Source organism: Rickettsia sp. MEAM1 (Bemisia tabaci) (assembly GCF_002285905.1).
In the GTDB taxonomy this organism is placed as follows: domain Bacteria; phylum Pseudomonadota; class Alphaproteobacteria; order Rickettsiales; family Rickettsiaceae; genus Rickettsia.
In genome coordinates this window covers 1094233-1150281 of the sequence record NZ_CP016305.1, presented here as the reverse complement: position 1 = coordinate 1150281, position 56049 = coordinate 1094233, and the positions used below count along the sequence as shown (strand labels likewise).

Below are 56049 nucleotides of genomic sequence, written 5' to 3'. Positions count from 1 at the left end.
TTTGAGTTATAGTTATTAACATATTAGCTTTTTGCGATTGCGGTAATTTATCAATTCGTACTTGATCTAAAAACACCTGCCCGCTAGTCGGCTTTAAATAACCTGCTAGAATTTTTGTTAAAGTAGATTTACCGCTGCCATTAGTTCCAAGCACTACAACAAACTCTTCTTCGGCAATATTTAAAGTAGTTTCCGATATTATCGGTTCATTACGATCTTTTACTTTAAACTCTACTTTCTCGGCATATAAATAAGGTTTCATACAGCCTCTCTTTTTACAGAACGAAGAGAAATAAATAGCACTATTCCTAAGATAAGCTTAAGATTTATAGGATCAATACCGAGGCGGAGTAAAATACTTAAAGTGATAAAGTAAAATAATATACCTATAAAACAGGAAAATATTTCTTTAAAAGTATCAAAGCTGTTATTGCAAATTAGGATATGTCGCCCTATAACTATTGCACCGATACCAACAAGTGCTACCCCAAAACCCATATTAATATCGGCAAAACCATTTACTTGTGCTGATATAGTACCAGTTAATGCAGCAAGTAGATTACTTATGCTAAGCCCAAGCGTACGATAGAATTCGGCAGGCTTTCCTAAAATAGCAAGCAAATCTTTATTAAATCCAAATGCTCTAAGCCTTAGACCTAATCGCCCTTTTAGTAAAATTACTACCGCAAATATCACAATAATGTTTGTTATCATCAAAGGTAATAACCAATTTTCGGTATTAAATATATTGAGTAAGCTTGGCATACCTAGTGTCGATATGTTAGGACGCTGCATAATCTGCAAATTAACCGAATAAAGCATAAAGCTGGCAAGTATTCCCGCTGTAAGGCTATTAACACGGTTATTCTTCTGCATAAAGCTTACTATAACACCAATAACACCTCCTGCTATTACGGCAAGTATTAATGCCGTAAATATTCCAAATGAAAGAAATTTAGCAAACACTGCCGCACCTAATACATATGTTCCATCTACAGTTAAATCGGTAATTTTCAAAATCCTGTAGCTGATATACATTCCTAAAATAAGCGGCAACATTATCAAAGATTGCTCAAGAGCAGTAACTAAAAGATTCATCATATTACTCTTCCAACTCTTTTTTGGTAAAAGGAAGAGCAGCTAAATTTTCCTTGGTAAGAATTTTTTGTTTGATAAAGGATTTGAGATTAACAAATAAAGTTAGCTCATCCATATTTTGAAACGGAATATCTTTAGGGGCTATCGATTCTAAAATTTGCTTTGCCTGATTGCCTACTTTTAAGCCTATATCTTTTTCTTGCACCCCTACCGCAATGGTTGCTCCGCTAATTACCGACCCTTCATCCGAGGCAATAATAGGAATATCCCGTTTAAAGGCTTCTTGCTTTAAAATATTTATACCGCTAACTATTAAATGATCTTTTAAAATCACAAAGCATTGTGTATTTTCGGGAGCATTCTTTACAGCTACTGGTAAGTCATTTAGGTTCTGTACCATTTTAAGATTTAATGAGATATTATTTTTCTTCGCATAGCTTTCCATTTCCTCTACTTCCGATATAACTTTCTCGCTACTGCTGTAAATTAAAGTGATATTTTGTAGGAAAGAAAGTTTATTGATAATATCGGTAATTTTTATTTCATCATTAACACCAGTAACCAAGGGAAGATTTTTATTATCAATCTTAGCTGCCGCACAAACAATCGGTTTATTAGGGATATGTGAAATTACAGTTTGACAAGCAGATGTACCGATCGGAATTATTACGTCAATATCTTGGTCTTTAATTTGTTTTATAATAGCAAGTAAAATATTGGAATCAGCATGGGCATTTTTCACTATAATTTTTGCATCTATAGCTTTAAGTGATTCTTCAATGCCTGCTACGATTTGAGTCATTGCTGCATGTTCAAGCGGAATAATAACAGCGACGTTTTTTTGAGTCGCATAAACTGATAAAGTGAAAAATAATGAAAATAAAAGAGAGAAGACTCTTAAGAAAATATTAAGGCATGACATTTTAATATCCTATATTAAGTTATAATTTAATAATTGAGCAGTGGGCATAATACACCCATAACGTAAAAATATTATCTACGCCAACGCCAATTTTGTATTAAACTAATAACTTTCAAAGATATCATAAATAATTTAACATATTATTTTGTATTGTAATTACTAGCAGCATTTTAATATTTTGTCAATAGCTGGTTCTTGGTTGTAGCTTGACATAATCACCATAAGCCATTATCTTAAATAAGAAATTTATAAAAAGGATTTTATTATGAAATATTTAATAATTTTATTTGCTGCTTTGGCTTTAACTGGCTGTTCTAATCAAAAAAACACCAAGTCAAAAGAAGTAATGCAAGCTGATGGTGATCCAAGCTATGCTATCATGAGAACAGTCAACGATACTAATAGAAATATTTCTAGTACTGTTTCAACATTGCCAAATCCTCCTGTTCATTAAATGCTTACTATTATCTCATCCGCTAAAACTCTTAATTTTGAGCCAATAGCTTTTAAAGGGGAGCTAACCTCCCCTGCTTTTCCCAAAATAACAAATCAACTACTTTCTATAGTTAAAAATTATTCTGAAGCTCAACTATCTAAAACTATGGATATCAGCGAGAAATTGGCACATTTAAATAAAGAAAGATTTCAGAATTTTGAGAAGCAAGACAGCAAAGCAGCTATTTTTGCTTATGCAGGTGATGTTTTTAATAATATACAATCAGAAAATTTAAGCGAAGATGCAGTAAACTTTTTACAATCGCATTTGCTTATCATATCAGGGTTATATGGAGCTTTAAAGCCGCTCGATGCTATCAAACCTTATCGGCTTGAGATGGCAACAAAGTTAAATGAGATAAATGATTTGAACAAATTTTGGCAAGATGAGATTACAAATTATATTAATCAGACGCTTGAGCATCATAAACATAAATATTTGCTTAATCTTGCATCGCAAGAATATTCATCTGTAATAAATCAGGATAAGTTAAAATATCCTATAACTAAACAACCCTCAGCTATAAGCTGAGGGGTTATAAAGTGGAATCGATTAGAAATCGATCATCATTCACAGGTTCACCTTCCTGTTCATCAATATAGTGCTGTATCATTTCATCAGTTATATTACCTGAACTGACTGCCATATAGCCCCTAGCCCACAAATGATTGCCCCAAAATTGTTTTCGTAAATGAGTAAATTCTTGCAATAAAATTCTTGAGCTAATGCCTTTTAAATACTGTACTAACTTGCTAAGAGATATTTGCGGCTTATATGAGATAAACATATGTACGTGATCACATGATATTTTCCCTGAAATTATATGTACTTCATTCCATACAAATCTGCCTCAGTAAATCTCTAGTCCTTTCCGATACTTTGCCTATCAATATTCTCTTCCTATATTTTGGTATCCATATAAGATGCACTTTTAAATCATACTGACTATGACTATTCTTCCTATAACTTCTCATATTTCTTGATATAAATTCATTGCTAAAGCAATTTCATTATATCTTCCCTTCGCCTAAAGGCGAGGGATTTTTGATCCCCGAAGGGGGACATTAATATTCATTTTAAAGAAAATAGAAATGGTAAGTTAGCAACTATTGGGATAAATGCTAAAAAAGCTCGTGGAAATATGGTAAATTTTATTGCCAATAACCTAATCGACTCCCCTGATCTACTTAAAGAATTTTCGTATTTGGGTTATAAATATAGCTCTAAAGATTCATCAAATAGTGATTTAGTATTTGTAAAATAGGGATCTTTTCCGTCATTGCGAGCGAATGAAATGAGCGTGGCAATCTCATGAAACAGTACTAAGAACTCCTGAGATTGCTTCGTCGAAACTTTCAGTTTCTTCTCGCAATGACGAGAAAATTGATCCATACCGCAATGCGACAATCATCAACAAGTTTCGTAAAATATTCTCTCTAATTCCTCTAAACGCTGTTCTATTTTTTCAATATCTTCTTCTGTTGTGGGATTTTCTAATAAATGTGCGATTTCGTCTTTTAGCTTATTTACTTCTTTTTCAACAAAGGCTAATACGATTTCATAATTAGATTTTTTATTTTGATTTGACATTCGATGACTCCCGATTAATTAAAAGCACCGAAGAGTAAAATCCTTGGTGGTCGGGGAGGTAGAAAAACTGCCCAAAGTCAGCTACCATAGGTTTTAAGCTTAAAGCAAAGCTCTAAGTTCTGAACATGCCTACGATCTCCCCCGACCTTAATAAAGTCGAGGATTACATCATTTTACGGGTTGATGCCTACCACTTAGGGTTTAGAGTTTCTACACTCCTGAAAAGCCGTGATAGCTCCGGTTATGATTCTATATATGAATACTGAAAAGTCAATAGGTTATGGGAGGAATGTTAAATAGTACCAGACAGTTTTTATTCGATTTTATGCCCTCTTAAGGCTTGCCCAACGTGGATCGGTTTTACAACTGTGTCATCCCCGTGGCTTGTCCACGGGATGACTACCTTAGGGCATTTTTCGAGCCATGCAACAACATCGATCAAGTTGCGGAATGAAGGGAAAAACTAATCCACGCAGGCAATGCCGCCACAGGAAGACATATAACCATAAAAAATGAGCAGTAGACGAAGTTTAATTCGGAAAAGAGGAATCGGTCTTGAAGCTGATAACCGCAGCGTACTTAACATACGTGAGGATTATCAGCAAAAAACAACGACACCAATTTTTCAAATTAAACGAGTATACTAAATAGAGCAAGCGTTGCTACTATAATCATCATCCTCACGGATAAATTTTTGCTTTACCTTAGAGTTATTATTATAAGGTTTATTATTTTTAACTGGTGCTACAGGTTCATAGTTTGAAACTGGAGGTACATAATTTTGATTTGCTGTTGCATTTGGACAAGTATATTTTGATATATCACGCTTAGTTTCTCTTAGCATTGCCTTTATCTGGTCTAGCTCTTCTTGCATTTTTCTTTCTTTATCAGTATTGTCCTTTCTAACTTTCTTATTGGCTTTACTTAAAGTCATATTATCATCGTCTGAAGATTCACCTGATTCAGCTTTATATTTTTCCATATCTCGTCTAATCATTTTAAGGTATATCTCACGATTTCTTTTGACGGGATCAATTTGCTCCCCTCTTAACGGATTATCATAATCGTCATCGTCATCCTCTGGATCGTCAAGATTATCTTCAACTATATTCTTTTTAGCTAAACTAATATATTTATTATTATATAAAGGTTTTCTTTTACCACCTTTAAAACCTTTACTATCAACTAACCTATTATTTGCAGATTTTTGGAAGTAACCTCTAAAGCTATCAGTACAACCTGACAGCACAAAAACACCTAAAAATAATATTATAATTTTTTTCAACATATATTATTCCAAAACTTCAATTAGATTTATTTATATAACTTGACAAATTATCTTTAAAAACAAGCCATATGAAAAAGTCTATTATGATTAATGCCACATAATAATCAAACTTGCAAGAATAAAGAGCTTATATTGTTTAAATTAGCTCTTCTATTAGGTTACTTAGCAACTTATGACCCTCTTTTCTTCTTTTTAATAGATTTTTCGAGGTATTTTCTAGTATCTTTGGATTACTTATTAGTTTAAACATTTTTTCGGCTAATTTTTCACTTGATATATCATCTTGCTTCATGCACCAACCACATTTCTCATCTTCTAATAATTTTGCATTATGATATTGATGATTATCGGCAGCACTTGGCAGCGGAATAAAAATTGCTGGCAACCCTATATAAGTTAGCTCTTCTATAGTAGATGCTCCAGCTCTTGAAATTACTAAATCAGTATTTTTATATTGATTTGCCATATTATCAAAAAATTCAGCTAATTCGTAATTAATATTTAAATTTGAGTATATATTTTTTATTTTTACTTGATCCTCAAGTGCTGCTTGCTGAGTTATATGCAGTTTAAGATTTGGCTGCTTTTGCATTAAAGCTTTGATGCTTTCAGGTATTAACTCCGAAAATAATTTAGCTCCTTGACTGCCGCCAAAGATAAAAATTTTAAAGGTACGGTCTTTGTCATTTCGTCGCTTGACCACCGAATCCAAGCCTCTAATATTCTTTCTAACTATCCCCCCAGTAACTACTGTTCTATTCTTTACAACTACAGGCAAGTTTTTAGTATTTTTATAAGAAATTGCTATTTTCTTAGCAAAATTTGCAAAAAATCTATTAACCTTTCCAAGATAAGAATTCTGCTCATGAATTACAATCGGCACTCTTAGAAAAATTGCTGCAAACATTGAAGCAACAACCGGATAACCACCAAATCCTACTACAGCAGAGGGAGAAAGGCTAAATAACAATTTAATAGCTTTAAAAATAGCTAGCGATAATAACGGCAAGAATAATAAAATATTTTTTGGTCGTTTTAAATCTATGACATGAAAAATTAATCCCGTATCATGATTTATATACTTCTCACACCTTAAATCCGTAATAAAATGAACTTCATATTTTCTTTTTATTAACTCCTCCCCAAGAGCAACTGCTGGAAAAAAATGCCCACCTGTTCCACCTGCCACTAAAACTATCTTTTTCATATTTCTATTTTATTTATCTTGTACGAATCAAGCGGCGTTCGGTATTTAGTAAAGCCAAGAAGCATACCAGTAGCTATAGCAATTGCAAGCGTTGAAGAGCCGCCATAGCTAATAAAAGGCAGCGTCATGCCCTTAGTAGGTAATAAATGCAAAGTCACGCCCATATTAATTATTGCCTGAAGCCCTAATTGTGCAACAATACCGCTAGCAGCAAATTGGACGAATTTATCTTGCTCATTTAACAGCTTAGCAAGACTTCTAAGTACTATAAACGCAAATATACCTATAACTATAAGGCAAATAATAGCTCCAAATTCTTCCCCAGCAACGGCAAAAATAAAATCAGTATGTGAATCAGGTAGCACCTGCTTTACTGCCCCTTCCCCTGGACCTTTACCATATAAACCACCATGCTCAAAAGCTTTCAGAGACTTGCTAACTTGATAATTCTCACTACTATCAGGATCTAAGAACAAGTTAATCCTTTGCGTAACGTGCGGTAACCAAAAATATGCAATAGTTACTCCTATCATTCCTAAAAAACCCGCTAGAACAATCCAAAATATCGGCATACCAGCAATAAAAAGCTGAATACCAAAAACTGCCGTAATCATCACAAGCATTCCAAAATCTGGTTGAATGATTAAGAGAATAGCAACAATAAAGTAAAGTATAGAACAAACTGTAAAGCTTGGGAAATCATCATTAAATTTTAACGATAATATCCAGCCTGTAACGACTGCAAAAAATGGCTTAATAAACTCTGACGGCTGAATAGATAAGCCAGCAATATTAATCCACCTAGTTGCTCCTTTCACTTCATAACCGAAGAATTTAACAGCGATCAATAAAATTACACTAGCTATAAAACCCAATATGGCAAAACGCTTTAACCATTTTTTATTAAAGCATGAAAATAACAATATAAGAGCTGAGGCAGCTGTTAGATAAAATACTTGCCTAGATGCAAAATAATTTTCTTCAAGCCCTATTCTACTTGCTACTGCTGAACCTGAAGTAGTCACAAGCATTAAGCTAAAAGCAAATAAAATAACTAAAGAAATAACTATTTGGCGATCGGTACTACGCCACCATAATTTTATAAAATTATTCGATATTTCGTTATTCATATTGTAGTTATGTAATTTCTATTTATGTTGTTGCATTGATCAGTTTTAACATCATTACTAGAAAATTACGGAGTAATCCAGTTAAATAATAAAACGTCATTGCCAAGAACATAGCGATTCAGCAATCTTATAAGACATTTTCATAAGATTACCAAATCGAGACCTCTCCTCGCAATGACGATTAGGTATCCGCATAAAACAATGCTTTTGTAGAACAATTTAGTTATTGTGCATATATTGTAGTTCCTGTCAATTCAGCATAATAGTTTTCACCAAGATAGTTTTCAGAGTCATGATTTTGTTTATAACATCCTTGCACACTACAATCTTGAGTATATTTGTTATAATCACCTTCAATATAATCACGAGCATATTGTACTACCGATTGTACTACTGGAGCTACTAAATCCAATACATATTTTACTGCTGTATTATAAAATGTTGAAAAAATACCGTTATCATTTTCATCAACATTTACTTTTTTTTCTACATGCGTACTAGAAGAGAAAGGCTTTGGGAAAGCCTTTTCTATACTTTCTAGACTCATGTTTAAGAATGTGTCTACTATTGCTTCATCGTTTTTTATTTTCCCTTTTATTGATTTATCATTTTTTGTATTACTACTCTCAATCGTAAAAAATGCTGTAATAAATCCTAACATAAAAAACCTCTTTTTTAATTTTTAAATAGTTCTTTTAAGATCATAAGCTAATAAAATTATTAACTTGCTTATTAATATATTACATAATTTTAATATTAAATTATATTAACAAATCAATACTTAACAAATTAATTTTTTTAATAAGGCATTTTTGTCATAGGCACAAATAAGAGTATTATACAATCTAATAAACAATTCACCACGTTCTTCAAAATTTTTAAACTGATCGTATGAACTACAACAAGGTGCAAGTAAAATATTCTTTTCTGTCTCGTTATCCTTGCAAGCATCTTTATAAGCAAGTTCAAAAGCCTGTTTAAGATCATCACATATAACAAAATCTATTACATCTTTAGCAGTATTTGCAAATGTTTGTTTAGCTTGCCCATAAAAATAAGCCTTTTTGATTTTACTGAAATAAGGTTTTATTTCCTCAATACCACCCTCTTTAGCAATACCACCTGCAAGCCAATAAATATTATCAAGAGCTTTAATTGATTGCACGGCAGCTATAGAGTTTGTCGCTTTGCTATCATTGTAAAAATTTATACCTTTTGTACTACCTAAATACTGCATCCTATGCGGCAGTCCTTGAAAACTACTTATAGATTCAACAATTTTTATAGGCTCAAGACCTATTATTCTAGCAACTGCATAGCTTGCTGCAATATTCTCGCTGTTATGAATTCCTTGCAGACTCTTATTAGATATTAGTTTAAAACTAATATGCTCAAAGAAATTATCGGTAATTATATTATTAACTATTGATATACCTTTTTCAAGAATTTTAGTAACTGAAAAAGGGATTAGTTTAATATGATGTTTTTGCTGTAGATTTGTAAAAATTTCATGGCAATAATCATTATCAATATTAATTATCCCATAACTATCTTTATCCATACGATCAAAAATTTTAGATTTTGCTGTAATATAACCTTCCATATTTTTATGCCTATCTAAATGATCAGGAGTAATATTAAGAAGCACTGCTATTTTAGCAGCAAAAGTTTTCACTAAATCTAACTGAAAGGAAGATAACTCAAGCACATACCCATCCTTACTTGCTTTAGCTTGCAAAACTGGAACGCCGATATTACCAGCTAATGGATAATCTAAACCATTACTATTTAAGATATGACTAATTAAAGCAGTGGTAGTACTTTTGCCGTTTGTACCAGTCACAGCTAGGAGATTTAAACCTTTAGATTTTTCGAAAAATAAATCTATGTCGGAGATGATCGGGATATTAAAATTTTTTGCGGTCTTGACTATCTCGTGTGTTAGAGGAATCCCGGGACTTAATACAATTTTATCTAAATTTTGCCATTTTATATCAGATATGGGAATAATATAATTTTTACCGAATAATTTCTCAAACTTATCCCTATTTGCTTCTAGATCATCATAGGCAATTATATTACATTTGTCTTGCAACTCTTCGTAAACCGAAATACCAGTTTTACCAAGCCCAAAAACACCTATATTTTGTCTTTTATGGATAGTCATAAGTTAATTACACGATGTCATTCCCGCGTAGGCGGGAATCCAGTATAAGCGAGATAAATCGAGCTTTTATTTTCAAAAACTTACTGTATTTGTATTTTTTTCTGGATTCCCGCCTACACGGGAATGACATAAAACATTACTTAATATCTTTCATTAATGCTTGCTCACCCTCATTAAGGTTGACCTGATCATTAACATTATTATAAACTGCTTGATTGTTAGTTGGAACAGGTAAATAATAATGAGGTGGTACTTCTAAAGCCTTACTACGCTGAACTTGATACTCATTAGGACCAGCTGTTGATATCCCTACAGTTTCTTTTAATTTTTTATTACATGCAGAAGTAATTAATAAAACAGTAAATAATAAAAAAACTTTTCTCACTTTAATACCTTATAGATTATTTAGATTATATTTTATCGTTATCGCCTTGTGGAGCATTACGAATCTTTTCAGCCATAGCCTCAATTTGGGCTTTATCATAATTCTCTTTAGCTTTTTCTTCAATATTTTTTTTAGCACTATAATAATCTTCCAGTAAGATAATTACTCCAAGTGTAATAAAACAGTCAGCTAGATTAAATACTGGAAAGCTATAATCTTGATAATGGAAATGTATAAAATCAAAAACAGCTCCTCGAAAGGATCTATCAATTAAATTACCGATAGCACCACCAATTACAAAGCTATAACCAGCAAAGCCTCCTATGGTTTTGGAACTCATCATTAAATAATATAAATAACAAACAATAATCGTATTTGTTATTAAAAACACGATGTTACTATATTGATAATAATCACGCATTAAACCGAAGCTAATACCATAATTCCAAGTATACACCATATTTAAAAAAGAAGTGACCTTTAAGGTCAAGCCAGGCTTCCATCTTAGATTATTGATAAACCACCATTTAGTCAATTGATCAATAATCACTAATGTTATTATAATACGGCTACTACGAGCAAATGTTAGATATAATTTTTTAAATGATAGAATCATAATTATTTAGGGATTTTTATAAGGGAATGAAGAGAAGCTTTCGTCATTGCGAGGAGATGCACACAACATCGACGTGGCAATCTCATGAAACAGTAAGAGCTTCTGAGATTGCTTCGTCGCTATGCTCCTCGCAATGACGACTACCACAAAATGACACTAACACGTTATACCGAAACTTCAGCTACTTTATTAGCCTGCAAATCTTTATCAAGCTTAACATTCAAGGTTTTAACTTCTTTCTTAAACTGCTTGAATTTTTCTAATTTTTTTCCGCTTAATTCTACACCTGGTGTTGTTTTAACGGACATAGGATTAACGTGTTTACCATCAATTTTAACTTCATAATGTAAGTGCGGACCTGTAGCTCTACCGGTGCTTCCAACATATGCTATAATATCACCTTGTTTTACTAGGCTTCCTACTTTTAAACCTTTAGCAAAATTTGATGCGTGAGCATAGGCAGTAGATAACGTACCGCTATGTTTTATCTGGATAAATTTCCCATAACCTGATTTCCAACCTATTTCAGTAATAACACCATTACCCACCGAATATATAGGTGTTCCAGTCGGTGCTGCAAAATCAACCCCTTTATGCATTTTGGTATAACCAAGTATAGGGTGCTTCCTAATACCATATTGTGAAGAAACTTTTATAACTTTTAAAGGAGTTCTAAGCAAACTTCTTTTTACACTTTTACCATCTTCAGAAAAAAATGCATGATTATTTACATTATTATCATGTGAATAGCGATAAATATTATATTCTTTTCCTGAAAGATTTAACGAGACATATAAAATCTTACCGTGATGAGAAAATTTACCATCTTCCGTTACGTATTTTTCTGTTATAACAGTCGCAGTATCACCACTTTTTATTTGACGCTGAAAATCAATTTGATAAGCATAAGCATTAATAAGCTCTATTATATTATTATTTGACAAACCAAGCTTTTTAAGAGCAGACATAAAGTTTGACTCGATATTTACAGATGACTTAGCCACTGTTTTTGTTAAAGGCACGATAATTTCTGCAATTTTAAAATTATCATTCTCTCTTATTATTTCAATAGTCTTGAGTTTATCTATGGCTAAAATAATCTTATTAAGAAATACTGTTTCAGAAGTTAAATCCTCATCATCATTTTCGGTAATTTTTGTTTCATATTCAAAAGTAATTTGCTGCCCTATTTTGAGTGATGGCAATAATTTATTTTCTTTTATTAAGCTTAATATTTTTTCTATATCATTTCTTGGGATATTTTGACCGCTCAGAATAGAATTTATAGTATCGCCTTTTTTAACTGTTACTTCTTTAAATGAAATTGCTTCTTGAACTTCTTCAGCCTCAGGACGTACTAATGTTATAGATAAAGTATCATTCACATAGTTATTAACAGCAAAAGAGACAAATATAACTAATGCTATAAATAGTAATAGGGAAACAGAGGTAAGAACTTTTTTGAATCGTGCACTAAGATAAGGAACTGATAATACATCATCAAAATCGTAAGATAGCGTGTCGTTTTTCATTGATTACTTAGAAGTTATCTTGGTTTCGTTATTATTAATATGAACTATATAAATACAAATTACAATAAAAAATATAAAATAATTTAGTTTTAAATCGTTTTATTCAAAATACTTTTTGTTTTTATTTTATATTTTTTGTGTTATTAACAGTTAATTTTCTTTAATGTCCCCCTTCGGGGATCAAAAATCCCTCGCCTTTAGGCGAAGGGAAGATATAATGAAATTGCTTTAGCAATGAATTTATATCAAGAAATATGAGAAGTTATAGAAAGAATAGTCATAGTCAGTATGATTTAAAAGTGCATCTTATATGGATACCAAAATATAGGAAGAGAATATTGATAGGCAAAGTATCGGAAAGGACTAGAGATTTACTGAGGCAGATTTGTATGGAATGAAGTACATATAATTTCAGGGAAAATATCATGTGATCACGTACATATGTTTATCTCATATAAGCCGCAAATATCTCTTAGCAAGTTAGTACAGTATTTAAAAGGCATTAGCTCAAGAATTTTATTGCAAGAATTTACTCATTTACGAAAACAATTTTGGGGCAATCATTTGTGGGCTAGGGGCTATATGGCAGTCAGTTCAGGTAATATAACTGATGAAATGATACAGCACTATATTGATGAACAGGAAGGTGAACCTGTGAATGATGATCGATTTCTAATCGATTCCACTTTATAACCCCTCAGCTTATAGCTGAGGGTTGTTTAGTTTCTAATAATTAAAATTATGTTTAGATTATTCCTATTTTTATTAATTCTTACAAACTTCACTTCTTGTTCGTTTAATAATCAAGGTGTTAAACCATCAAAAATAGAATATTATGAAAATATTTCTTCGAATAAAAAATGTTTCCCAAATAGCAAAATAGTTTTGGTAGGAGGTTGTTTTGATGTGTTACATTATGGTCATCTAGAGTTTTTGTATGAAGCTAAAAAGCAAGGTAAATATTTAATCGTTGCTTTAGAACCTGATGAAACAATAATTAAATATAAAAAGCGTAAACCTATTCATAATCAGCTACAACGAGCAAAAATTTTAAGCTCCCTTACATTTGTTGATAAAGTACTTATGTTACCCGAGTTAAAAGGTTTTAACGATTATGCATTATTAGTGCAAAATATTTGCCCCTCTGTAATTGCTGTAACAAAATATGATCCTCAATTAACGAATAAACAAACTCAAGCTAAATTAATAAACGCTCAAGTAATAGAAGTTATAGATTTAATACAACACCCTGATATAGGTACATTTTCCACCTCAAACATCATTAATAGCATATAAAATTTATTTTATTTATCGATTTTTGCTTTAATTAAAATACATATCCATTTATATTAATATAAAAATAACTTGTATTATGTACTTTATGAAGAATGTTATTACTTTAATTGGCTTAGTTTTATTTAGTAGCTTTTGCTTTGCTTCTGAGCCTTTGCCTTGGCAAATGGGATTTCAGCCACCTGCAAGCCCGATCATGGAGGAGTTACATAAATTCCACGATTTCTTACTTTATATCTCTACTGCTATAGTTTTATTTGTTGCTGGATTGCTAGCTTTTGTATGTATTAGATTTAATGCAAGGAATAATCCCGTACCGGCAAAATTTTCGCATAATGTTTTAATAGAAATAATCTGGACTGTAATACCTATAATAATTTTAGTGATTATCGCCGTGCCATCTTTTAGAATATTGCGTCACGCCGAAAAAATACCTCAAGCGGACTTAACTATTAAAGTAGTAGGCTATCAATGGTATTGGCATTATATATATCCTGATCATAATGATATAGAATTTGATAGTGTTATGATCTCAGATGAAAATCTAAAACCTGACCAAAAAAGATTATTAGACGTTGATAATAGAATAGTAATACCCGAGAATGCTACAGTTAGGTTTTTAATTACAGCCGGTGACGTAATACATAGCTTTGCTGTTCCGTCTCTTGGTTTTAAAATAGATGCCGTACCCGGAAGAGTAAATGAAACATGGACAAGAGTCGCTAAAAAAGGTGTATATTACGGGCAATGCTCCGAGCTTTGCGGCATTAATCACGGCTTTATGCCAATTGCTATAGAGGTAGTAAGCAAAGAAGATTTCGATAATTGGGTTGCGAGTAAGAATAAAGTTGCCACAAACGATGAGAATTCAAAATTGGTGGCTAATTAATTATGTTTTTAATGTCATCCCGTGACTTGATCACGGGATCCAGCATAAAGCGAGATAAATCGAGCTTTTAATTTTAATAATATTATCCAAAGTAGTATGGTCTATATGAAAAAATTACTTTATAATTTTTAACTGGATCCCGTGTACAAGCCACGGGATGACAGAGATGGAACTAATTTATACAATAGAACGATGATACAATAGGTAATGAATCATGGTAACTAAAAAAATATATTAACACAAACAGAATAATAATTATGGATATAACTACTGAAGACCAAAACCACGATGACCATCACACTCCGCACGGCTGGAAGAGGTGGCTGTTTTCTACTAACCACAAGGATATCGGCATTATGTATATCATATTTGCCATATTTGCCGGAATTGTCGGTGGGTTGTTTTCGCTGCTGTTTAGGCTAGAACTTGCAATACCAGGCGGTACTTTTCTAAATCATGATTTCCAGTTATATAACGTGCTGATTACTGCACATGCGGTGATTATGGTGTTCTTTATGATCATGCCGGCTTTGTTCGGTGGTTTCGGTAACTATTTCGTACCTTTACTAATAGGGGCTCCCGATATGGCATTCCCACGCCTTAACAATATTAGTTTTTGGCTGCTAGTTCCGGCTTTCATCCTACTTATGGGGTCAGCGTTTGTTGACGGCGGACCAGGAACGGGCTGGACGCTCTACCCTCCTTTAAGTAGTATAAGCGGACATCCAGGAGCAGCTGTAGACATGGCTATTTTCAGTCTGCATTTAACAGGTCTTTCATCAATACTTGGATCAATCAACTTAATCGTTACTATCTTTAATATGAGAGCACCTGGGATGGGGTTATTTAAAATGCCATTATTTGTTTGGTCTATTTTAGTTACTGCATTCTTGATAATCTTAGCTATGCCGGTACTTGGCGGAGCTATTACTATGCTACTTACCGATCGTAATTTTGGTACTACTTTCTTTAAAACTGATGGTGGTGGTGATCCAGTATTATTTCAGCACTTATTTTGGTTTTTTGGTCACCCTGAAGTATATATCGTAATACTTCCAGGTTTTGGTATTGTAAGCCAAGTTATTTCTACTTTCTCACGTAAACCGATATTTGGCTATCAAGGCATGGTTGGAGCTATGGCAATAATAGGCTTTGTCGGGTTTATTGTATGGGCTCACCATATGTTTACAGTTGGGCTTTCTTACAACGCCCTAATATATTTTACTGCTGGCACAATGATTATCGCAATTCCAACAGGTATCAAAATATTTAGCTGGATCGCAACTATGTGGGGTGGCTCACTTACTTTCCCAACACCTATGCTATTCTCTATAGGATTTATTATATTATTCACGATTGGCGGCGTAACTGGCATAATCTTATCAAACTCGGCACTTGATAGAGTTCTGCACGATACATATTATGTTGTGGCACATTTCCATTACACGATGTCGCTTGGGGCTTTATTCACTGCATTTGCCGGCTTTTATTACTGGTTCGGTAAAATATCAGGCAAGCAATATCTAGAAATTTTAGGTAAAATCCATTTTTGGATTACCTTTGTTGGTGTTAATTTAACTTTCTTCCCGCAGCATTTCTTAGGGCTTGCAGGTATGCCAAGAAGAATACCGGACTACCCTGAAGCTTTTGCCGGCTGGAATATGGTTTCATCGATAGGAGCAGGAATTTCTATGGCGGCTGCTCTTTATTTTGTGTTTATCGTTTTTTATACGTTGAAATATGGCAAAGACTGCCCAAATAATCCTTGGGGTGATGGAGCTGATACGCTTGAGTGGACACTTACCTCCCCTCCTCCATTTCATACATTTGAAATACCACCGCATATTGAGGAATAATTTATGATTCTTAGAAGATTATTTGCTTTCTTAATTGACAAAATTATAATCGGAATGTTGCTATCATTGACTATAATATTTGCAAGAGACACTATAATAGAAATTGCTTTATTTTTTATTATTTCAGGATTTTACTTTTCTTACCTAGAATCTTCAAAAATACAAGCCTCTATTGGGAAAAAACTACTAGATTTAAGAGTAGTTCATCAAGATGGAACTACTCTTAAAGGTAGTGAAGCATTTATTAGATTTATCGCTTTTTATGTGATTAATTTAACTGGTATACTTTTTGAATAAGCATTATTATTATGGTGATGAGAGAAGATAATAAGATGCTTCATGATTTAGTGTTCGACACGCAAGTAGTAAAGTCATAATGACTAAACAACAATTACGTTTGCATTTCAAAGAGCTTTTAACAAAAAATATAGATAAAATAAATTCTGATTTAACAAAAACTTCTTTACTAAATCAAGTCAGTAATTTATTAAAACAGTTAAAAGTAAAGCATATTGGAATATATTACCCACTAAAATATGAAATCAACCTGCTTGAACTATTAAATATTCATCACAAAATAAAATTTTTTCTGCCTAAAATTATAAATAATGAAATAAAATATTGTGCTTATAATTATAATGATGAATTAGTTTTAGGGAGTTTTAAAACTTTAGAACCGATAAATAATGATTTTTATAAACCAGAATTGATAATTGTCCCAGGTCTGGCATTTAGTAAAGATAACTACAGACTCGGTTATGGTAAAGGACATTTTGATCGATACCTAAACAATAATAAAGATATATTAACTATCGGTGTTTGTTTAAAAGAACAAGTTATAGATAACTTTCCTGTTGAATTACATGATCAGAAACTTAATTTTATTATTTCTATATGAAAAATATGAATAGAAAACCTATAATAGGAATTACTCCTGATTTAGCTCAAAATTGTGAAAAATATACTATGCTGCCTTTCCTTGGTATGCATTACGTAAGAATTATACCGATGCAATAATTGAAGCTGGCGGCGTCCCTATGTTACTGCCATACCAAGCTGAAACAATAGATCATCTCATGGATTTTATTGATGGTGTTATATTACCTGGCGGTGATGAAGATATACACCCTAAATTTTATGAGCCTGAATATGCCGAAGATGTAGTAATTGCTAATGAAGAGCGTGATAATTTTGAAAGGCACCGTCAAGTTAAGTAAATTAGTGTCACAAAGTACTATATTTTTAGATTTCAGACAGCAAGAAGTCTTTGAGTAGCTTCATCCCAAATGGATTTAGCGGACGCAAATGCAATTCTTTGCTCAGATGCTGTTTTAGTATATCTTCCAACGGCACCGTCAAGTTAAGGGAGGTATAAATTAAGTATTGAGCAATTACAGGGAATGATTTATAGAATAGCAGTAACAATTTATCCTAGATTTTACCGCTATGCATATTACTCAAGCCCCGAATAGACATCGTTTTCCAGCAAGCATTATTAGCCATACAGTATGGTTATATCATCGCTTTAATAATAGTTACCGAGATGTTCAAGAGCAGATGGCTTATCGAGGTATTATATTAAGTCATGAGACTGTAAGGTTTTGGTGTTATAAGTTTGTAGTTTATTTTCAAGATGTTATTAGTAAGAGAGAGCGAAAGCCAACTGATAAATGGCATTTGGATGAGATGAATATCAAGATCAAAGGTGAAGTATTCATATTATGGAGAGCTGTTGACTCTGAGGGACATGAATTAGAAGTATTACTGCAGAAGCGTCGTAACAAGAAATCAGCTATTCGCTTTTTATCAAGATTATTGGGTCATTATCCATGTCCAAGGGTTATTGTGACTGATAAGCTAAAAAGCTACATTAAACCAGTTAGGTATATGTGTCCTAGGACTAAGCATCGTACCGATAAAAGACTAAATAATCGGATTGAGAATGCCCATCAGCCAACTAGGAGAAAAGAGAAGATACTGATTAAATTTAAGCATCCTAATTCAGCACAATGTACATTATCACTGATGGGAAAAGTCAGAAATATATTTGCTGTAAATGTTGGAAGATATACTAAAACAGCATCTGAGCAAAGAATTGCATTTGCGTCCGCTAAATCCATTTGGGATGAAGCTACCCAAAGACTTCTTGCTGTCTGAAATCTAAAAATATAGTACTTTGTGACACTAATTTACTTAACTTGACGGTGCCGTTGCATGTGTTGATGGTCTTAAGGGTTTTCCAGAGGCGATAAATAGCATTTTTCCAAAGACGATAGTGCAGTTGTGTATTGTTCATATGGTAAGAAATTCTGTAAAATACGTATCATACAAAGATCTAAAAGCGGTAACAGCTGATTTAAAAGCAGTTTATTCTGCAATAAATGAAGCAGAGAGATTAAGAGAATTACAAAACTTTGCCAAAAAATGGGATGAAAAATATCCAGTTATTTTTGACATATGGCAACGAAATTGGTCTGGCATAGCTCCATTTTTTAGCTTTCCGGAAGACATTAGGAAGGCGATTTACACTACTAATGCTATTGAATCCACTAACCGTCAAATTCGTAAAATTATTAAAAATAAAGGAGTATTTCCAGATGACAAATCGATTCAGAAAATAATCTTTTTGGCGTTGACAAATGCCTCTAAAAAATGGACAATGCCTATTAAGAATTGGGCGATGGCTTTAAATCAATTTGCTATACTTTGTGATACTAATTTACAAAATTGGGCAAATGGAGAAATCGTACTTACACAAAAAATCTGACAGACCCGAAAATTTATTTGTCTTGTGAACTAAGCTCTTTCGTTTTTTTGCTTTCAGGTAATAAATAGTTTTCTGTTGAAATCACTTTCTTACCGGTTTTATTTTCTAGAGCAACTCTAGCATTTTTAGCTATACCTCCACCTATCTTACTTGCAGCCTTATTTTCTTCCATCCCTGTTGCATTATTAGATTCGGCTATTTGACGGGTAGATAACTCAGCAAGAGCAGTAAAAACTAAACAACCCTCAGCTATAAGCTGAGGGGTTATAAAGTGGAATCGATTAGAAATCGATCATCATTCACAGGTTCACCTTCCTGTTCATCAATATAGTGCTGTATCATTTCATCAGTTATATTACCTGAACTGACTGCCATATAGCCCCTAGCCCACAAATGATTGCCCCAAAATTGTTTTCGTAAATGAGTAAATTCTTGCAATAAAATTCTTGAGCTAATGCCTTTTAAATACTGTACTAACTTGCTAAGAGATATTTGCGGCTTATATGAGATAAACATATGTACGTGATCACATGATATTTTCCCTGAAATTATATGTACTTCATGTTCCATACAAATCTGCCTCAGTAAATCTCTAGTCCTTTCCGATACTTTGCCTATCAATATTCTCTTCCTATATTTTGGTATCCATATAAGATGCACTTTTAAATCATACTGACTATGACTATTCTTTCTATAACTTCTCATATTTCTTGATATAAATTCATTGCTAAAGCAATTTCATTATATCTTCCCTTCGCCTAAAGGCGAGGGATTTTTGATCCCCGAAGGGGGACATTAATTCTGCCTCATTCATGTGATCACGTAAATTTTGATTTTTTAAACCTTTTATATTCTTATGCTCTTTAACACTTATATCTGCCCACGGCACCGTCAAGTTAAGTAAATTAGTGTCACAAAGTACTATATTTTTAGATTTCAGACATCAATAAGTCTTTGAGTAGCTTCATCCCAAATGGATTTAGCGGACGCAAATGCAATTCTTTGCTCAGATGCTGTTTTAGTATATCTTCCAACATTTACAGCAAATATATTTCTGACTTTTCCCATCAGTGATAATGTACATTGTGCTGAATTAGGATGCTTAAATTTAATCAGTATCTTCTCTTTTCTCCTAGTTGGCTGATGGGCATTCTCAATCCGATTATTTAGTCTTTTATCGGTACGATGCTTAGTCCTAGGACACATATACCTAACTGGTTTAATGTAGCTTTTTAGCTTATCAGTCACAATAACCCTTGGACATGACCCAATAATCTTGATAAAAAGCGAATAGCTGATTTCTTGTTACGACGCTTCTGCAGTAATACTTCTAATTCATGTCCCTCAGAGTCAACAGCTCTCCATAATATGAATACTTCACCTTTGATCTTGATATTCATCTCATCCAAATGCCATTTATCAGTTGGCTTTCGCTCTCTCTTACTAATAACATCTTGAAAATAAACTACAAACTTATAACACCAAAACCTTACAGTCTCATGACTTAATATAATACCTCGATAAGCCATCTGCTCTTGAACATCTCGGTAACTATTATTAAAGCGATGATATAACCATACTGTATGGCTAATAATGCTTGCTGGAAAACGATGTCTATTCGGGGCTTGAGTAATATGCATAGCGGTAAAATCTAGGATAAATTGTTACTGCTATTCTATAAATCATTCCCTGTAATTGCTCAATACTTAATTTATACCTCCCTTAACTTGACGGTGCCTATGAAAGCAGTAAAAAATGCTAAAGAAGCTAAAGAAGAAGTACGAGGTGCTACCAAACCTTTAACAGCTAAATCTACAACAAAAAAACTTCTAGAAAGTAAGCTCCAACCTAAAAAAACTAAGTCTAAAAGCAAAACTAAACAAAGAGGTTAGTAAAAACTTTTTGGGTCGATATCTATTTTTATATGACAAAAAGAAGGGATTTTAATCAGCTCTAACCAAAATTTTAAATATTTTTGCAGATTAAATTTTTTATCAGCAATAATAAGTATTCGAAAGCGATATTTACCAGCAAGTTTTGACATTAACGAGCTTGCTGGTCCTAAAATTTTCACCTGTGCTTCTGGAGCAATTCGTACCATGTTCTTAGCAACCTCTAAAATTTTATGCTCATTTGTGCCGGATAAAATTACTGATGCCATTTTTGAGAATGGCGGCATATCGGCAGCTTTCCGTACTTCTAACTCATTGACAAAAAAGTTATCTTCCTGCTCATCTTTAATATAACTAAAAATAATATTATCAGGATAATAGCTTTGTAAATATACCATACCTTTAGAATTTCCACGCCCTGCTCTACCCCCTACTTGATGAAGCAACTGAAAAGCCCTCTCACTTGATCTAAGATCAGCATGATTACTTCCAAGATCAGCATCGACTACTCCAACTAAAGTAAGATTTGGAAAATGATAACCTTTTGTTATCATTTGCGTCCCTATTAATATATCAATTTCTAAATTTTCCATTTGATGTAGAAGCTGAGCTATCTTTTCTGGATTTTTAACATGATCCTTACTTATTACAGCAATTTTACTATTTGGAAAAAGCGTTTTTGCCTCCTCCTCTATCCGTTCTATTCCAGGACCGCAAATAGCTAAAGATTCATCTTCTAAGCATTCAGGGCAAGAGCTAAAAATCTTACTTTGATAACCACAATGATGACATTCAAGCTTTTTGGAGTTTTTATGCACTACCATCCAACTAGAGCAATATTTACAAGTAAATCTATGACCGCAAGATTTACATAGCATTAAAGGGGCATAACCTCTTCTATTGAGAAATAAAAGCGTTTGCTCTTTGTTTTCTAGATTATTTTTTATGGCTTTTATTAAAATATTAGACAAATAACAATTTTTAGGTAGCTCTTCCTTTGTCATGTCAATCATTTCAATATTCGGTAAAACAGCGTTTTTATATCTACTACTTAAGTTAATTAAACTATATTTTCCTATATTGGCATTATACATTGTCTCAATAGAGGGCGTTGCCGAACATAAAACTATTTGTGCTTTATCAAACGTACTTCTAACTATAGCAGTATCTCTTGCATTATATAACACACCATCATCTTGCTTATAAGAATCGTCATGCTCTTCATCAATAACTATTAACCCAAGGTTTTTAAAAGGCAAAAACAAGCTACTCCTAGTCCCAATTACTATCTTAACTTTATCCTCTAATATACCTCTTAAAATCATTTTCTTTTGAGCTTTTGTAACGCTCGAATTCCATATTATAGGATCAAACCCAAAACGCTCCTTAAAACGATTAATAATTTGCGTGCTTAGTGCTATTTCTGGAAGCATCACAAGTGCTTGCTTACCTTTCGCTAAATATTCTGCTATTAGATGAAAATAAACCTCTGTTTTACCTGAACCAGTAACACCTTTAATAAGAATTGGTTTATTACTATCGTTTAATATTTGTAACGCCTGTTTTTGCTCTTCTGATAAATCAGGCAACGTAAAATTATTATTTATTTTCTGTTCTTTAACTTTAATTGGCTTTTCGGCTATATCTACTGGTAATACTAATTTAGTTATACTACCAAGCTCAGCCATGTAGTAATTACTCATCCATTTAATTAAGTCTAAAATTTCTGAAGTTATAGTTAAATTTAGTAGTACTTTTTCTTTTATGGTTTTTAGATTCTTTACTTCAGGAATATTAGCAAACTCCCATACTATGCTGGTTAATTCCTTATTTCTAAAAGGTACTACAACAAGATCACCTATATTTAATGATAAATCTTCAGGGATTAAGTAATCTAGAGGAAATAATTTTACTGCTGGTAATAATATTTTTACTACTCTCATAATACACTCAATAAATGAAAAATTAATAGACGAAGATCAACTTCAAAAAGAGCTAGGAGTTCATAAGACAAGGAACGGAGCGTATAATAATACGTGAGTACCGTAGTTCTTATAGAACGACAACGCCAATTTTTGAAGTTCATCGAGTATATAATTTGTTTTATATAATTTTTTTTTATTATATACTAAACTAATAAATTATAAAAACATCGATGAAAAAAATTATCATAGCAATTTCTGGAGCTTCAGGAGCAATATATGGTATTCGTTTACTTGAAGTATTAAAAGAACAGAATATCGAGACTCATCTAATTATTTCAGATGGAGCCGCTCTTACTATAAAAGCTGAAACTGAATATTCTATAGAAAAAGTAAAAGCTCTTGTAAATTATCATTATAGCAATAAAGCTATAGGAGCTGCTATTGCAAGCGGTTCGTTTAAAACTTCTGGCATGATAATAGCACCATGCAGTATGAGGACTTTAGCTAGCGTTGCTCATGCAATAGAAGATAATTTAATTACTAGAGCAGCAGGAGTAATATTAAAGGATAAAAGAAAACTTGTTTTAATGACTCGTGAAACTCCTCTGCATATAGGACATATTGAGAATATGCTGAAAGTAGCGAATTATGGCGGAATTATAGCACCACCAATGCCAGCTTTTTATAGCAAACCTAAAGAGATAGATGATATAGTAAACCACTCTATCGCTAGAGTTTTAGACCTTTTCGATATCGAAACTAATCTGATTAAAAGATGGAGTGGGCTTTAAGTGAAAATTAGTTAGTACTATTATTATTTTTGGTATAATATATAATTTTATGAATAGATGATATACATATGGTAAATAGTGCAAAAATAGCCAAGGGTGGTAAAATTTCTATACCAGCTTCATATAGAAAACAATTACATTTAAAAGAAGGTGATAAAGTAGTATTTATTCTTAAAGAAAATGAGATGATAATTTCTCCATTAAGCATAGCATTAAAAAAATCTCGTAATATTATTAATAAATATTACTCTCCTGAAGAAAGTTTAGTAGATAAATTAATTACTGAACGTAGAAATGAAGCAAAAAATGAGTAGTGTAATATTTGATGCCTCTGCTCTTTTGGCTCTAATAAAAAACGAGCCTACTAATCTAAAACTTGAAACATTCTTAGGTAATATATGCATGTCTTCTGTTAATATTTCTGAGGTATCCAGTATTTTATAGATAAAATATCCTATCAAGAATGTAAAGATACTATAGAACCATTAATTAATTCTATTATTGCATTTGATCAAGAACAATCTTTCCTTGCAGCAAATATCAAAAAACAAACTAAACATTTAGGTTTATCACTTGGAGATCGTGCATGTATTGCTTTAGGCTTAGCTACAGGCTATCCTGTATATACAGCTGATAAAGCTTGGGCTAAGCTACAAGTGAATTGTAAAATTATACTTATTCGTTAATCAATAAAAAACATATCTAAAAACAACAATGGCACGTAATAAAACAAACAACGATAAAAATATAGCTAACGATGAAGCAAATACTGTATTAGCAAGAGTTTTACCTTCAAATGTTCAGGCAGAACAAATGTTGATTGGGGCAATTTTAACCAATAACGAATTGCTAAATTATGTATCAGAATTTTTACGCAGTGAGCATTTTTTTGAACCTGTTCACCAAAAAATCTATAACGGAATTGAAGTAATTACCGAAAAAGGTTTAATAGCTACCCCTATAACATTACGTAGTATGCTAGCAAATGATGAGCTTTTTGCTGAAATGGAAGGAGCTGAATATTTAGCAAAATTAGTCACTATGTCAATGATGGTAATTAATCCTATTGACTATGGTAAAATAATATATGATTTAGCAATAAAACGTTATTTAATAAATATCGGTGAAGAAGTAGTAAACGACGCATATAATTCTTCTTTAGAGTTTGAAGCAAAAGAACAGATTGAACGAGCTGAATCTAAGCTTTATGATTTAGCTAGCGAAGGGATAAACGAAAAAAGCTTTACCAAAATTGCTATACCTATTTCAGAGTCGATTGCTAGTATAAACAGAGCAATGAAAAATAACGATCATGTGATAGGTATATCTACTGGCTTAATTGATTTAGATAGTAAACTGTTTGGTTTTCATAATTCTGATCTTGTAATTCTTGCAGGACGTACTGCGATGGGTAAAACAGCCTTTGCCTTAAATTTAGCTTTAAATGCTTGCAATAACATGCTTCTTAGAAATAAGCGTGATAATCAAGAAGTGCAATCTGTGGGATTTTTCTCTCTAGAAATGTCCTCCGAGCAGCTTACAACACGTTTGCTTTCAATGAGTGCAGGAATTGACTCTACTACTCTTCGTACGGGAATGATTAATGAAGCAAATTATAATCGTCTTCGCAAAGAAGCCATAGCTTTATCAGAATTATCATTTTTTATTGACGATACTCCTGCCTTAACTATTTCAGCTATAAGAAAACGTGCTAGAAGAATGAAACGCAAACACAATTTAGGTATATTATTTGTCGATTATTTACAATTAATTAGAGGTGTAAGTAAATCCGATAATAGGGTTAATGAAGTTTCAGAAATCACCCAAGGTTTAAAAGCTATAGCAAAAGAATTAAATATTCCTGTTATTGCGTTATCTCAGTTATCAAGAGCCGTAGAGCTTCGTGAGGATAAAAGACCTATGCTATCCGATCTTAGAGAATCAGGAAGTATTGAACAAGATGCCGATATAGTTATGTTTATTTACCGAGAAGAATATTATCTAAGTAGAAAAGAGCCAGCAGCAAGCGACCCTAAACATGCCGAAAAATATGCTGAATGGCAAGATAATATGAGTAAAGCACATAATATTACCGATATTATAATTGCAAAACACCGTAGTGGTCCTGTTGGAAATGTTCAACTTTTCTATGACAGTCAATATTCTAAATTTGTTAATCTAGAAACAAAATATCCAGTGCATCCGAGATAATAATTGTATAAAACTCAAGGTTATCTAGTGCTTGACCGAGCTATATATACTGCTAATAAATGAAGAGTTGGATAGACGAAGTTTTATTTGGAAAAGAGCAAGGCGGCTTGAAGCTGATAACCGCAGCGTATACTTAATACGTGAGGATTATCAGCAAAAGACTTTGTCGCCAATTTTTCAAATAAAACGAGTATACTTATAAAATACCAATAATCGTATTAGTAAGTTCATATCCCATAATAAATATTCCGATAATTACTGATATAACAATTAAATGTTTCTTTTTTAGTTCAGGATAATAAAAATTTTTTATTTTTGCTTTATACAATAAGTAAGTAGGCAATAAAATTGCAATTATTACCAGTATCATACCAGCGAATCCTAAAACTGTAATAAAAGCATTAGAAATTAATATTGTTATAATATAAGCTGGTAATATAGTAGTAGAAGCAGCTATTATATCACGAATCCTTAATTACACTTTAGGTTTGAAAAACTTACTTTAAGAGAATCACATAGACCTACACCTACACCAATTACTGAGGTAGCTATAGCCAAAGTAGAAATTATCCACACTAGCAATTGTACGGACTGCCATTTTGCTATACTGCTTAATTCTTTAACTAACTCTCCTACTTCAACATTGCCTACAACCATTTGTTGATAAAATACCGGATTTTCATGATGGGCACCGTCAAGTTAAGGGAGGTATAAATTAAGTATTGAGCAATTACAGGGAATGATTTATAGAATAGCAGTAACAATTTATCCTAGATTTTACCGCTATGCATATTACTCAAGCCCCGAATAGACATCGTTTTCCAGCAAGCATTATTAGCCATACAGTATGGTTATATCATCGCTTTAATAATAGTTACCGAGATGTTCAAGAGCAGATGGCTTATCGAGGTATTATATTAAGTCATGAGACTGTAAGGTTTTGGTGTTATAAGTTTGTAGTTTATTTTCAAGATGTTATTAGTAAGAGAGAGCGAAAGCCAACTGATAAATGGCATTTGGATGAGATGAATATCAAGATCAAAGGTGAAGTATTCATATTATGGAGAGCTGTTGACTCTGAGGGACATGAATTAGAAGTATTACTGCAGAAGCGTCGTAACAAGAAATCAGCTATTCGCTTTTTATCAAGATTATTGGGTAATTATCCATGTCCAAGGGTTATTGTGACTGATAAGCTAAAAAGCTACATTAAACCAGTTAGGTATATGTGTCCTAGGACTAAGCATCGTACCGATAAAAGACTAAATAATCGGATTGAGAATGCCCATCAGCCAACTAGGAGAAAAGAGAAGATACTGATTAAATTTAAGCATCCTAATTCAGCACAATGTACATTATCACTGATGGGAAAAGTCAGAAATATATTTGCTGTAAATGTTGGAAGATATACTAAAACAGCATCTGAGCAAAGAATTGCATTTGCGTCCGCTAAATCCATTTGGGATGAAGCTACTCAAAGACTTCTTGCTGTCTGAAATCTAAAAATATAGTACTTTGTGACACTAATTTACTTAACTTGACGGTGCCGTTCCCTCTGTCATGCCGTGGCGGCATTGCCCGCGTGGATCGAGAGTCGTCATTTTTTTCCTCGCAATGACGGAAAAACTGATTCACGTGGGCAATGCCATCACAGGATGACAAAGGAAAAATTGAGAATTTGAGCCGTAGCGGTCAAAGACCGCTTGGCAATAGATAGGATTAGATTAGAAATTTACTCGTACTTTTAAACTACCTGAATGTGCTTCGTATTTTTTAGCAAAAGTAGCAGTATAATTAATGCCGTATTCCATCATATTATGTTTTAATGAAAGACCGACACCTAAATTATAATCTACTTTATTACTCTTAAAGTTAATTGTTGGTAAAGTTTCATCTATACCTTGCAATTGAGCATTAATACTAGGAGTTTTATTTTTCAGAGAATAATTAACAAAGCTATATAATTCAGGTGTTATAGTTAACTTACCTTGATTTATATTCTTAAATGTTCTAACTCCTAATGTGCTGCTTAACTTATTATAATGTTTCTTCGCAACATTTAAATTCTGAACGTTAGTTCCAGTTTCTTTATATCCAGAATCTTTAATTAAAGAACCTGTCATTCCTAAGCTTGGTGTAATATAGATGTCATTACTTGTATGATAATTATATCCTAAAGACACGCTACCGCTATATAAATGTGATTTATATTTGCTTGATGCTACTTCATTACCATTACGTACATTTTTACCTCTTATAACACTTTCTGCATAAGATATAGTACCATCTACAAACCAATTATAATTTGGTATATTATATGAACTATATAATGAGAACATATTAGTTCTGGCTTTGTCTACATTACCTGCATTTTGATTTTGCGGCTTTATGCTTGTATAAGCGTTAGTATACGCTAAACCAAGAAGTAGATTATCGTTTATTAAGGTATCAACACCTATAGTATTACTATGCCCTTTTGTTTTATAACCACTAAAATATTCTGCTGCCTTATTATTTACTTTATCTTTGCTGTGACTAATTGATACCCTAGCCCATACGCCATGTTGCCATGTATCATTAGCTACATCATCATCACCTGCTGCTACTAAAGGTCCATTACTTAACCTGCTATGTATCGCACTCATTGCAGAATTATGAGTATCTGTTAATGCATGTCTTAATGCCGCACGTATAATTTCGCTATTTCGCTCTTTTGGACGATCAATTAACTTAGAAAAAGCTTCTTTTACTTGCTGCTCCTCAATTAATTCATCAATACTATCTCTAAATTTTTCTGCATCACTACCTGGTAATGCTTTATTTAATTGCTCGGCAAATTTTTTATCTTTAGGCGAATTAAAAACTTCCTCTTTATCTTCAAAATACTCTCTATTTTCTTGAGTAACATCCTCTTCATCTTCAAAATAATCTTCATCTTCTTGAGTAACGATACCTGCATGTTTGTTACGAAGCATTTGGGCATCTTTTATATTAGAAAGTAATTCTCTTGCTGATTCTAGAGTCAATTTTTTATCACTCATCTTTGCTAAAACTACAAGATCTTCAGCAGTAAATGCTCCACAAGAAGTACCATCACTTTGTTGACATACTTGTAAGTCACGTAATTGGATATCAGGTCTTAAAGTTCTTATTGCTTTAAGTAATGATGTAGAAGTATATGAACCACCATTAGGATCGTTGTAATATAATGTAGCCGTTTCTGATGCATCTTTACGTATTACTGATGCAGTCCAATGACCACCAAGATTATTATATATTAAAGATACTTTACCATTATTTAAATTATTAGCGATTTTCATAGCAGTTGATTCTACAAAATCATCTGGAGCATTTATTGGAAATAACGGTGCAATGTATATATTTGGATTATTATTGCCCACACGATTCTCTATCACATTAAGAATATCGTCATCGAAATATTCATAATTAGGATCAACTACATTGGTAGATAAAGGTCCAGAAAATGACATGCTACTAGTTAGTAACATTAAAGCAAGAGTACAGCGATTTAGTTTATTAAACATATTAATCTCTCTAATAATTGATTTATTTTTAGTTAATGCGTATTATACACATATTTTATTTTTTTGTCAATCAAATTATTAATATGTTAATAATTTAAACTTTATTATTATTCTAAAGAAAAAAGGGAGTTTTTAAATTTTGTATTTTTGAACTTACAATTAAGAGGCGGAAACCTTGATTATAACTGGGCTTTCCCGTTTGATAAACTACAAAAAATAGCAGACTGTAGGTACTGGCTCCCCGGGCTGGACTCGAACCAGCGACCGAACGGTTAACAGCCGTTTGCTCTACCACTGAGCTACCGAGGAACATTAGAAGCATCTGGAAAATTCAGATAATTCCTTATAACAAATCTTTTTGTTAACGTCTAGCCTTTTCTTTCAATAAAATAAAAAAAGTTATAAAAATACGGCTAGACATATTTTAATTTAACCTAACTATGGCTTTGCTTTTACTTTTGCATAATTTTTTTAGCTTTAAAAGCATCTTTCTGATGAGCAGTTTTTGATTTTGAATCTTGCTTAGTTGTCTCTATCGCTTTTAGCTTTGTTGGTTTTAAAATCTCTTCTTTTAAATACTTAATTGCTTTTAAATCTTCTTCATTTAAATCTAATAAATTTGGTTTTTCTTTAGCTTTAGCTTTTTCTTTAGCTGGGGCTTTAACCTTTTTTATCTCAACTTCTTTTGAAAAATCTATTAAATCTTTTTCGTTATTAATTTCTTCATTTAAGCTTTTTATAGTTTTTATTAAGTGTTTTTTTGCACTAGGTCTAATCCCTAGAGTTTCTAGAATTCTGTTTAAAGTAGAACTAACTTTGTCTCGTAATTTAAGTTTCTTTCCTCCTATTTTTCCTTCTTCACCTTTAAGAATTTTTTCAAAGTAATTAGGATGTTCTTTCATTAACGATTTTAATTCTTGCTCTTTTATTTCAAAATAAGGGTAATCGTATTTTTTGGAAATTACATTAGTTAACTTTATTTCAAGACCATATTCTTTCAAAGACTCCTGTCTTTTTAGCATCACATCTAATAAGTTATCTTTAACCTGCTGCGGGGTTATTTTTTCAGATTTATTAAATCGTCCTGGCATAGCCTGCTTAGCAAAACCTGCTATTGCTTCGTCGCTATAATATTTAGTTAATTCATCAAAACTTTCATTAATAGTTTTAGTTAAATTGATTTTGGAAGCCGCAATTAAACTATCACCAAGTTCAGGACTTCTTCTTAATTTAGACGGAAATTCTCTAAAGTGATTAGTAGGACCAAAGCCAGGTAAATGCCTCATTCTTGAATGAGAATAAATTTGATTTGTTAATTTATCAAAACTACCAGCAAAATCAATTCTTACTAATTTAGGTAAAATTTTTGGATTTTTCTTATCTCTAATAACCCCTATATTTCCGACATGTATATCAAAATCACCAATCAACAAACTTGTCGGCATGATATTTTCAAAATTTTGATATTTAACTTCTTTAAAAGCATTTTCTAAAGTTCTAAATAATTTATTTCGGGCTCCCATAAAAAGTGGTCTGCCCCCATCTTTTCTAAACCAAGAACTTGGTTTAGTTTCAGCAGACATATGTTTATCCATATCCACATACATATCACTACTGTAATTCTTAAAGAATTCAGATTTAACATATATTTGTGAATCACTATTTTTAGATTTGCTAAAACCATCTGGAGCAATTAAACTAACTTCAGCACCATTACCAGGGCTTATTGCTGCAAAAAATTTAGACCCTAAAAATTCAGCTATATTTTTTGATGATGAAGCTTCTTGTTTTATCATTGCAGTAATGTTATTATCCGCACTTTGATATACTCCACCGTACTCCCCTGCTTCATTAGCCCCCCCACTTTTAGGCTTTAAGAATTTCCAATCCTTAAAAGCTGATTTTTTATCTAAACTTAATTCAGGCTCTAAAGACTCAATTACATTTTTTAATACTGGTTTCTTGCTTGTAGCCATTTTTACCTCTCTAAAATAATTTATCTCTTAAGTATAACGCAAATACTTCAAAAGTTGGTAAGTCAAGTAAGCGGTGAGTCTGCACAAGCGTAGATAAACTACGTGAGCAAAGACGAATCCCACAATTTGGCTTGCCAACTTTTGAAGTATCAAAGGTATAGTTCAGCTGCTTCAAGAGCTGCATAAGTAAATATGCCGCTTGCCCCTGCTCTTTTAAAACTAATTAATGATTCTAATAAACCTTTTTCGAAATCTATAGCTCCAGCATTTGCTGCAAATTTTAACATGGCATATTCTGCAGTAATTTGATAAGCAAAGATTTTAGTATTAAAGTTATTAGCTGCTTCACGAATAACATCTAAAAACATCATACTGGGCTTAACCATGACCATATCAGCTCCCTCTGCTATATCATGTTCAATCTCAAGCATTGCTTCTTTAATATTTCGTATGTCCAATTGATAACTTGCCTTATCTAAATAAGTTTTCTTAGTACTACCGACTGCATCACGATATAAACCGTAAAAACTTGAAGCATATTTTGCAGCATAGGCAAGAATCCCAACATTGATAAAATGCTCTTTGTCAAGATATTCTCTTATAGCCATGATTCTACCATCCATCATATCAGAAGGAGCGACAATATCAACACCAGCTTTTGCAAGAGTTAAAGCTTGGTTACATAAGGCTTTTACCGATTTATCATTATCCACTTCGCCGTTATGTATTACGCCATCATGCCCGTGCGTAGTATAAGGATCAAGTGCAACATCACATATTATTCCAATATCAATACCAGCATTTTTAATACTTCTTATAGTACGGCACATTAAATTATCTAGATTATAAGCTTCGTCACCATTCTCGTTTTTTAAACTTTGATCAACACACGGAAATAGTGCTATAGCTTTGATACCAAGATCAGCTGCTTTTCTTGCCGTTTCTATCACCTGATCTATAGACAAGCGATATATATCTGGCAAAGTTTTAATTTCTTGCCGTTGATTATGCCCTTCTACAACAAATAACGGTAATACCAAATCTTCTACTCTAAGAGTAGTTTCAGCAACTAAATCACGAAGCCAAGCAGCTTTTCTATTTCTTCTAAGTCTAATAAGTGGGTACATGGTATATCTCATCATTAATAATAATTATTATATATATTAATTTATTATATTACAAAAAAAACTTATTTTTTCTTAAAAAGTGTATAACTTTTTAAATTATTGTTATTTTAAAATTTTTCTAATTAAGGTCCCATATTGTAAAAAGTTAGAAACTAATAGTTTTATTTCTACATAATTTCAATAAAAAATATATTTTATTGAGGTTTATTATGCACAAAGATACAAAACTACTAGATGAAATTAAGAATATTAAATCCAAATTAAAATCTGGAAAGCCTGCCGTTGCTCCAAAACCCACCCCAAAACAGATAAAAGCTTGGGAAGAAACTCATAAATCACATCTAAATTCAGATACTAAAAATTCTTCTATACCAGTTCCACCTCCTATGCCTGATCATGTATTATTACAAACGTCTAAAACCCCTTCTGTTTCTACGCTACCAAATATAAAATTTAATACTATTAACCAAGCAAAGTTTTTAAAAGCTATAGAGGATTATGATCTTGATAAAACTAAACAACCCTCAGCTATAAGCTGAGGGGTTATAAAGTGGAATCGATTAGAAATCGATCATCATTCACAGGTTCACCTTCCTGTTCATCAATATAGTGCTGTATCATTTCATCAGTTATATTACCTGAACTGACTGCCATATAGCCCCTAGCCCACAAATGATTGCCCCAAAATTGTTTTCGTAAATGAGTAAATTCTTGCAATAAAATTCTTGAGCTAATGCCTTTTAAATACTGTACTAACTTGCTAAGAGATATTTGCGGCTTATATGAGATAAACATATGTACGTGATCACATGATATTTTCCCTGAAATTATATGTACTTCATGTTCCATACAAATCTGCCTCAGTAAATCTCTAGTCCTTTCCGATACTTTGCCTATCAATATTCTCTTCCTATATTTTGGTATCCATATAAGATGCACTTTTAAATCATACTGACTATGACTATTCTTTCTATAACTTCTCATATTTCTTGATATAAATTCATTGCTAAAGCAATTTCATTATATCTTCCCTTCGCCTAAAGGCGAGGGATTTTTGATCCCCGAAGGGGGACATTAAAGAATTAATTAGTTCGAATACTATAAAAATAGATAGTTTAAACAAACGTGGAAAGCTTGGTAAAACTCCTTTACAATATGCTATTATAAATGATAAACCAGAGTTAGCAAAATTGCTAATTGATGCTGGAGCAAATATAAATGTTAAAACTCAAAATGGGAGAAACTTATTTGAATTAGCTATGTATAATTCAGCAAGCGATCAAACATTTGAGTTGCTGCTAAAAACAAATATAAATATTAATTCTATGGATTTACGTGCTTTATCACGTTTACATAATAAATTATTTTCAATCTTATTGAAACCCGAAAATGATATTAATACTACTATAGGAAAATTTAATAGAACATTATTACATCAGGCTGCTGAACGAAATAACATTAAAAAAGCACAAATATTAATTAACCACAATATTAATGTTGAAGCTCAAGATATAACGGGTGAAACTGCATTACATATGCTAAAAACATCAAAAATGGCAAAAATTTTATTAAAAGCCGGTTCAAATACAGAAGCTCAAAATAAACTAGGACGCACTCCTTTACATAATGCAATTCTTCAAGCTAATAAACGTCAAGTCAATATTAAAAATATCCATAATATAGTACTAAAATTGATAAAAAGTGGAGCTAATCCTAATGCTGTCGATTACTATGGTTTTACTCCTCTTGAATATGCTATTCGTATTAACGATTCTAAAATATTTAAATTGCTAATAAAAAATAATGCTAAATTTAAAAAAAATAGATATGAACTATTCTGTCAAGCTTTAGAAAGCGGTAACCTTACTGCAACAAAATATTTATTTAAAAAAGAATTTTTAAATAATATAAATGATAAAAATGGACAAAATTATTTATATTATATTGCTACTGGAGGGAATAAAGAAGTACTAGAATATTTAGTAAAGAAAAATCATGATAATGGTAAAAAGATATTAACTCAATTGGTTTTGATATTAATGCTAGAAATGCAGATGGTGAAACAGTTTTACATATTTTAGCAAGAGCACAAAATGGGGAAATGATCAAAGAACTAATAAAGTTAGGAGCTGATATAAATATTAAGAATAAGATTGGTAAGACTGCATTAGATAAGGTAGAAGAAGATTTTAAGGGCATTAGCAAAAAAATAAGCAATAAACAGCTACAAGAATTGTTTGAAGAGTCAAATATAATAGCAAGAACCGGACGTATTGAAGACGAGACTAAATACTTATGTCAATATCGTCAAGACGGATATTATAAAAATATTGAACGTGAAGGTAATAGAGGAAGAAGTGCCACCCTTCTCGTACCCGATGTAAATATATCTTTATTTTTTACAGGTATAGGTTTGTTATATAATGCAAATGATTCTACCATTAGGCATTTTATGCCGCATGATTTTTGGACCGATAATGCACGTAGAACAGAAGATTTTTTTAATATGAGGCTTGATAATAAAAAATTTGTTCAAACCCACTCAAAAGAAAAATTTCTAAAAACATATAAAAATTTTTTAAAAGATAATCCTCAAAAAGATTATAACGAAATAATAGCTAATTTATATCCTAAAGGACTTATTGGTATAGCTCTACAAAATGATGATTTTGAGCATAAATTATATGCTTTGGAAGCAAAGGCACCGTCAAGTTAAGGGAGGTATAAATTAAGTATTGAGCAATTACAGGGAATGATTTATAGAATAGCAGTAACAATTTATCCTAGATTTTACCGCTATGCATATTACTCAAGCCCCGAATAGACATCGTTTTCCAGCAAGCATTATTAGCCATACAGTATGGTTATATCATCGCTTTAATAATAGTTACCGAGATGTTCAAGAGCAGATGGCTTATCGAGGTATTATATTAAGTCATGAGACTGTAAGGTTTTGGTGTTATAAGTTTGTAGTTTATTTTCAAGATGTTATTAGTAAGAGAGAGCGAAAGCCAACTGATAAATGGCATTTGGATGAGATGAATATCAAGATCAAAGGTGAAGTATTCATATTATGGAGAGCTGTTGACTCTGAGGGACATGAATTAGAAGTATTACTGCAGAAGCGTCGTAACAAGAAATCAGCTATTCGCTTTTTATCAAGATTATTGGGTCATTATCCATGTCCAAGGGTTATTGTGACTGATAAGCTAAAAAGCTACATTAAACCAGTTAGGTATATGTGTCCTAGGACTAAGCATCGTACCGATAAAAGACTAAATAATCGGATTGAGAATGCCCATCAGCCAACTAGGAGAAAAGAGAAGATACTGATTAAATTTAAGCATCCTAATTCAGCACAATGTACATTATCACTGATGGGAAAAGTCAGAAATATATTTGCTGTAAATGTTGGAAGATATACTAAAACAGCATCTGAGCAAAGAATTGCATTTGCGTCGAGTCTATCATATATTTTGTGTAAGTTGTAAAGCAACAGAGAAAGAAATACTGTTAAAATACAACTAGAACAAAGGTAAAAAATATGGCTAAGAAAATAGAAGCTGGTGTTAGAAGTGCAGATATAAATAATAAGTTAGTAGAGGAAATATTATCCCAATCTAATCCTAAAGAGTTATTTGGAAAGGATGGATTGTTTCAGCAATTAAAGAAGAGGTTAGTAGAGAGAATACTAGAGGACGAGCTAAGTCATGAATTAGGTTATTCGAGGCATAGCAAGGCATCAAAGCAAGATAGCAATCGTCGTAATGGTACGAGCGAAAAGACAGTAATAGATGACAGTGGTCAAAAGATAGTACTTGATATTCCAAGAGATAGAGACAATAGTTTTGAGCCTCAATTAATTCCTAAGGGAGTTAGAAGATTCACTGGATTTGATGATAGCGTTATTTCACTTTATGCAAGAGGTATGACCATGAGTGAGATTCAATCCCATTTAGAGGAAATGTATCATACAGAAGTATCTAAGGAGCTTATCTCGACTATTACAGATGGAGTTATGGAAGAGGTAATAAGATGGCAAGCCCGAGCATTAGATAGAATATACCCAATTGTATATTTAGATTGCATCATGGTAAAAGCAAGAGATAATAATATAGTTATAAATAAGGCTGTTTACCTTGTTATTGGTATAAATATAGAAGGCAAGAAAGAGCTTTTGGGTATTTGGATTAGCAAGAATGAGGGTTCAAAGTTTTGGATGCAGGTTGTAAGCGAATTAAAGAACCGAGGTGTAGAACAAATTTATGTAGCATGTGTTGACGGTCTTAAAGGTTTTAGAGATGCAATAAACAGTGTTTTCCCAAATACCATAGTACAACTTTGTATAGTACATATGGTACGTAATTCTTTAAAGTACGTTTCTTACAAAAATCTTAAAGAAGTAGCAGCTGACTTAAAACAAATCTATACAGCAAATAATGAGAATATGGCTAATTTAGCATTAGAAGAGTTTGCTAAAAAATGGGATAGTAAATACCCAGTTATTTCTGATATATGGATACGTAATTGGAGTGGTATAGTACCTTTCTTTGCGTTCCCTAAAGAGATTAGAAAGGTAATCTATACTACCAATACGATAGAATCGGTAAATAGACAAATCCGTAAAATTATCAAAAATAAAGGGGTTTTCCCAGATGATAAATCTATCACAAAAATTGTCTACTTAGCTCTTAAACATGCTGCAAAAAAGTGGACCATGCCTATTAAAGAATGGTCTCTTGCTTTCAATCAATTTGAGATACTATGTGGAAAATTTGAGGGTGTCAGGAAGTTTGTGTAAGTTGTAAAAATAGTTAAGAATAAAAATAACATAAACAACTTACATGGAGCTAATATGAAGAACAATAACAAAGTATCAAATCCAGCTATAGAAAAATTAGTATCAGAAATACTATCACAAAGTGATCCATCTGAAATATTTGGTAAAGAAGGGATATTTCAGGGAATTAAAAAGCAGATAGTAAATAAGATTTTAGAGAAAGAAATGGAATCTCATATAGGTTATGAGAAACATTCTAAAAATGAGAAATACTCAGATAACAGACGTAATGGTAATTATGAAAAGACTCTAATAGATCCAGAAGGTCGTAAATTGACAGTAGAAGTGCCAAGGGATCGGGATGGAGAATTTGAACCTCAACTAATTCCAAAAGGAGTGCGTAAATTTGAAGGATTTGATGATAAAGTAATATCCTTATATGCTCGGGGAATGACCATTAGGGAAATACAAGGGCACTTAGAAGAACTATATGCCACCAAGGTATCATCTGAGTTAATATCAAAGGTAACTGATGGTATTTTAGAGGAAGTAACTGCTTGGCAGAATAGAGCACTTGATAATGTATATCCTATAATGTACTTAGATTGTATTCATGTTAAGGCAAGAGATAATCATGTAATAATAAATAAAGCGGTTTATCTAGCTATTGGAGTGAATATGGAGGGCAAGAAAGAGCTATTAGGAATTTGGATAGGCAAGAATGAAGGGTGTAAATTTTGGATGCAGGTAGTAACAGAACTGAAGAATCGAGGAGTTGCACAAATATATGTTGCATGTGTTGATGGTCTTAAGGGTTTTCCAGAGGCGATAAATAGCATTTTTCCAAAGACGATAGTGCAGTTGTGTATTGTTCATATGGTAAGAAATTCTGTAAAATACGTATCATACAAAGATCTAAAAGCGGTAACAGCTGATTTAAAAGCAGTTTATTCTGCAATAAATGAAGCAGAGGGATTAAGAGAATTACAAAACTTTGCCAAAAAATGGGATGAAAAATATCCAGTTATTTTTGACATATGGCAACGAAATTGGTCTGGCATAGCTCCATTTTTTAGCTTTCCGGAAGACATTAGGAAGGCGATTTACACTACTAATGCTATTGAATCCACTAACCGTCAAATTCGTAAAATTATTAAAAATAAAGGAGTATTTCCAGATGACAAATCGATTCAGAAAATAATCTTTTTGGCGTTGACAAATGCCTCTAAAAAATGGACAATGCCTATTAAGAATTGGGCGATGGCTTTAAATCAATTTGCTATACTTTGTGATACTAATTTACAAAATTGGGCAAATGGAGAAATCGTACTTACACAAAAAATCTGACAGACCCACTCAAAGACTTCTTGCTGTCTGAAATCTAAAAATATAGTACTTTGTGACACTAATTTACTTAACTTGACGGTGCCATTAGGATGCTTAAATTTAATCAGTATCTTCTCTTTTCTCCTAGTTGGCTGATGGGCATTCTCAATCCGATTATTTAGTCTTTTATCGGTACGATGCTTAGTCCTAGGACACATATACCTAACTGGTTTAATGTAGCTTTTTAGCTTATCAGTCACAATAACCCTTGGACATGGATAATGACCCAATAATCTTGATAAAAAGCGAATAGCTGATTTCTTGTTACGACGCTTCTGCAGTAATACTTCTAATTCATGTCCCTCAGAGTCAACAGCTCTCCATAATATGAATACTTCACCTTTGATCTTGATATTCATCTCATCCAAATGCCATTTATCAGTTGGCTTTCGCTCTCTCTTACTAATAACATCTTGAAAATAAACTACAAACTTATAACACCAAAACCTTACAGTCTCATGACTTAATATAATACCTCGATAAGCCATCTGCTCTTGAACATCTCGGTAACTATTATTAAAGCGATGATATAACCATACTGTATGGCTAATAATGCTTGCTGGAAAACGATGTCTATTCGGGCTTGAGTAATATGCATAGCGGTAAAATCTAGGATAAATTGTTACTGCTATTCTATAAATCATTCCCTGTAATTGCTCAATACTTAATTTATACCTCCCTTAACTTGACGGTGCCACCTGAACTGACTGCCATATAGCCCCTAGCCCACAAATGATTGCCCCAAAATTGTTTTCGTAAATGAGTAAATTCTTGCAATAAAATTCTTGAGCTAATGCCTTTTAAATACTGTACTAACTTGCTAAGAGATATTTGCGGCTTATATGAGATAAACATATGTACGTGATCACATGATATTTTCCCTGAAATTATATGTACTTCATGTTCCATACAAATCTGCCTCAGTAAATCTCTAGTCCTTTCCGATACTTTGCCTATCAATATTCTCTTCCTATATTTTGGTATCCATATAAGATGCACTTTTAAATCATACTGACTATGACTATTCTTTCTATAACTTCTCATATTTCTTGATATAAATTCATTGCTAAAGCAATTTCATTATATCTTCCCTTCGCCTAAAGGCGAGGGATTTTTGATCCCCGAAGGGGGACATTAAGAGTATAATATGACAAAACCATCCGTTATTAAATTAGCCACCCCTTTTGAACGCTTAAAATTTCATAATCCTTTACCTGATATTGTACTTAGGCTTGCTATTATTATGCAAGCAATAATCGATTCAACTAATACTTCTCCAAAAAAAGAGGCTAAAAAAGCAGAAGATGCGTCTAAGAAATGGATTTTTGTAGATAATGAAGATTTTATTACCATATGTTTTGAAGCAGGGATAGAACCCTCTTTAGTAAGAAAAATTACTAAGGGCTTAATTAGACTACAACAAAATAAATCAGTTACCCATGAAAGAGATTTATTTTGTAATAAAAGCTTGAAATTACGCTAAATATAAATTAAGTGTATAGATGTTACTAGGTAACATCTATACACACTATAACTAATATTTACGTTATAGTTCTAATTTCAAGCTATAAGGTTATTTATGATTATTTCAGTTTCAGGACAACATATTTCTATTGGTAATAATTTACAAGAATATTCAAAAGAAAGAGTTAACCAAGTTCTAACAAAATATTTTTCTGATATAATAAGTGCAGATATACATTATTCAAAAGAAGGAATAAATTTTAAATGCGATATTATAGCAAAATATGGTTCAGGTAAGCATAATATCGTTAAGAGTAACGAGAGATGCAATGATATATATGTAGCATTTGACAAAGCTATGGCAAAACTCGAAAAGCAGCTTAGAAAATATAAATCAAAACTAAAAAATCATCACACAGGTAAAGTAAAAATATCTGAAATCGATTCTGAGGGTACTAAATATATTATTAGTCCTCAAGATCAAGAAAATACTAATGATACAAATGATGCTAATTATCCAATAATTATTGCTGAAAAACCTGTAGAAATATTAAAGCTATCGGTAAAAGACGCAGTAATGAAAATGGATTTAGAAAATTTACCAGCAGTAGTATTTAAGAACGTTAATAATAATCGTATAAATATAGTGTATTATCGTAAAGATGGTAATATTTCTTGGGTAGATTATAATTAATGATTATTATCCCCTATAAAGGAATTAAACCTAACATTGATAAAACAGCCTATATTGCTCCAAGTAGTTCTATAATAGGGGATGTTAAAATTGGAAGTAATTCAAGCATTTGGTTTAACACTGTTTTAAGAGGAGATGTTGAATCAATAAAGATAGGGAATAATACTAACATACAAGACGGCAGTGTAATTCATACTTCAAGGTTTAATGGTCCTGTAGAAATAGGCGATAACATAACTATTGGTCATTTATCGCTTATTCACGCTTGTATCATTTGTAATAATGCCTTTATTGGTATGAGTAGCACAATAATGGACTATGCAGTAATAGAAGAATATGCTTTTGTTGCTGCAGGAAGCCTTGTACCTCCTAAAAAAATAATTAAATCTAAAGAATTATGGATGGGTCGCCCTGCAAAATTCGTTAGATATTTAACAGATCAAGAGCTAGAAGAGATGCAAGATAATGTAAGAAATTACGTAGAACTTGCTAATATTTATACCTCTAATGGATAATAAGCTGATTCTTGTATGTACTTCAAAAGTTAGGAGTCAAATAAGCAGTAAGCCAAGCTAGGCATATAGAAATACATTTCCTAAGATTATTAACTCTTTTATTAATAATTTGCCAATCAATAGCATGCCAATTGATTTTTTCTTCATTAATAGTAGTTTTAAATATAAATACTCCTTTTGAAAGAAAAGAAGTTTACATATTATCTAAAGAACTCTGGTTTAAATAGCTTAAAACTTTCCTGAGCTGAGGTTGGTAATGGTGTTAAATTATATTGCGGATCAAAAGCATTTCCATAAATCTTTTCTGTTTTTTTAATTGAATTTGGAAATTTTAAAGATAATAATATAGATTTTAAAATAGTAAAAATTGCTATGTAAGGATCAGTTTCAGGAGAAGATAAGCGATGCTCTAAACGTTTAGGAGCAACATTTGGAGTTCTAATAGCTACACTTCTGTTATTTCCTCCATAAGATACATGAGTCGGTGCCATAAAATCTTTGTCAAGGCGTAAATAATCAATACTACGCGGCATAAAAGCAAGTAGAGTATCTAGCATATAATGACATAAACCTTGTGCTGCTAAAATTATATAATCGCCAGATTCTATATCAAAACTTATATGGAAATGCATACTATTCCCATAATCATTTAAAAAAGGTTTAGGAGAAAAATCCGTATAGCCATTTAAATATTCAGCTATTTTTGTTAAAGTATTTTTAACTTTAAGTATCATTTTTGCATAATTTACTAAATCATGGGATGGAGGAAGATCTATTTCGAATTGATTATTACCCTTTTCTTTTTTTATTTTAGAAATTTTAAACTTCGTTAAATATTTTCTTGCAAGTATTTCAAATTTAGATATATCAATATTAGGGCTTAAGTAAAACTCTATTTCTACCCCGATGATAGGTATTAAATTATAATCTTTATGAAATTGGAAAATGATTTTTTCTAGCTGTTTCTTTTTTTGTAGGTTATTAGATAAGGTATTAATAAAATTATTATAGGATATTTGCATGGAAGCACTAATAAACGGACTAGTATATTATAAAATTTTTGACGGAACATTCAAGGATTCTAGTCATAGATATGTAAAAAAAAATAATTCTATAGATGAAATAGAAATAATAAGAAACAAAAAAGCCATAACTGATTATTTTAAAGCAGAAGATATTCTAATTTTAAATCAAGTTCATGATATAGATATTATTGATGCAGATAATAATTCTATTATTACACCTGAAGCTGATGGCAGTATTACTACTAGAAAAAATTTAGTTCTAGCAGTGCAAAGTGCAGATTGTGTACCAGTGTTACTTGCAAGCGGTGATGGTAAAATAATTGGAGCAGCACATGCAGGATGGAAAGGTGCTATAAACGGTATTATCCATAACATAGTTAATAAGATGATAGAAAAAGGTGCAAAAAATTTGGCTGCACTAATAGGTCCTGCTATAGCACAAGGATCATATGAAGTTGATGCAGAATATTATAAGGCTTTTTTAGATAAAGATATTAATAATAAGCAATTCTTTATAAATTCAAAAAAAGAAAATCATTATATGTTTGATTTACCAGGATTTGTAGAATTACAGCTTAAGCAAACAGGAGTTAAAGATATTAAAAAAATTGCGGAAGATACTTATGTAAACCCAGCAAAATACCCTAGCAAAAGACGCTCTTATCACTTGCAAGAACCTTATAATCAAAATATATTATCAACAATTATAATTAAAAATTAGTATTATGAACCAAGAAAAATCTTATTATCAAATAGGGCACCGTCAAGTTAAGGGAGGTATAAATTAAGTATTGAGCAATTACAGGGAATGATTTATAGAATAGCAGTAACAATTTATCCTAGATTTTACCGCTATGCATATTACTCAAGCCCCGAATAGACATCGTTTTCCAGCAAGCATTATTAGCCATACAGTATGGTTATATCATCGCTTTAATAATAGTTACCGAGATGTTCAAGAGCAGATGGCTTATCGAGGTATTATATTAAGTCATGAGACTGTAAGGTTTTGGTGTTATAAGTTTGTAGTTTATTTTCAAGATGTTATTAGTAAGAGAGAGCGAAAGCCAACTGATAAATGGCATTTGGATGAGATGAATATCAAGATCAAAGGTGAAGTATTCATATTATGGAGAGCTGTTGACTCTGAGGGACATGAATTAGAAGTATTACTGCAGAAGCGTCGTAACAAGAAATCAGCTATTCGCTTTTTATCAAGATTATTGGGTAATTATCCATGTCCAAGGGTTATTGTGACTGATAAGCTAAAAAGCTACATTAAACCAGTTAGGTATATGTGTCCTAGGACTAAGCATCGTACCGATAAAAGACTAAATAATCGGATTGAGAATGCCCATCAGCCAACTAGGAGAAAAGAGAAGATACTGATTAAATTTAAGCATCCTAATTCAGCACAATGTACATTATCACTGATGGGAAAAGTCAGAAATATATTTGCTGTAAATGTTGGAAGATATACTAAAACAGCATCTGAGCAAAGAATTGCATTTGCGTCCGCTAAATCCATTTGGGATGAAGCTACTCAAAGACTTCTTGCTGTCTGAAATCTAAAAATATAGTACTTTGTGACACTAATTTACTTAACTTGACGGTGCCGTTTTATCTTATAGTAATAACTTAATTAGAGTTATTTAAGACTTTCTTTAAACCTAATTATAATTTGTTTTTATTTTTATAATTGCGTTATTTTTTAGCAAAAATTAATAAGATTTTTGCAGCAATAGTTGTTCCTATTTCTAACTCTATAAAATTCACAAGCAGTATAAAAATTTAAAATATGAACACGAATTTTGTAACAGAATTTTTAGAGGTTCGACTTTTGACGAAAAAAGGGAGTCTTTAAATTTTATCTTCTCGAACCTAGCACTAATGGACGGAAAAGTGCTTTACTCTCTGGCTTTTCCGTTCGATAAACTGCAAGAAATTTCTAGTTGTCGCATGTGGCGAGAGTGACGGGACTCGAACCCGCGACCTTCTGCGTGACAGGCAGACGCTCTAACCAACTGAGCTACACCCCCCTTTAAGGGATAACAAATTATATATAACAATTCTTTCAATCGTGCAAGGATAAAATAGTTTATTTTCATTGTATTATATTAAGTCATGAGACTGTAAGGTTTTGGTGTTATAAGTTTGTAGTTTATTTTCAAGATGTTATTAGTAAGAGAGAGCGAAAGCCAACTGATAAATGGCATTTGGATGAGATGAATATCAAGATCAAAGGTGAAGTATTCATATTATGGAGAGCTGTTTATATATGGATACGTAATTGGAGTGGTATAGTACCTTTCTTTGCGTTCCCTAAAGAGATTAGAAAGGTAATCTATACTACCAATACGATAGAATCGGTAAATAGACAAATCCGTAAAATTATCAAAAATAAAGGGGTTTTCCCAGATGATGGGTCTGTCAGATTTTTTGTGTAAGTACGATTTCTCCATTTGCCCAATTTTGTAAATTAGTATCACAAAGTATAGCAAATTGATTTAAAGCCATCGCCCAATTCTTAATAGGCATTGTCCATTTTTTAGAGGCATTTGTCAACGCCAAAAAGATTATTTCTGAATCGATTTGTCATCTGGAAATACTCCTTTATTTTTAATAATTTTACGAATTTGACGGTTAGTGGATTCAATAGCATTAGTAGTGTAAATCGCCTTCCTAATGTCTTCCGGAAAGCTAAAAAATGGAGCTATGCCAGACCAATTTCGTTGCCATATGTCAAGAGGGTGTCAGGAAGTTTGTGTAAGTTGTAAAAATAGTTAAGAATAAAAATAACATAAACAACTTACATGGAGCTAATATGAAGAACAATAACAAAGTATCAAATCCAGCTATAGAAAAATTAGTATCAGAAATACTATCACAAAGTGATCCATCTGAAATATTTGGTAAAGAAGGGATATTTCAGGGAATTAAAAAGCAGATAGTAAATAAGATTTTAGAGAAAGAAATGGAATCTCATATAGGTTATGAGAAACATTCTAAAAATGAGAAATACTCAGATAACAGACGTAATGGTAATTATGAAAAGACTCTAATAGATCCAGAAGGTCGTAAATTGACAGTAGAAGTGCCAAGGGATCGGGATGGAGAATTTGAACCTCAACTAATTCCAAAAGGAGTGCGTAAATTTGAAGGATTTGATGATAAAGTAATATCCTTATATGCTCGGGGAATGACCATTAGGGAAATACAAGGGCACTTAGAAGAACTATATGCCACCAAGGTATCATCTGAGTTAATATCAAAGGTAACTGATGGTATTTTAGAGGAAGTAACTGCTTGGCAGAATAGAGCACTTGATAATGTATATCCTATAATGTACTTAGATTGTATTCATGTTAAGGCAAGAGATAATCATGTAATAATAAATAAAGCGGTTTATCTAGCTATTGGAGTGAATATGGAGGGCAAGAAAGAGCTATTAGGAATTTGGATAGGCAAGAATGAAGGGTGTAAATTTTGGATGCAGGTAGTAACAGAACTGAAGAATCGAGGAGTTGCACAAATATATGTTGCATGTGTTGATGGTCTTAAGGGTTTTCCAGAGGCGATAAATAGCATTTTTCCAAAGACGATAGTGCAGTTGTGTATTGTTCATATGGTAAGAAATTCTGTAAAATACGTATCATACAAAGATCTAAAAGCGGTAACAGCTGATTTAAAAGCAGTTTATTCTGCAATAAATGAAGCAGAGGGATTAAGAGAATTACAAAACTTTGCCAAAAAATGGGATGAAAAATATCCAGTTATTTTTGACATATGGCAACGAAATTGGTCTGGCATAGCTCCATTTTTTAGCTTTCCGGAAGACATTAGGAAGGCGATTTACACTACTAATGCTATTGAATCCACTAACCGTCAAATTCGTAAAATTATTAAAAATAAAGGAGTATTTCCAGATGACAAATCGATTCAGAAAATAATCTTTTTGGCGTTGACAAATGCCTCTAAAAAATGGACAATGCCTATTAAGAATTGGGCGATGGCTTTAAATCAATTTGCTATACTTTGTGATACTAATTTACAAAATTGGGCAAATGGAGAAATCGTACTTACACAAAAAATCTGACAGACCCACTGGATATTTTTCATCCCATTTTTTGGCAAAGTTTTGTAATTCTCTTAATCCCTCTGCTTCATTTATTGCAGAATAAACTGCTTTTAAATCAGCTGTTACCGCTTTTAGATCTTTGTATGATACGTATTTTACAGAATTTCTTACCATATGAACAATACACAACTGCACTATCGTCTTTGGAAAAATGCTATTTATCGCCTCTGGAAAACCCTTAAGACCATCAACACATGCAACATATATTTGTGCAACTCCTCGATTCTTCAGTTCTGTTACTACCTGCATCCAAAATTTACACCCTTCATTCTTGCCTATCCAAATTCCTAATAGCTCTTTCTTGCCCTCCATATTCACTCCAATAGCTAGATAAACCGCTTTATTTATTATTACATGATTATCTCTTGCCTTAACATGAATACAATCTAAGTACATTATAGGATATACATTATCAAGTGCTCTATTCTGCCAAGCAGTTACTTCCTCTAAAATACCATCAGTTACCTTTGATATTAACTCAGATGATACCTTGGTGGCATATAGTTCTTCTAAGTGCCCTTGTATTTCCCTAATGGTCATTCCCCGAGCATATAAGGATATTACTTTATCATCAAATCCTTCAAATTTACGCACTCCTTTTGGAATTAGTTGAGGTTCAAATTCTCCATCCCGATCCCTTGGCACTTCTACTGTCAATTTACGACCTTCTGGATCTATTAGAGTCTTTTCATAATTACCATTACGTCTGTTATCTGAGTATTTCTCATTTTTAGAATGTTTCTCATAACCTATATGAGATTTCATTTCTTTCTCTAAAATCTTATTTACTATCTGCTTTTTAATTCCCTGAAATATCCCTTCTTTACCAAATATTTCAGATGGATCACTTTGTGATAGTATTTCTGATACTAATTTTTCTATAGCTGGATTTGATACTTTGTTATTGTTCTTCATATTAGCTCCATGTAAGTTGTTTATGTTATTTTTATTCTTAACTATTTTTACAACTTACACAAACTTCCTGACACCCTCTTTAAATGAATTATTAGAAAATGATTTTTAACAATTTACACAAAAATTATGATTGACTCTTTATATTTTTATAAAGTTAATCCATAAACTACCTGAAAAGTTCTATAATTATTACTCGTTTTCTTGCATCACTCCCCTTATTTTTTTCCATTCTGCTAAAATTTCTTCTAATCTTTCTTTTGAAACTTCTACTTCTTGATCTTCGAAATCCTCTAGAGAAGTAATCATTTCTTTTAGTAAGGTTTGTGCCATATTCGGTCTATAGTCATCGCTGTAATTATCTTCAAGATGTTCGGCAATTTCCTCGATATCATCCCAATGCATTAGTGTATTCCTCTTTAATTGTCATATAAGCTTATTTATTTAACATGTTATCTGATATTTGCCATTATTTTTTAATAAATATTATTAACTCAATAAAATATTGTAAGCAAGTGAGTTTATTATGCAACTATATACTCAAATGATTTGAAGAATTGGCTCTGCAAAACTTCGGGGAACTCGCATGCTCACCTATTAAGTATAGGCTGTGCGTGCTCGCCCCTTGTTTTACATTCCAATTCTCCAAATCATTTAAGTATACTGTATTTAAATAAAGAGTGGGTATACTTAAATATATTACAAAGCTTATGTTAGTTTGTATTCTTTACATTTTAAGGGTTTTGTGATATAATTGATTAAATATTAGATGGAAAAATATGTCAATACTACCTATCGTTACAGCACCTGATGAAAGGTTAAAACAAAAATCTCAAGCCGTTCCAGAGGTTAATGACCAAATCCGAAAATTCATGGATGATATGGTTGAGACTATGTATCACGAAGAGGGAGGAGGGCTTGCTGCCGTGCAGGTTGGAGTACTAAAACGTATCATGGTAATTGATATAAAAGATCATGATCCGATTAAAAGACCAAAAGATTTTTATCCGTTATTTATAGTAAATCCTGAAATAATAGAAAAATCAGGAGAGCTTGTTATAGCTAATGAAGGATGTATCTCAGTACCTGAACAACGTTATGAGATAGCAAGATCAGAATCTATAAAAATCAGATATTTAGATTATCATAACAAACCACAAGAACTCGAAGCTAATGATTGGCTTGCAAGAGTAATTCAACATGAGTATGATCATTTGGAAGGAAAGCTAATGATCGATTATCTAAGTAGTATGAAACGCGATATAGCTCTTCGTAAGCTTAGAAAACTCAAAAAAAATATAGTGTGAAGATAATATTCATGGGGACGCCTGAGTTTGCTGTTCCTGCTCTTACCAAATTAATAAATTCAAATCATAAAGTTGTTGCAGCTTTTACACAACCACCTAAAGCTAAGGGTAGGGGGCTTAACGAAACTAAATCTCCTGTACATCAATTAGCTGATGAGACTCAAATCCCTGTCTATACTCCTACAACGCTTCGTAATGAAGAAGCTGCAAATCTTATTAATAGTATCGATGCTGATATAATAGTCGTTATTGCGTATGGTTTTATTATTCCGCAAAATATTCTAGATGCTAAAAAATATGGTTGCCTTAATATTCATCCGTCTAATTTACCTCGTCATAGAGGAGCAGCTCCTTTGCTGTCTGAAATCTAAAAATATAGTACTTTGTGACACTAATTTACTTAACTTGACGGTGCCAGTTAAACAGTTACGTATATTAAAATTATTTAAGTATTTTTAATTAAATTTATTTGCAGTTTGTAATATTATAGTGGATTATTATAATACAGGTTTTGATTAGTCATTGCGAGGAGGCATTGTTACATGGATCGAAAAATGTGTACCATGTCATCCCCGCGTAGGCGGGGATCCAGCATAAAGTGAGATAAATCGAGCTTTTAATTTAAAAAACTTGCTGCTTTTATGTTTATTTTTCTGGATTCCCGCCTCCGCGGGAATGACATAGAATAATAACTGTCCGATACTATAGGACAAGCCACGGGATGACTACCTTAGGGCGTTTTTTGATCTACGAAACAACGCCTTCTTGCAATGACGTTTTTCAACAAGCCCTTTAAATACATAGCAAATTAATTATGATTAATATCTTTCTAATTATCATTTCTTTATTTATTTCTTTAATAACCTATCTATTTATCAGAAAAACGGATATTTTTACTAAGCTATTAATTCTAAATAGTTTAACTAGTGTGGTGAGTTTATTTATTTGTTGCTTAGGATTTTATCTAGGCAATAGCTCATATTTAGATATAGCAATTATTTATTTTTTATTGAGCTTTATAGCTACAAATGGTTATTTAAAATATTTCATATATGAATCAGATAAAAACAAAGCAGATTGATAAAGTTATTTTGGGATGTGGTTTAAGTGGTATGCTAACCGCTCTTACTTTTGCAAAAAAGGGTATAGAAACTACTATATTTGAAAGTAAATCTGTTAAAAGTCCTAATTTCTTTAATGATATTAGAACAACAGCTTTGACGCCTTATTCTAAGGATTTTTTATCTTCCATTGATGTGTGGCAAGAGCTGGAAGAGTTTGTAAGCCACATGAAAGATGTATATGTAGTTGATAATAAAGCTCCTGAAATATTGGAGTTACGGAATGATAGCTCTTTAGGATATGTAGTTCAAAATAATGATTTTAAAAAAATTTTACTATCAAAAATAATTGATAATCCACTTATAACATTAACTGATAATAAAGAATATCAAGAAGTTACAAGCCATAACGAATATTCTATTATTAAGTTTAATGATGAAACCCACGTTAAATGTAATTTACTAATTATATGTGATGGGAGCAATTCAAAAGTTAGATCACATTATTTTGCGAATGAAATAGAAAAGCCATATCAAACAGCTTTAGTATTTAATATTAAGCATGAAAAACCCCATGAGAATTGTGCTATGGAGCATTTTTTGCCTCTAGGTTCTTTTGCATTATTGCCGATGAAAGATCAACATAGTTCTTCTGTAATATGGTCAACTTCTTCTGCCCAAGCTGCTTTAATTATGCAGCTGCCTATTGAAGAGGTTAGATTCTTAACGCAAAGAAATGCTGGTAATTCACTTGGGAAAATTACTATTGATAGTGAAATAAATGGCTTTCCTCTCAAAGCTCGTATAGCAAATAGATATTTTCACAACAAGATAGTACTTATTGCCGATAGTGCTCATATTGTGCATCCATTAGCCGGGCAGGGGCTTAATCAAGGTATAAAGGATATTGAATCCTTAATTAGTGTAGTAAGTAATAATTTACCGCTATCAGAATACCAAAAATCAAGACAAGCAGATAATTTTATCATGTATAAGCTAACTGATGAGCTTAATAATATTTTCTCAAATCATTCAAAAAGTTTAAGGTATTTAAGACAAATAGGGTTTAAAGCGATAAATAACTTTAAGCCTATTAAAAATCTGATTACTAGTTACGCAATGGGTAAAAGGTAGAATTTATGAGTAAGGAAAGTTTGAAGTCGTCTATTAATTCGCCTGAAGAGGGGGTAAAAAAAGCCAAAGAAAGTAATAAACTTAAACCTTCTATAAATACGCCTGAAGGGGTTAATGTACAAAATCCTGAACCTGTACAAGAGCAGGAACAACCAGCACCCTCAAATCCCCAAGAAGAAAAAAAGACAAGAAAAATATTAAAGGATGATCCTAAACTTAAAGGCACAAGAATGGCATGAGCTGGAGCTGCAGCTACTGCACTTGCAGGAGCTACTGCTGAGGCAGGATATCATGTAACGGCACCGTCAAGTTAAGTAAATTAGTGTCACAAAGTACTATATTTTTAGATTTCAGACAGCAAGAAGTCTTTGAGTAGCTTCATCCCAAATGGATTTAGCGGACGCAAAGGGTCTGTCAGATTTTTTGTGTAAGTACGATTTCTCCATTTGCCCAATTTTGTAAATTAGTAGGCACCGTCAAGTTAAGTAAATTAGTGTCACAAAGTACTATATTTTTAGATTTCAGACAGCAAGAAGTCTTTGAGTAGCTTCATCCCAAATGGATTTAGCGGACGCAAATGCAATTCTTTGCTCAGATGCTGTTTTAGTATATCTTCCAACATTTACAGCAAATATATTTCTGACTTTTCCCATCAGTGATAATGTACATTGTGCTGAATTAGGATGCTTAAATTTAATCAGTATCTTCTCTTTTCTCCTAGTTGGCTGATGGGCATTCTCAATCCGATTATTTAGTCTTTTATCGGTACGATGCTTAGTCCTAGGACACATATACCTAACTGGTTTAATGTAGCTTTTTAGCTTATCAGTCACAATAACCCTTGGACATGGATAATTACCCAATAATCTTGATAAAAAGCGAATAGCTGATTTCTTGTTACGACGCTTCTGCAGTAATACTTCTAATTCATGTCCCTCAGAGTCAACAGCTCTCCATAATATGAATACTTCACCTTTGATCTTGATATTCATCTCATCCAAATGCCATTTATCAGTTGGCTTTCGCTCTCTCTTACTAATAACATCTTGAAAATAAACTACAAACTTATAACACCAAAACCTTACAGTCTCATGACTTAATATAATACCTCGATAAGCCATCTGCTCTTGAACATCTCGGTAACTATTATTAAAGCGATGATATAACCATACTGTATGGCTAATAATGCTTGCTGGAAAACGATGTCTATTCGGGGCTTGAGTAATATGCATAGCGGTAAAATCTAGGATAAATTGTTACTGCTATTCTATAAATCATTCCCTGTAATTGCTCAATACTTAATTTATACCTCCCTTAACTTGACGGTGCCAAGAATTGCATTTGCGTCCGCTAAATCCATTTGGGATGAAGCTACTCAAAGACTTCTTGCTGTCTGAAATCTAAAAATATAGTACTTTGTGACACTAATTTACTTAACTTGACGGTGCCCCACGCAGGAATGACATAAAGATTTTCTAAGTCTTACACAGGAACAACATTCTCCAGCCAATATTTGCTGCATGCAAGAAAATTAGGATTAGCAAAATTTTCTTTACCATAGGTAATTTCTTTGCCGTCTAGATCTAGAATATTACCACCACCAGCTTTAATTAAAGCATGACCTGCTGCTATATCCCATTCCATAGTTTGACCGAATTTAGGGCAAATATCCACACTACCCTCAGCAATTAAACATAATTTAATTGAACTACCTATTGCGTCTATTTTATTAAAGGAATATTTACTTAAGAATTCTTTAGTTGCTTTATTTGAATGATAAAAACCTATGACAGCGTTTAGCTCTTTTTGTTTATGAATGATAGGAATTTCTTTGGAATGTTGTTCGATTTTTAACTGATTTCTTTCATCAGTATAATATAATTTATCTGTCTCAGGTTGATATATTAAGCCAATAGTCGGTACACCATTTTTAATTAGACCTATATTTATAGTATATGTGCTTTTGCCGTTTACATAACTTCGCGTTCCATCAATTGGATCAATTAACCAAAAAGTGTTACTGTTAAGTATTGGCAGTGGCTGTTCTTCACACACTATATTTATTTCTGGAGTTAAGTCTTGCAAATTTTGATAGATTATTTTACTAATTTCTTTATCTGCATTGGTAACTACCGAGCCATCTGACTTAGTATCAATTAATATTCCTGATTTTTTTATATCTAAAGCAATTTTACCGGTATCGATAATCAAATCTTTTAAAGTATTTATTAAATTATTATTCATACTATTTATTTAACATTTTTGCAGCTACATCATCCTCCAACCACTGTCCTGTATTTAGAAGAGTGGATTGCTGCAATTTGGCGACTTCTAGATCAGGTGATCCTTGTAATTGTTGCCATCCTAAATATTCAATTCCATAATATTCTATATCAACATTTCTTAAATAAGAATCCATATCTTTTAAATCTTGTTTATTATTTGCAAATACTATGATTTTGCTAGGCTCTTTTGGTATAATTTTTAAAAATTCAATAAGTGATTTTACTTTATTAGTATTTCCGGTAAATATTATTCCTAAATAAAAAATAGGTGCATTTGAATCAGTTGGATCAAATCTAAATACATCTTTATCATTAACTTTACTAGTAAAATTAATACCTAATCCATAAAGTATGGTATACAACCATCCTTCATAATTTTCAATCAAATTACATGGGGTAGTTATTTCTTGAAGCCCTAAAACCATTGCACCTTGCTTTTTCATTTGATTAATAAAATCCACCCAATTTTTTTCTACAAGCATCATTTGGCGTTGTTGCATTAATTGTGCTATAGAATTATTTACTGATGAATCATTTACTGCAAGACTATATAAGTTTTTGGTAAAATTTACATAAGGATTATCGTTATAGCGAAAAAATTTTGATTTGGGCGTTATAATAGTGTTATCTATATTTATTAAAACAAGGCTATCTTGGTCTATTTTGGGTAACAAATCTTTCATTGTTACAGAATTTACAGAATAAGTAGGAATTATTTGACCATAGCTTGAAGTTGGCACAATTAAATAAAGTAATAGATGGAGTAAAATTTTATTTACTTTGATCATAAGGGTTTTTACTTTTTGCATTATTAGTTTTTAAAGGTGGGTTATTTCTTTTTATATTATTCAATTGATTAGTCAAGTCATTAATAATTACATTATAATTTGTATTATTATCCTTAGTATCTTGATTATTATAATAATATCCAATAAATAAAATAGAAGAACTATAATTAGCCAGCTGTGCCTCCATTGAACTTAATAGCTCTGTACTACCGCTAACCATTATAAGTACCTTAGGCATAAAATTCATTTGAACAAAAAAATTAATTATTAGCTCAGCACCCGATATATTATTGCTGGTCAATATGCCCTTATAAAATACCGGATAAGTATTGGAAAAACTTTTTAAATTATTAAAAATAATATAATTATTTTTAGGGAAACTATTTGAAAAATCGATGTTAAAATTCTTTTTTAAATAATCAGCAATCCATATTTCAAATTTAGGTATATTATTAAAATTACCTGTAAAACCTCCATTTACTGCTATTATAGGAATATTTTTATTGCTGATATCACTTACAAAATTCGGAAAGCTAGAATCTAATAATTCTTTTTTATATTTATCACTTATTAAAATTAACTGATCGATGTAAATATTTTTAGGGTTTTTATTCATCTTTTGCAAAGTAGGTGCTAGTTTAGCATAAACATCTTTATCGATTTGCTCACCTAAAGATAATAATGGCTTAAATAATATTTTATCCAAGTCTATTACCACTAGTAAATCTTGCGGCAAATAATTTTTATTATAATTTTCTTCAAAATCTTGTTTTATTTTATCTAAATTATTTACTTCTATATTTTCTGCTTTAACTATAAATGTGACAAGTAGTAATAAGATAAATATATATTTTTTAAACATTAATATACTCCAATATAATACATTATCGCCCCGTGGCGGCTTTGCCTGCGTGGATACCAAATCGTCATTGCGAGCGACTGCAAGGAGCGTGGCAATCCAGAAAATAATAAAAAATACTAATTTTATTAGTATTTTTAACTGGCTCTAGTTCATAAATCACGGGATGACAGGGGGAAAATGATCCACGCAGGCAATGCCGCCACGGGCCGCCACGGGATGACACTAAACCAAAAAGCATATCTTAGTGTTAGCACATTGTAATGCTAATATCAATCCATATTAAACTATAATATGGTAAATATGTTTGGAAGTTTTTTTAGTTCGTTTGGTGGTGCTATCGGAAATGCATTTGGAGGTGGTATATTTTCAAGCATAGGAAGATTTGCTGGTAAAATGCTTAGTGAGTATTTAGATCAACTAAATCATGAACCAGAAGAATATGATTATATTAAAAACTTCAAAGAAAGTTTTAAGTATGTTACAGCAAATTATGGTGAACCTATCCCTTTGGTTTTTGACACTACAAAAGTTAGTGGAAAAATAATTTGGGCGGATAAAGTCAAAGAAATAGCAAATAGCACCCGTCATAAAGAATATTTTCCTTATTTTCATAACGTAAAATCTACTACGACTTCTACGGAATATAGCTATTTCTTTTCTTTTGCCGTTGGTATTTGTGAGGGTGAGATCATTGAAATTAAGAGGGTATGGGCAAATGATGAAATTATAAAACTAAACAACCCTCAGCTATAAGCTGAGGGGTTATAAAGTGGAATCGATTAGAAATCGATCATCATTCACAGGTTCACCTTCCTGTTCATCAATATAGTGCTGTATCATTTCATCAGTTATATTACCTGAACTGACTGCCATATAGCCCCTAGCCCACAAATGATTGCCCCAAAATTGTTTTCGTAAATGAGTAAATTCTTGCAATAAAATTCTTGAGCTAATGCCTTTTAAATACTGTACTAACTTGCTAAGAGATATTTGCG

67 protein-coding genes, 2 tRNA genes and 10 pseudogenes (2 of these 79 cut by a window edge) are annotated in these 56049 nt (G+C 32.1%); 38 read left to right on the top strand and 41 right to left on the bottom strand.

Annotated elements, in window-relative coordinates; genetic code table 11:
• From BA173_RS06290 to BA173_RS06280, 3 genes and pseudogenes are all read right to left on the bottom strand, one after another.
• A pseudogene (locus BA173_RS06290) lies at window positions 1–262 on the bottom strand (ATP-binding cassette domain-containing protein) (it extends 467 nt beyond the left edge of the window).
• Window positions 259–1098 (bottom strand): ABC transporter permease, encoded by an 840-nt coding sequence (locus BA173_RS06285; RefSeq protein WP_016948324.1) that lies wholly within the window; start codon window positions 1096–1098, stop codon window positions 259–261. The pseudogene BA173_RS06290 and the gene BA173_RS06285 overlap by 4 nt, the downstream one beginning before the upstream one ends.
• 4 nt (window positions 1099–1102) lie before the next feature.
• Window positions 1103–2020: an ABC transporter substrate binding protein gene (locus tag BA173_RS06280; RefSeq protein ID WP_016948325.1), complete on the bottom strand. Its 918-nt coding sequence runs from the start codon at window positions 2018–2020 to the stop codon at window positions 1103–1105.
• A 262-nt stretch (window positions 2021–2282) separates the two neighbouring features.
• Between BA173_RS06280 and BA173_RS06275 the strand changes: the two genes are divergently transcribed.
• Together BA173_RS06275 and BA173_RS06270 are read left to right on the top strand one after the other, a co-directional pair.
• Window positions 2283–2474, top strand: coding sequence for a hypothetical protein (locus BA173_RS06275; protein ID WP_068041308.1), 192 nt, complete (start codon window positions 2283–2285; stop codon window positions 2472–2474).
• Window positions 2475–3020, top strand: a pseudogene (locus BA173_RS06270) (YaaA family protein); the annotation flags it as partial.
• A 31-nt stretch (window positions 3021–3051) separates the two neighbouring features.
• Here the strand turns inward: BA173_RS06270 and tnpA (BA173_RS08755) are convergent.
• Both tnpA (BA173_RS08755) and BA173_RS08750 read right to left on the bottom strand, forming a co-directional pair.
• Window positions 3052–3303 carry an IS200/IS605 family transposase gene (gene tnpA / locus BA173_RS08755; protein ID WP_250638355.1) on the bottom strand — a complete coding sequence of 84 codons (252 nt, stop codon included), beginning with the start codon at window positions 3301–3303 and terminating at the stop codon, window positions 3052–3054.
• A gap of 43 nt (window positions 3304–3346) precedes the next feature.
• Window positions 3347–3490 (bottom strand): transposase, encoded by a 144-nt coding sequence (locus tag BA173_RS08750; RefSeq protein WP_250638356.1) that lies wholly within the window; start codon window positions 3488–3490, stop codon window positions 3347–3349.
• Between the two features lie 89 nt (window positions 3491–3579).
• Between BA173_RS08750 and yaaA the strand changes: the two are divergent.
• A pseudogene (gene yaaA, locus BA173_RS06260) lies at window positions 3580–3780 on the top strand (peroxide stress protein YaaA); the annotation flags it as partial.
• Between the two features lie 146 nt (window positions 3781–3926).
• On the opposite strand, the gene BA173_RS06255 reads toward yaaA, so the two are convergent.
• The 9 genes from BA173_RS06255 to BA173_RS06215 form a co-directional block, all read right to left on the bottom strand.
• The gene (locus BA173_RS06255) at window positions 3927–4106 is read right to left on the bottom strand and encodes a hypothetical protein (RefSeq protein WP_016948327.1); all 180 of its coding nucleotides are present in this window, start codon (window positions 4104–4106) and stop codon (window positions 3927–3929) included.
• A 643-nt stretch (window positions 4107–4749) separates the two neighbouring features.
• Entirely contained in the window at window positions 4750–5394 is a 645-nt protein-coding gene (locus tag BA173_RS06250; protein ID WP_016948328.1) for a hypothetical protein, read from the bottom strand.
• 136 nt (window positions 5395–5530) lie between these two features.
• Window positions 5531–6601 carry an undecaprenyldiphospho-muramoylpentapeptide beta-N-acetylglucosaminyltransferase gene (murG, locus tag BA173_RS06245; RefSeq protein ID WP_016948329.1) on the bottom strand — a complete coding sequence of 357 codons (1071 nt, stop codon included), beginning with the start codon at window positions 6599–6601 and terminating at the stop codon, window positions 5531–5533.
• A complete protein-coding gene (gene ftsW, locus BA173_RS06240) occupies window positions 6598–7731 on the bottom strand; it encodes a putative lipid II flippase FtsW (protein ID WP_016948330.1) in 1134 nt (377 codons plus the stop codon). The genes murG and ftsW overlap by 4 nt, the downstream gene beginning before the upstream one ends.
• A gap of 223 nt (window positions 7732–7954) precedes the next feature.
• Window positions 7955–8392: a hypothetical protein gene (locus tag BA173_RS06235; RefSeq protein WP_016948331.1), complete on the bottom strand. Its 438-nt coding sequence runs from the start codon at window positions 8390–8392 to the stop codon at window positions 7955–7957.
• A gap of 120 nt (window positions 8393–8512) precedes the next feature.
• Window positions 8513–9898, bottom strand: coding sequence for a UDP-N-acetylmuramoyl-L-alanine--D-glutamate ligase (gene murD, locus BA173_RS06230; RefSeq protein ID WP_016948332.1), 1386 nt, complete (start codon window positions 9896–9898; stop codon window positions 8513–8515).
• A 136-nt stretch (window positions 9899–10034) separates the two neighbouring features.
• The gene (locus BA173_RS06225; RefSeq protein ID WP_016948333.1) at window positions 10035–10283 is read right to left on the bottom strand and encodes a DUF3035 domain-containing protein; all 249 of its coding nucleotides are present in this window, start codon (window positions 10281–10283) and stop codon (window positions 10035–10037) included.
• 25 nt (window positions 10284–10308) lie between these two features.
• Window positions 10309–10899: a signal peptidase II gene (lspA, locus tag BA173_RS06220; protein ID WP_016948334.1), complete on the bottom strand. Its 591-nt coding sequence runs from the start codon at window positions 10897–10899 to the stop codon at window positions 10309–10311.
• A 164-nt stretch (window positions 10900–11063) separates the two neighbouring features.
• Window positions 11064–12431, bottom strand: coding sequence for a M23 family metallopeptidase (locus BA173_RS06215; protein ID WP_068041601.1), 1368 nt, complete (start codon window positions 12429–12431; stop codon window positions 11064–11066).
• A gap of 254 nt (window positions 12432–12685) precedes the next feature.
• Between BA173_RS06215 and BA173_RS08745 the strand changes: the two genes are divergently transcribed.
• From BA173_RS08745 to BA173_RS06180, 8 genes and pseudogenes are all read left to right on the top strand, one after another.
• The gene (locus BA173_RS08745; RefSeq protein WP_250638356.1) at window positions 12686–12829 is read left to right on the top strand and encodes a transposase; all 144 of its coding nucleotides are present in this window, start codon (window positions 12686–12688) and stop codon (window positions 12827–12829) included.
• 43 nt (window positions 12830–12872) lie between these two features.
• Window positions 12873–13124 carry an IS200/IS605 family transposase gene (gene tnpA, locus BA173_RS08740; protein WP_250638355.1) on the top strand — a complete coding sequence of 84 codons (252 nt, stop codon included), beginning with the start codon at window positions 12873–12875 and terminating at the stop codon, window positions 13122–13124.
• A 48-nt stretch (window positions 13125–13172) separates the two neighbouring features.
• Window positions 13173–13727 carry an adenylyltransferase/cytidyltransferase family protein gene (locus BA173_RS06205; RefSeq protein WP_068791216.1) on the top strand — a complete coding sequence of 185 codons (555 nt, stop codon included), beginning with the start codon at window positions 13173–13175 and terminating at the stop codon, window positions 13725–13727.
• A gap of 76 nt (window positions 13728–13803) precedes the next feature.
• Window positions 13804–14613, top strand: a complete 810-nt coding sequence (coxB, locus tag BA173_RS06200; protein WP_068041965.1) for a cytochrome c oxidase subunit II — start codon at window positions 13804–13806, stop codon at window positions 14611–14613.
• Window positions 14614–14870: 257 nt separating this feature from the next.
• Window positions 14871–16469, top strand: coding sequence for a cytochrome c oxidase subunit I (gene ctaD / locus BA173_RS06195; protein ID WP_068041962.1), 1599 nt, complete (start codon window positions 14871–14873; stop codon window positions 16467–16469).
• A gap of 3 nt (window positions 16470–16472) precedes the next feature.
• Complete coding sequence (locus tag BA173_RS06190) at window positions 16473–16766, top strand: RDD family protein (RefSeq protein ID WP_016948613.1); 294 nt, start codon at window positions 16473–16475, stop codon at window positions 16764–16766.
• 79 nt (window positions 16767–16845) lie between these two features.
• Complete coding sequence (locus BA173_RS06185; RefSeq protein WP_016948612.1) at window positions 16846–17367, top strand: 5-formyltetrahydrofolate cyclo-ligase; 522 nt, start codon at window positions 16846–16848, stop codon at window positions 17365–17367.
• 5 nt (window positions 17368–17372) lie between these two features.
• Window positions 17373–17665, top strand: a pseudogene (locus tag BA173_RS06180) (gamma-glutamyl-gamma-aminobutyrate hydrolase family protein); the annotation flags it as partial.
• Between the two features lie 46 nt (window positions 17666–17711).
• Here the strand turns inward: BA173_RS06180 and BA173_RS08005 are convergent.
• Window positions 17712–17894 carry a hypothetical protein gene (locus tag BA173_RS08005; protein WP_157738098.1) on the bottom strand — a complete coding sequence of 61 codons (183 nt, stop codon included), beginning with the start codon at window positions 17892–17894 and terminating at the stop codon, window positions 17712–17714.
• A 21-nt stretch (window positions 17895–17915) separates the two neighbouring features.
• Here BA173_RS08005 and BA173_RS06170 point away from each other — a divergent pair, with 21 nt between their 5' ends.
• Window positions 17916–18626 carry an IS6 family transposase gene (locus BA173_RS06170; RefSeq protein WP_095568327.1) on the top strand — a complete coding sequence of 237 codons (711 nt, stop codon included), beginning with the start codon at window positions 17916–17918 and terminating at the stop codon, window positions 18624–18626.
• 43 nt (window positions 18627–18669) lie between these two features.
• A pseudogene (locus BA173_RS06165) lies at window positions 18670–19236 on the top strand (transposase); the annotation flags it as partial.
• Between the two features lie 13 nt (window positions 19237–19249).
• On the opposite strand, the gene BA173_RS06160 reads toward BA173_RS06165, so the two are convergent.
• The 5 genes from BA173_RS06160 to BA173_RS09035 form a co-directional block, all read right to left on the bottom strand.
• Window positions 19250–19408 (bottom strand): hypothetical protein, encoded by a 159-nt coding sequence (locus tag BA173_RS06160; RefSeq protein WP_016948611.1) that lies wholly within the window; start codon window positions 19406–19408, stop codon window positions 19250–19252.
• 92 nt (window positions 19409–19500) lie between these two features.
• Window positions 19501–19941, bottom strand: a complete 441-nt coding sequence (gene tnpA / locus BA173_RS06155) for an IS200/IS605 family transposase (protein WP_095568239.1) — start codon at window positions 19939–19941, stop codon at window positions 19501–19503.
• 22 nt (window positions 19942–19963) lie between these two features.
• Window positions 19964–20131, bottom strand: coding sequence for a hypothetical protein (locus tag BA173_RS08000; RefSeq protein ID WP_157738097.1), 168 nt, complete (start codon window positions 20129–20131; stop codon window positions 19964–19966).
• Window positions 20132–20172: 41 nt separating this feature from the next.
• Window positions 20173–20484 carry a DDE-type integrase/transposase/recombinase gene (locus BA173_RS09040; protein WP_198387181.1) on the bottom strand — a complete coding sequence of 104 codons (312 nt, stop codon included), beginning with the start codon at window positions 20482–20484 and terminating at the stop codon, window positions 20173–20175.
• The gene (locus BA173_RS09035; RefSeq protein ID WP_095568325.1) at window positions 20481–20876 is read right to left on the bottom strand and encodes an IS6 family transposase; all 396 of its coding nucleotides are present in this window, start codon (window positions 20874–20876) and stop codon (window positions 20481–20483) included. The genes BA173_RS09040 and BA173_RS09035 overlap by 4 nt, the downstream gene beginning before the upstream one ends.
• Window positions 20877–20897: 21 nt before the next feature.
• Here BA173_RS09035 and BA173_RS07995 point away from each other — a divergent pair, with 21 nt between their 5' ends.
• Window positions 20898–21128, top strand: a complete 231-nt coding sequence (locus BA173_RS07995; RefSeq protein WP_157738096.1) for a hypothetical protein — start codon at window positions 20898–20900, stop codon at window positions 21126–21128.
• Here BA173_RS07995 and BA173_RS06140 read toward each other — a convergent pair.
• The gene (locus BA173_RS06140) at window positions 21125–23071 is read right to left on the bottom strand and encodes a primosomal protein N' (protein ID WP_068041896.1); all 1947 of its coding nucleotides are present in this window, start codon (window positions 23069–23071) and stop codon (window positions 21125–21127) included. The genes BA173_RS07995 and BA173_RS06140 overlap by 4 nt on opposite strands.
• A gap of 212 nt (window positions 23072–23283) precedes the next feature.
• On the opposite strand from BA173_RS06140, the gene BA173_RS06130 reads away from it, so the two are divergent.
• The 3 genes and pseudogenes from BA173_RS06130 (at window position 23284) to BA173_RS06115 (ending at window position 26055) form a co-directional block, all read left to right on the top strand.
• Window positions 23284–23844, top strand: coding sequence for a UbiX family flavin prenyltransferase (locus tag BA173_RS06130; RefSeq protein WP_068041899.1), 561 nt, complete (start codon window positions 23284–23286; stop codon window positions 23842–23844).
• Between the two features lie 68 nt (window positions 23845–23912).
• Window positions 23913–24035 (top strand): annotated as a pseudogene (locus BA173_RS08930) (AbrB/MazE/SpoVT family DNA-binding domain-containing protein); the annotation flags it as partial.
• Window positions 24036–24558: 523 nt separating this feature from the next.
• The gene (locus tag BA173_RS06115) at window positions 24559–26055 is read left to right on the top strand and encodes a replicative DNA helicase (protein WP_016948481.1); all 1497 of its coding nucleotides are present in this window, start codon (window positions 24559–24561) and stop codon (window positions 26053–26055) included.
• Window positions 26056–26350: 295 nt separating this feature from the next.
• Here the strand turns inward: BA173_RS06115 and BA173_RS08925 are convergent.
• A pseudogene (locus tag BA173_RS08925) lies at window positions 26351–26524 on the bottom strand (amino acid permease); the annotation flags it as partial.
• Between the two features lie 2 nt (window positions 26525–26526).
• Entirely contained in the window at window positions 26527–26712 is a 186-nt protein-coding gene (locus BA173_RS08600; RefSeq protein ID WP_016948484.1) for an aromatic amino acid transport family protein, read from the bottom strand.
• Between the two features lie 128 nt (window positions 26713–26840).
• On the opposite strand from BA173_RS08600, the gene BA173_RS06100 reads away from it, so the two are divergent.
• Window positions 26841–27551 (top strand): IS6 family transposase, encoded by a 711-nt coding sequence (locus BA173_RS06100; RefSeq protein WP_095568243.1) that lies wholly within the window; start codon window positions 26841–26843, stop codon window positions 27549–27551.
• 228 nt (window positions 27552–27779) lie between these two features.
• On the opposite strand, the gene BA173_RS06095 is transcribed toward BA173_RS06100, so the two are convergent.
• The 4 genes from BA173_RS06095 to hemB all read right to left on the bottom strand — a co-directional run bounded on the left by BA173_RS06095 (window position 27780) and on the right by hemB (window position 32703).
• Window positions 27780–29564 (bottom strand): autotransporter outer membrane beta-barrel domain-containing protein, encoded by a 1785-nt coding sequence (locus BA173_RS06095; protein WP_232505917.1) that lies wholly within the window; start codon window positions 29562–29564, stop codon window positions 27780–27782.
• A gap of 270 nt (window positions 29565–29834) precedes the next feature.
• Window positions 29835–29909: transfer RNA gene (locus BA173_RS06085), tRNA-Asn, on the bottom strand.
• 143 nt (window positions 29910–30052) lie between these two features.
• Window positions 30053–31576, bottom strand: coding sequence for a hypothetical protein (locus BA173_RS06080; protein ID WP_016948486.1), 1524 nt, complete (start codon window positions 31574–31576; stop codon window positions 30053–30055).
• A gap of 149 nt (window positions 31577–31725) precedes the next feature.
• On the bottom strand, window positions 31726–32703 hold the full coding sequence (gene hemB, locus BA173_RS06075; RefSeq protein WP_068041906.1) for a porphobilinogen synthase: 978 nt from the start codon (window positions 32701–32703) through the stop codon (window positions 31726–31728).
• A gap of 209 nt (window positions 32704–32912) precedes the next feature.
• Here hemB and BA173_RS06070 point away from each other — a divergent pair, with 209 nt between their 5' ends.
• Window positions 32913–33242 carry a hypothetical protein gene (locus tag BA173_RS06070; protein ID WP_068041903.1) on the top strand — a complete coding sequence of 110 codons (330 nt, stop codon included), beginning with the start codon at window positions 32913–32915 and terminating at the stop codon, window positions 33240–33242.
• Window positions 33243–33246: 4 nt separating this feature from the next.
• Here the strand turns inward: BA173_RS06070 and tnpA (BA173_RS06065) are convergent, their stop codons facing one another.
• Window positions 33247–33687 (bottom strand): IS200/IS605 family transposase, encoded by a 441-nt coding sequence (gene tnpA / locus BA173_RS06065; RefSeq protein WP_095568239.1) that lies wholly within the window; start codon window positions 33685–33687, stop codon window positions 33247–33249.
• A gap of 89 nt (window positions 33688–33776) precedes the next feature.
• On the opposite strand from tnpA (BA173_RS06065), the gene BA173_RS08595 reads away from it, so the two are divergent.
• The 5 genes from BA173_RS08595 to BA173_RS06045 all read left to right on the top strand — a co-directional run bounded on the left by BA173_RS08595 (window position 33777) and on the right by BA173_RS06045 (window position 38830).
• A complete protein-coding gene (locus BA173_RS08595) occupies window positions 33777–34784 on the top strand; it encodes an ankyrin repeat domain-containing protein (RefSeq protein WP_322101068.1) in 1008 nt (335 codons plus the stop codon).
• Between the two features lie 20 nt (window positions 34785–34804).
• Window positions 34805–35419 (top strand): hypothetical protein, encoded by a 615-nt coding sequence (locus BA173_RS08585; protein ID WP_232505916.1) that lies wholly within the window; start codon window positions 34805–34807, stop codon window positions 35417–35419.
• Window positions 35420–35501: 82 nt separating this feature from the next.
• Window positions 35502–36194, top strand: coding sequence for an IS6 family transposase (locus tag BA173_RS06055; RefSeq protein WP_095568324.1), 693 nt, complete (start codon window positions 35502–35504; stop codon window positions 36192–36194).
• A gap of 53 nt (window positions 36195–36247) precedes the next feature.
• Window positions 36248–37504 (top strand): IS256 family transposase, encoded by a 1257-nt coding sequence (locus tag BA173_RS06050; protein ID WP_095568323.1) that lies wholly within the window; start codon window positions 36248–36250, stop codon window positions 37502–37504.
• A 54-nt stretch (window positions 37505–37558) separates the two neighbouring features.
• Window positions 37559–38830 (top strand): IS256 family transposase, encoded by a 1272-nt coding sequence (locus BA173_RS06045; RefSeq protein WP_068042377.1) that lies wholly within the window; start codon window positions 37559–37561, stop codon window positions 38828–38830.
• On the opposite strand, the gene BA173_RS06040 is transcribed toward BA173_RS06045, so the two are convergent.
• A complete protein-coding gene (locus BA173_RS06040) occupies window positions 38755–39513 on the bottom strand; it encodes an IS6 family transposase (protein ID WP_198387180.1) in 759 nt (252 codons plus the stop codon). The two genes, BA173_RS06045 and BA173_RS06040, sit on opposite strands and share 76 nt — an antisense overlap.
• A 25-nt stretch (window positions 39514–39538) precedes the next feature.
• Complete coding sequence (gene tnpA / locus BA173_RS06035; RefSeq protein WP_095568322.1) at window positions 39539–39913, bottom strand: IS200/IS605 family transposase; 375 nt, start codon at window positions 39911–39913, stop codon at window positions 39539–39541.
• Window positions 39914–40016: 103 nt separating this feature from the next.
• On the opposite strand from tnpA (BA173_RS06035), the gene BA173_RS06030 reads away from it, so the two are divergent.
• The 3 genes from BA173_RS06030 to BA173_RS06020 all read left to right on the top strand — a co-directional run bounded on the left by BA173_RS06030 (window position 40017) and on the right by BA173_RS06020 (window position 41542).
• The gene (locus BA173_RS06030; RefSeq protein ID WP_016948654.1) at window positions 40017–40352 is read left to right on the top strand and encodes a hypothetical protein; all 336 of its coding nucleotides are present in this window, start codon (window positions 40017–40019) and stop codon (window positions 40350–40352) included.
• Between the two features lie 96 nt (window positions 40353–40448).
• A complete protein-coding gene (gene hpf, locus BA173_RS06025) occupies window positions 40449–41027 on the top strand; it encodes a ribosome hibernation-promoting factor, HPF/YfiA family (RefSeq protein WP_016948653.1) in 579 nt (192 codons plus the stop codon).
• A complete protein-coding gene (locus BA173_RS06020) occupies window positions 41027–41542 on the top strand; it encodes a gamma carbonic anhydrase family protein (protein ID WP_016948652.1) in 516 nt (171 codons plus the stop codon). The genes hpf and BA173_RS06020 overlap by 1 nt, the downstream gene beginning before the upstream one ends.
• 200 nt (window positions 41543–41742) lie before the next feature.
• Here BA173_RS06020 and BA173_RS06015 read toward each other — a convergent pair whose 3' ends face one another.
• Window positions 41743–42564 (bottom strand): glutamine synthetase, encoded by an 822-nt coding sequence (locus tag BA173_RS06015; protein ID WP_068042067.1) that lies wholly within the window; start codon window positions 42562–42564, stop codon window positions 41743–41745.
• Between BA173_RS06015 and pgeF the strand changes: the two genes are divergently transcribed.
• A complete protein-coding gene (gene pgeF / locus BA173_RS06010; RefSeq protein WP_016948651.1) occupies window positions 42563–43288 on the top strand; it encodes a peptidoglycan editing factor PgeF in 726 nt (241 codons plus the stop codon). The genes BA173_RS06015 and pgeF overlap by 2 nt on opposite strands.
• Here the strand turns inward: pgeF and BA173_RS08845 are convergent.
• A complete protein-coding gene (locus tag BA173_RS08845) occupies window positions 43278–43400 on the bottom strand; it encodes a hypothetical protein (RefSeq protein WP_257789542.1) in 123 nt (40 codons plus the stop codon). The two genes, pgeF and BA173_RS08845, sit on opposite strands and share 11 nt — an antisense overlap.
• A gap of 21 nt (window positions 43401–43421) precedes the next feature.
• Here BA173_RS08845 and BA173_RS06005 point away from each other — a divergent pair, with 21 nt between their 5' ends.
• Window positions 43422–44132, top strand: coding sequence for an IS6 family transposase (locus tag BA173_RS06005; RefSeq protein ID WP_095568243.1), 711 nt, complete (start codon window positions 43422–43424; stop codon window positions 44130–44132).
• A 397-nt stretch (window positions 44133–44529) separates the two neighbouring features.
• Here BA173_RS06005 and BA173_RS06000 read toward each other — a convergent pair.
• A tRNA-Asp gene (locus BA173_RS06000) sits at window positions 44530–44606 on the bottom strand.
• Between the two features lie 240 nt (window positions 44607–44846).
• Here BA173_RS06000 and BA173_RS08580 point away from each other — a divergent pair.
• A pseudogene (locus tag BA173_RS08580) lies at window positions 44847–44990 on the top strand (transposase); the annotation flags it as partial.
• A gap of 153 nt (window positions 44991–45143) precedes the next feature.
• Here BA173_RS08580 and BA173_RS09030 read toward each other — a convergent pair.
• On the bottom strand, window positions 45144–45308 hold the full coding sequence (locus BA173_RS09030) for a transposase (RefSeq protein ID WP_095568355.1): 165 nt from the start codon (window positions 45306–45308) through the stop codon (window positions 45144–45146).
• Between the two features lie 83 nt (window positions 45309–45391).
• On the opposite strand from BA173_RS09030, the gene BA173_RS05985 reads away from it, so the two are divergent.
• On the top strand, window positions 45392–46663 hold the full coding sequence (locus BA173_RS05985) for an IS256 family transposase (protein WP_068042377.1): 1272 nt from the start codon (window positions 45392–45394) through the stop codon (window positions 46661–46663).
• On the opposite strand, the gene BA173_RS05980 is transcribed toward BA173_RS05985, so the two are convergent.
• Together BA173_RS05980 and iscX are read right to left on the bottom strand one after the other, a co-directional pair.
• Window positions 46616–47620, bottom strand: a complete 1005-nt coding sequence (locus BA173_RS05980; RefSeq protein ID WP_095568320.1) for an IS256 family transposase — start codon at window positions 47618–47620, stop codon at window positions 46616–46618. The genes BA173_RS05985 and BA173_RS05980 overlap by 48 nt on opposite strands.
• 189 nt (window positions 47621–47809) lie before the next feature.
• On the bottom strand, window positions 47810–48022 hold the full coding sequence (iscX, locus tag BA173_RS05975) for a Fe-S cluster assembly protein IscX (RefSeq protein ID WP_016947659.1): 213 nt from the start codon (window positions 48020–48022) through the stop codon (window positions 47810–47812).
• 374 nt (window positions 48023–48396) lie between these two features.
• Here iscX and def point away from each other — a divergent pair, with 374 nt between their 5' ends.
• The 5 genes and pseudogenes from def to BA173_RS05950 all read left to right on the top strand — a co-directional run bounded on the left by def (window position 48397) and on the right by BA173_RS05950 (window position 51358).
• Entirely contained in the window at window positions 48397–48924 is a 528-nt protein-coding gene (gene def, locus BA173_RS05970; RefSeq protein ID WP_016947658.1) for a peptide deformylase, read from the top strand.
• A pseudogene (locus tag BA173_RS05965) lies at window positions 48921–49280 on the top strand (methionyl-tRNA formyltransferase); the annotation flags it as partial. The gene def and the pseudogene BA173_RS05965, both read left to right, overlap by 4 nt.
• 458 nt (window positions 49281–49738) lie before the next feature.
• Entirely contained in the window at window positions 49739–50005 is a 267-nt protein-coding gene (locus tag BA173_RS05960; RefSeq protein WP_068042158.1) for a monovalent cation/H+ antiporter complex subunit F, read from the top strand.
• Window positions 49977–51119 carry a 2-octaprenyl-6-methoxyphenyl hydroxylase gene (gene ubiH / locus BA173_RS05955; RefSeq protein WP_068042155.1) on the top strand — a complete coding sequence of 381 codons (1143 nt, stop codon included), beginning with the start codon at window positions 49977–49979 and terminating at the stop codon, window positions 51117–51119. The genes BA173_RS05960 and ubiH overlap by 29 nt, the downstream gene beginning before the upstream one ends.
• 5 nt (window positions 51120–51124) lie before the next feature.
• The gene (locus BA173_RS05950) at window positions 51125–51358 is read left to right on the top strand and encodes a hypothetical protein (RefSeq protein ID WP_016948564.1); all 234 of its coding nucleotides are present in this window, start codon (window positions 51125–51127) and stop codon (window positions 51356–51358) included.
• 282 nt (window positions 51359–51640) lie between these two features.
• Here BA173_RS05950 and BA173_RS05945 read toward each other — a convergent pair whose 3' ends face one another.
• On the bottom strand, window positions 51641–52351 hold the full coding sequence (locus BA173_RS05945) for an IS6 family transposase (protein WP_095568243.1): 711 nt from the start codon (window positions 52349–52351) through the stop codon (window positions 51641–51643).
• A gap of 21 nt (window positions 52352–52372) precedes the next feature.
• Here BA173_RS05945 and BA173_RS07985 point away from each other — a divergent pair, with 21 nt between their 5' ends.
• The gene (locus BA173_RS07985) at window positions 52373–52516 is read left to right on the top strand and encodes a hypothetical protein (RefSeq protein WP_157738094.1); all 144 of its coding nucleotides are present in this window, start codon (window positions 52373–52375) and stop codon (window positions 52514–52516) included.
• Between the two features lie 85 nt (window positions 52517–52601).
• Here the strand turns inward: BA173_RS07985 and BA173_RS05940 are convergent, their stop codons facing one another.
• The 3 genes from BA173_RS05940 to BA173_RS05930 are packed head-to-tail and all read right to left on the bottom strand — an operon-like array spanning window position 52602 to window position 55054.
• A complete protein-coding gene (locus tag BA173_RS05940) occupies window positions 52602–53363 on the bottom strand; it encodes a 3'(2'),5'-bisphosphate nucleotidase CysQ (protein ID WP_068042089.1) in 762 nt (253 codons plus the stop codon).
• 1 nt (window position 53364) lies between these two features.
• On the bottom strand, window positions 53365–54213 hold the full coding sequence (locus tag BA173_RS05935; protein ID WP_016948562.1) for a DUF2608 domain-containing protein: 849 nt from the start codon (window positions 54211–54213) through the stop codon (window positions 53365–53367).
• On the bottom strand, window positions 54176–55054 hold the full coding sequence (locus tag BA173_RS05930) for a DUF2608 domain-containing protein (protein ID WP_068042092.1): 879 nt from the start codon (window positions 55052–55054) through the stop codon (window positions 54176–54178). Before BA173_RS05930 ends, BA173_RS05935 begins: the two co-directional genes overlap by 38 nt.
• A 300-nt stretch (window positions 55055–55354) precedes the next feature.
• Between BA173_RS05930 and BA173_RS08920 the strand changes: the two are divergent.
• Window positions 55355–55600, top strand: a pseudogene (locus BA173_RS08920) (hypothetical protein); the annotation flags it as partial.
• A gap of 216 nt (window positions 55601–55816) precedes the next feature.
• Here the strand turns inward: BA173_RS08920 and tnpA (BA173_RS05920) are convergent.
• A protein-coding gene (gene tnpA, locus BA173_RS05920; RefSeq protein ID WP_095568239.1) for an IS200/IS605 family transposase crosses the window boundary here: on the bottom strand, window positions 55817–56049 show its 3' portion. Its footprint extends 208 nt past the window's final position; 233 of the gene's 441 nt are visible here — the last part of the coding sequence; its start codon lies off the right edge, out of view — the gene reads right to left on this strand; it ends in the stop codon at window positions 55817–55819.

Coding starts and splice junctions, on each gene's coding strand:
- BA173_RS06285 (WP_016948324.1), bottom strand. CDS start 1,098: ATGAATCTTTTAGTTACTGCTCTTGAGCAATCTTTGATAATGTTGCCG.
- BA173_RS06280 (WP_016948325.1), bottom strand. CDS start 2,020: ATGTCATGCCTTAATATTTTCTTAAGAGTCTTCTCTCTTTTATTTTCA.
- tnpA (WP_250638355.1), bottom strand. CDS start 3,303: ATGTTTATCTCATATAAGCCGCAAATATCTCTTAGCAAGTTAGTACAG.
- BA173_RS08750 (WP_250638356.1), bottom strand. CDS start 3,490: ATGAGAAGTTATAGGAAGAATAGTCATAGTCAGTATGATTTAAAAGTG.
- BA173_RS06255 (WP_016948327.1), bottom strand. CDS start 4,106: ATGTCAAATCAAAATAAAAAATCTAATTATGAAATCGTATTAGCCTTT.
- BA173_RS06250 (WP_016948328.1), bottom strand. CDS start 5,394: ATGTTGAAAAAAATTATAATATTATTTTTAGGTGTTTTTGTGCTGTCA.
- murG (WP_016948329.1), bottom strand. CDS start 6,601: ATGAAAAAGATAGTTTTAGTGGCAGGTGGAACAGGTGGGCATTTTTTT.
- ftsW (WP_016948330.1), bottom strand. CDS start 7,731: ATGAATAACGAAATATCGAATAATTTTATAAAATTATGGTGGCGTAGT.
- BA173_RS06235 (WP_016948331.1), bottom strand. CDS start 8,392: ATGTTAGGATTTATTACAGCATTTTTTACGATTGAGAGTAGTAATACA.
- murD (WP_016948332.1), bottom strand. CDS start 9,898: ATGACTATCCATAAAAGACAAAATATAGGTGTTTTTGGGCTTGGTAAA.
- lspA (WP_016948334.1), bottom strand. CDS start 10,899: ATGATTCTATCATTTAAAAAATTATATCTAACATTTGCTCGTAGTAGC.
- BA173_RS06215 (WP_068041601.1), bottom strand. CDS start 12,431: ATGAAAAACGACACGCTATCTTACGATTTTGATGATGTATTATCAGTT.
- BA173_RS08745 (WP_250638356.1), top strand. CDS start 12,686: ATGAGAAGTTATAGAAAGAATAGTCATAGTCAGTATGATTTAAAAGTG.
- tnpA (WP_250638355.1), top strand. CDS start 12,873: ATGTTTATCTCATATAAGCCGCAAATATCTCTTAGCAAGTTAGTACAG.
- BA173_RS06205 (WP_068791216.1), top strand. CDS start 13,173: ATGTTTAGATTATTCCTATTTTTATTAATTCTTACAAACTTCACTTCT.
- coxB (WP_068041965.1), top strand. CDS start 13,804: ATGTACTTTATGAAGAATGTTATTACTTTAATTGGCTTAGTTTTATTT.
- ctaD (WP_068041962.1), top strand. CDS start 14,871: ATGGATATAACTACTGAAGACCAAAACCACGATGACCATCACACTCCG.
- BA173_RS06190 (WP_016948613.1), top strand. CDS start 16,473: ATGATTCTTAGAAGATTATTTGCTTTCTTAATTGACAAAATTATAATC.
- BA173_RS06185 (WP_016948612.1), top strand. CDS start 16,846: ATGACTAAACAACAATTACGTTTGCATTTCAAAGAGCTTTTAACAAAA.
- BA173_RS06170 (WP_095568327.1), top strand. CDS start 17,916: ATGCATATTACTCAAGCCCCGAATAGACATCGTTTTCCAGCAAGCATT.
- BA173_RS06160 (WP_016948611.1), bottom strand. CDS start 19,408: ATGGAAGAAAATAAGGCTGCAAGTAAGATAGGTGGAGGTATAGCTAAA.
- tnpA (WP_095568239.1), bottom strand. CDS start 19,941: ATGAGAAGTTATAGAAAGAATAGTCATAGTCAGTATGATTTAAAAGTG.
- BA173_RS09035 (WP_095568325.1), bottom strand. CDS start 20,876: ATGCATATTACTCAAGCCCCGAATAGACATCGTTTTCCAGCAAGCATT.
- BA173_RS06140 (WP_068041896.1), bottom strand. CDS start 23,071: ATGAGAGTAGTAAAAATATTATTACCAGCAGTAAAATTATTTCCTCTA.
- BA173_RS06130 (WP_068041899.1), top strand. CDS start 23,284: ATGAAAAAAATTATCATAGCAATTTCTGGAGCTTCAGGAGCAATATAT.
- BA173_RS06115 (WP_016948481.1), top strand. CDS start 24,559: ATGGCACGTAATAAAACAAACAACGATAAAAATATAGCTAACGATGAA.
- BA173_RS08600 (WP_016948484.1), bottom strand. CDS start 26,712: ATGGTTGTAGGCAATGTTGAAGTAGGAGAGTTAGTTAAAGAATTAAGC.
- BA173_RS06100 (WP_095568243.1), top strand. CDS start 26,841: ATGCATATTACTCAAGCCCCGAATAGACATCGTTTTCCAGCAAGCATT.
- BA173_RS06095 (WP_232505917.1), bottom strand. CDS start 29,564: ATGTTACTAACTAGTAGCATGTCATTTTCTGGACCTTTATCTACCAAT.
- BA173_RS06080 (WP_016948486.1), bottom strand. CDS start 31,576: ATGGCTACAAGCAAGAAACCAGTATTAAAAAATGTAATTGAGTCTTTA.
- hemB (WP_068041906.1), bottom strand. CDS start 32,703: ATGTACCCACTTATTAGACTTAGAAGAAATAGAAAAGCTGCTTGGCTT.
- BA173_RS06070 (WP_068041903.1), top strand. CDS start 32,913: ATGCACAAAGATACAAAACTACTAGATGAAATTAAGAATATTAAATCC.
- tnpA (WP_095568239.1), bottom strand. CDS start 33,687: ATGAGAAGTTATAGAAAGAATAGTCATAGTCAGTATGATTTAAAAGTG.
- BA173_RS08585 (WP_232505916.1), top strand. CDS start 34,805: ATGATCAAAGAACTAATAAAGTTAGGAGCTGATATAAATATTAAGAAT.
- BA173_RS06055 (WP_095568324.1), top strand. CDS start 35,502: ATGCATATTACTCAAGCCCCGAATAGACATCGTTTTCCAGCAAGCATT.
- BA173_RS06050 (WP_095568323.1), top strand. CDS start 36,248: ATGGCTAAGAAAATAGAAGCTGGTGTTAGAAGTGCAGATATAAATAAT.
- BA173_RS06045 (WP_068042377.1), top strand. CDS start 37,559: ATGAAGAACAATAACAAAGTATCAAATCCAGCTATAGAAAAATTAGTA.
- BA173_RS06040 (WP_198387180.1), bottom strand. CDS start 39,513: ATGATTTATAGAATAGCAGTAACAATTTATCCTAGATTTTACCGCTAT.
- tnpA (WP_095568322.1), bottom strand. CDS start 39,913: ATGAGAAGTTATAGAAAGAATAGTCATAGTCAGTATGATTTAAAAGTG.
- BA173_RS06030 (WP_016948654.1), top strand. CDS start 40,017: ATGACAAAACCATCCGTTATTAAATTAGCCACCCCTTTTGAACGCTTA.
- hpf (WP_016948653.1), top strand. CDS start 40,449: ATGATTATTTCAGTTTCAGGACAACATATTTCTATTGGTAATAATTTA.
- BA173_RS06020 (WP_016948652.1), top strand. CDS start 41,027: ATGATTATTATCCCCTATAAAGGAATTAAACCTAACATTGATAAAACA.
- pgeF (WP_016948651.1), top strand. CDS start 42,563: ATGGAAGCACTAATAAACGGACTAGTATATTATAAAATTTTTGACGGA.
- BA173_RS06015 (WP_068042067.1), bottom strand. CDS start 42,564: ATGCAAATATCCTATAATAATTTTATTAATACCTTATCTAATAACCTA.
- BA173_RS06005 (WP_095568243.1), top strand. CDS start 43,422: ATGCATATTACTCAAGCCCCGAATAGACATCGTTTTCCAGCAAGCATT.
- BA173_RS05985 (WP_068042377.1), top strand. CDS start 45,392: ATGAAGAACAATAACAAAGTATCAAATCCAGCTATAGAAAAATTAGTA.
- BA173_RS05980 (WP_095568320.1), bottom strand. CDS start 47,620: ATGAAGAACAATAACAAAGTATCAAATCCAGCTATAGAAAAATTAGTA.
- iscX (WP_016947659.1), bottom strand. CDS start 48,022: ATGCATTGGGATGATATCGAGGAAATTGCCGAACATCTTGAAGATAAT.
- def (WP_016947658.1), top strand. CDS start 48,397: ATGTCAATACTACCTATCGTTACAGCACCTGATGAAAGGTTAAAACAA.
- BA173_RS05960 (WP_068042158.1), top strand. CDS start 49,739: ATGATTAATATCTTTCTAATTATCATTTCTTTATTTATTTCTTTAATA.
- ubiH (WP_068042155.1), top strand. CDS start 49,977: ATGAATCAGATAAAAACAAAGCAGATTGATAAAGTTATTTTGGGATGT.
- BA173_RS05950 (WP_016948564.1), top strand. CDS start 51,125: ATGAGTAAGGAAAGTTTGAAGTCGTCTATTAATTCGCCTGAAGAGGGG.
- BA173_RS05945 (WP_095568243.1), bottom strand. CDS start 52,351: ATGCATATTACTCAAGCCCCGAATAGACATCGTTTTCCAGCAAGCATT.
- BA173_RS05940 (WP_068042089.1), bottom strand. CDS start 53,363: ATGAATAATAATTTAATAAATACTTTAAAAGATTTGATTATCGATACC.
- BA173_RS05935 (WP_016948562.1), bottom strand. CDS start 54,213: ATGCAAAAAGTAAAAACCCTTATGATCAAAGTAAATAAAATTTTACTC.
- BA173_RS05930 (WP_068042092.1), bottom strand. CDS start 55,054: ATGTTTAAAAAATATATATTTATCTTATTACTACTTGTCACATTTATA.